General features: G+C 54.8%; 52 protein-coding genes and 4 tRNA genes (2 of these 56 cut by a window edge). 48 read left to right on the top strand and 8 right to left on the bottom strand.

Translation table 11 applies throughout. The features are described from left to right. The 6 genes from rlmD to queE form a co-directional block, all read left to right on the top strand. Window positions 1-780, top strand: the 3' portion of a protein-coding gene (rlmD, locus tag KTJ90_RS04100; protein ID WP_003854615.1) for a 23S rRNA (uracil(1939)-C(5))-methyltransferase RlmD. 537 nt of this gene lie to the left of the window's left edge; the window shows 780 of its 1,317 coding nt (coding positions 538-1,317); its start codon lies beyond the left edge, outside the window; its stop codon occupies window positions 778-780. Window positions 781-809: 29 nt separating this feature from the next. Further along, a complete protein-coding gene (gene relA / locus KTJ90_RS04105; RefSeq protein ID WP_003854613.1) occupies window positions 810-3,041 on the top strand; it encodes a GTP diphosphokinase in 2,232 nt (743 codons plus the stop codon). A gap of 158 nt (window positions 3,042-3,199) precedes the next feature. Next, window positions 3,200-3,988, top strand: a complete 789-nt coding sequence (gene mazG, locus KTJ90_RS04110) for a nucleoside triphosphate pyrophosphohydrolase (protein WP_003854610.1) — start codon at window positions 3,200-3,202, stop codon at window positions 3,986-3,988. Between the two features lie 230 nt (window positions 3,989-4,218). Continuing rightward, complete coding sequence (gene pyrG, locus KTJ90_RS04115) at window positions 4,219-5,856, top strand: glutamine hydrolyzing CTP synthase (protein ID WP_003854607.1); 1,638 nt, start codon at window positions 4,219-4,221, stop codon at window positions 5,854-5,856. A 76-nt stretch (window positions 5,857-5,932) separates the two neighbouring features. Then, window positions 5,933-7,228 carry a phosphopyruvate hydratase gene (gene eno, locus KTJ90_RS04120; protein ID WP_008927112.1) on the top strand — a complete coding sequence of 432 codons (1,296 nt, stop codon included), beginning with the start codon at window positions 5,933-5,935 and terminating at the stop codon, window positions 7,226-7,228. Window positions 7,229-7,514: 286 nt separating this feature from the next. After that, window positions 7,515-8,186 carry a 7-carboxy-7-deazaguanine synthase QueE gene (queE, locus tag KTJ90_RS04125; protein ID WP_033761597.1) on the top strand — a complete coding sequence of 224 codons (672 nt, stop codon included), beginning with the start codon at window positions 7,515-7,517 and terminating at the stop codon, window positions 8,184-8,186. A gap of 94 nt (window positions 8,187-8,280) precedes the next feature. Here the strand turns inward: queE and queD are convergent, their stop codons facing one another. Then, window positions 8,281-8,640 carry a 6-carboxytetrahydropterin synthase QueD gene (queD, locus tag KTJ90_RS04130; RefSeq protein WP_004571212.1) on the bottom strand — a complete coding sequence of 120 codons (360 nt, stop codon included), beginning with the start codon at window positions 8,638-8,640 and terminating at the stop codon, window positions 8,281-8,283. 298 nt (window positions 8,641-8,938) lie between these two features. Between queD and cysJ the strand changes: the two genes are divergently transcribed. The 3 genes from cysJ to KTJ90_RS04145 are packed head-to-tail and all read left to right on the top strand — an operon-like array spanning window position 8,939 to window position 13,196. Next, window positions 8,939-10,744, top strand: coding sequence for an NADPH-dependent assimilatory sulfite reductase flavoprotein subunit (gene cysJ, locus KTJ90_RS04135; RefSeq protein ID WP_033743630.1), 1,806 nt, complete (start codon window positions 8,939-8,941; stop codon window positions 10,742-10,744). Continuing rightward, a complete protein-coding gene (cysI, locus tag KTJ90_RS04140; protein WP_004571210.1) occupies window positions 10,744-12,465 on the top strand; it encodes an assimilatory sulfite reductase (NADPH) hemoprotein subunit in 1,722 nt (573 codons plus the stop codon). The genes cysJ and cysI overlap by 1 nt, the downstream gene beginning before the upstream one ends. Continuing rightward, a complete protein-coding gene (locus tag KTJ90_RS04145; RefSeq protein ID WP_004571209.1) occupies window positions 12,462-13,196 on the top strand; it encodes a phosphoadenylyl-sulfate reductase in 735 nt (244 codons plus the stop codon). Before cysI ends, KTJ90_RS04145 begins: the two co-directional genes overlap by 4 nt. Window positions 13,197-13,256: 60 nt before the next feature. Here the strand turns inward: KTJ90_RS04145 and KTJ90_RS04150 are convergent, their stop codons facing one another. Continuing rightward, on the bottom strand, window positions 13,257-13,541 hold the full coding sequence (locus tag KTJ90_RS04150; RefSeq protein WP_438476697.1) for a YciI family protein: 285 nt from the start codon (window positions 13,539-13,541) through the stop codon (window positions 13,257-13,259). A 9-nt stretch (window positions 13,542-13,550) separates the two neighbouring features. Continuing rightward, a complete protein-coding gene (locus KTJ90_RS04155) occupies window positions 13,551-14,564 on the bottom strand; it encodes an aminopeptidase (RefSeq protein ID WP_033761585.1) in 1,014 nt (337 codons plus the stop codon). Window positions 14,565-14,928: 364 nt separating this feature from the next. Between KTJ90_RS04155 and cysG the strand changes: the two genes are divergently transcribed. The 13 genes from cysG (at window position 14,929) to rpoS (ending at window position 26,293) form a co-directional block, all read left to right on the top strand. Continuing rightward, a complete protein-coding gene (cysG, locus tag KTJ90_RS04160; RefSeq protein WP_039660773.1) occupies window positions 14,929-16,344 on the top strand; it encodes a siroheme synthase CysG in 1,416 nt (471 codons plus the stop codon). Window positions 16,345-16,353: 9 nt separating this feature from the next. Continuing rightward, a complete protein-coding gene (gene cysD / locus KTJ90_RS04165) occupies window positions 16,354-17,262 on the top strand; it encodes a sulfate adenylyltransferase subunit CysD (RefSeq protein WP_140916647.1) in 909 nt (302 codons plus the stop codon). Between the two features lie 11 nt (window positions 17,263-17,273). Further along, window positions 17,274-18,701 carry a sulfate adenylyltransferase subunit CysN gene (cysN, locus tag KTJ90_RS04170; protein ID WP_140916648.1) on the top strand — a complete coding sequence of 476 codons (1,428 nt, stop codon included), beginning with the start codon at window positions 17,274-17,276 and terminating at the stop codon, window positions 18,699-18,701. Next, complete coding sequence (cysC, locus tag KTJ90_RS04175) at window positions 18,701-19,306, top strand: adenylyl-sulfate kinase (RefSeq protein WP_004571202.1); 606 nt, start codon at window positions 18,701-18,703, stop codon at window positions 19,304-19,306. Before cysN ends, cysC begins: the two co-directional genes overlap by 1 nt. A 54-nt stretch (window positions 19,307-19,360) precedes the next feature. Further along, on the top strand, window positions 19,361-19,681 hold the full coding sequence (locus KTJ90_RS04180) for a DUF3561 family protein (RefSeq protein ID WP_140916649.1): 321 nt from the start codon (window positions 19,361-19,363) through the stop codon (window positions 19,679-19,681). 169 nt (window positions 19,682-19,850) lie between these two features. After that, on the top strand, window positions 19,851-20,168 hold the full coding sequence (gene ftsB / locus KTJ90_RS04185) for a cell division protein FtsB (RefSeq protein WP_003849108.1): 318 nt from the start codon (window positions 19,851-19,853) through the stop codon (window positions 20,166-20,168). 3 nt (window positions 20,169-20,171) lie between these two features. Then, the gene (gene ispD, locus KTJ90_RS04190) at window positions 20,172-20,888 is read left to right on the top strand and encodes a 2-C-methyl-D-erythritol 4-phosphate cytidylyltransferase (protein ID WP_003849105.1); all 717 of its coding nucleotides are present in this window, start codon (window positions 20,172-20,174) and stop codon (window positions 20,886-20,888) included. Further along, complete coding sequence (gene ispF, locus KTJ90_RS04195; protein WP_008927107.1) at window positions 20,888-21,370, top strand: 2-C-methyl-D-erythritol 2,4-cyclodiphosphate synthase; 483 nt, start codon at window positions 20,888-20,890, stop codon at window positions 21,368-21,370. The genes ispD and ispF overlap by 1 nt, the downstream gene beginning before the upstream one ends. Further along, a complete protein-coding gene (truD, locus tag KTJ90_RS04200) occupies window positions 21,367-22,407 on the top strand; it encodes a tRNA pseudouridine(13) synthase TruD (protein WP_008927106.1) in 1,041 nt (346 codons plus the stop codon). Before ispF ends, truD begins: the two co-directional genes overlap by 4 nt. Before the next feature lie 191 nt (window positions 22,408-22,598). Beyond that, complete coding sequence (gene surE, locus KTJ90_RS04205) at window positions 22,599-23,360, top strand: 5'/3'-nucleotidase SurE (RefSeq protein WP_003849099.1); 762 nt, start codon at window positions 22,599-22,601, stop codon at window positions 23,358-23,360. Further along, window positions 23,354-23,980, top strand: coding sequence for a protein-L-isoaspartate(D-aspartate) O-methyltransferase (locus tag KTJ90_RS04210; protein ID WP_003849097.1), 627 nt, complete (start codon window positions 23,354-23,356; stop codon window positions 23,978-23,980). The genes surE and KTJ90_RS04210 overlap by 7 nt, the downstream gene beginning before the upstream one ends. A gap of 162 nt (window positions 23,981-24,142) precedes the next feature. Further along, window positions 24,143-25,243, top strand: a complete 1,101-nt coding sequence (nlpD, locus tag KTJ90_RS04215) for a murein hydrolase activator NlpD (RefSeq protein WP_033743626.1) — start codon at window positions 24,143-24,145, stop codon at window positions 25,241-25,243. A 57-nt stretch (window positions 25,244-25,300) separates the two neighbouring features. Further along, window positions 25,301-26,293: an RNA polymerase sigma factor RpoS gene (gene rpoS, locus KTJ90_RS04220; protein WP_003849090.1), complete on the top strand. Its 993-nt coding sequence runs from the start codon at window positions 25,301-25,303 to the stop codon at window positions 26,291-26,293. A gap of 128 nt (window positions 26,294-26,421) precedes the next feature. Here the strand turns inward: rpoS and mutS are convergent, their stop codons facing one another. Next, on the bottom strand, window positions 26,422-28,983 hold the full coding sequence (mutS, locus tag KTJ90_RS04225; RefSeq protein ID WP_033761582.1) for a DNA mismatch repair protein MutS: 2,562 nt from the start codon (window positions 28,981-28,983) through the stop codon (window positions 26,422-26,424). A gap of 304 nt (window positions 28,984-29,287) precedes the next feature. Next, window positions 29,288-29,956, bottom strand: coding sequence for a two-component system response regulator NarL (narL, locus tag KTJ90_RS04230; RefSeq protein ID WP_050540861.1), 669 nt, complete (start codon window positions 29,954-29,956; stop codon window positions 29,288-29,290). Between the two features lie 295 nt (window positions 29,957-30,251). Here narL and KTJ90_RS04235 point away from each other — a divergent pair, with 295 nt between their 5' ends. The 7 genes from KTJ90_RS04235 to KTJ90_RS04265 all read left to right on the top strand — a co-directional run bounded on the left by KTJ90_RS04235 (window position 30,252) and on the right by KTJ90_RS04265 (window position 40,095). Then, the gene (locus KTJ90_RS04235; RefSeq protein WP_192378124.1) at window positions 30,252-31,643 is read left to right on the top strand and encodes a NarK family nitrate/nitrite MFS transporter; all 1,392 of its coding nucleotides are present in this window, start codon (window positions 30,252-30,254) and stop codon (window positions 31,641-31,643) included. A 101-nt stretch (window positions 31,644-31,744) separates the two neighbouring features. Then, window positions 31,745-35,506 carry a nitrate reductase subunit alpha gene (locus KTJ90_RS04240; protein ID WP_499025958.1) on the top strand — a complete coding sequence of 1,254 codons (3,762 nt, stop codon included), beginning with the start codon at window positions 31,745-31,747 and terminating at the stop codon, window positions 35,504-35,506. Next, entirely contained in the window at window positions 35,503-37,047 is a 1,545-nt protein-coding gene (narH, locus tag KTJ90_RS04245) for a nitrate reductase subunit beta (RefSeq protein ID WP_003849078.1), read from the top strand. Before KTJ90_RS04240 ends, narH begins: the two co-directional genes overlap by 4 nt. Then, on the top strand, window positions 37,044-37,772 hold the full coding sequence (gene narJ, locus KTJ90_RS04250; protein WP_003849076.1) for a nitrate reductase molybdenum cofactor assembly chaperone: 729 nt from the start codon (window positions 37,044-37,046) through the stop codon (window positions 37,770-37,772). The genes narH and narJ overlap by 4 nt, the downstream gene beginning before the upstream one ends. Further along, complete coding sequence (narI, locus tag KTJ90_RS04255) at window positions 37,769-38,446, top strand: respiratory nitrate reductase subunit gamma (protein ID WP_003849074.1); 678 nt, start codon at window positions 37,769-37,771, stop codon at window positions 38,444-38,446. The genes narJ and narI overlap by 4 nt, the downstream gene beginning before the upstream one ends. Window positions 38,447-38,596: 150 nt before the next feature. Beyond that, window positions 38,597-39,679 (top strand): lytic murein transglycosylase B, encoded by a 1,083-nt coding sequence (gene mltB, locus KTJ90_RS04260; protein WP_003849072.1) that lies wholly within the window; start codon window positions 38,597-38,599, stop codon window positions 39,677-39,679. Between the two features lie 80 nt (window positions 39,680-39,759). Beyond that, entirely contained in the window at window positions 39,760-40,095 is a 336-nt protein-coding gene (locus tag KTJ90_RS04265; RefSeq protein ID WP_003849071.1) for a zinc ribbon domain-containing protein YjdM, read from the top strand. Between the two features lie 33 nt (window positions 40,096-40,128). Here KTJ90_RS04265 and KTJ90_RS04270 read toward each other — a convergent pair whose 3' ends face one another. Next, window positions 40,129-41,016: a dihydrodipicolinate synthase family protein gene (locus KTJ90_RS04270; protein ID WP_003849069.1), complete on the bottom strand. Its 888-nt coding sequence runs from the start codon at window positions 41,014-41,016 to the stop codon at window positions 40,129-40,131. Window positions 41,017-41,181: 165 nt separating this feature from the next. Here KTJ90_RS04270 and tam point away from each other — a divergent pair, with 165 nt between their 5' ends. The 14 genes from tam to luxS all read left to right on the top strand — a co-directional run bounded on the left by tam (window position 41,182) and on the right by luxS (window position 52,084). Beyond that, window positions 41,182-41,958, top strand: a complete 777-nt coding sequence (gene tam / locus KTJ90_RS04275) for a trans-aconitate 2-methyltransferase (RefSeq protein ID WP_003849067.1) — start codon at window positions 41,182-41,184, stop codon at window positions 41,956-41,958. 105 nt (window positions 41,959-42,063) lie between these two features. Next, window positions 42,064-42,558, top strand: a complete 495-nt coding sequence (gene pncC, locus KTJ90_RS04280; protein ID WP_003849065.1) for a nicotinamide-nucleotide amidase — start codon at window positions 42,064-42,066, stop codon at window positions 42,556-42,558. A 95-nt stretch (window positions 42,559-42,653) separates the two neighbouring features. Next, the gene (gene recA / locus KTJ90_RS04285) at window positions 42,654-43,724 is read left to right on the top strand and encodes a recombinase RecA (protein WP_003849064.1); all 1,071 of its coding nucleotides are present in this window, start codon (window positions 42,654-42,656) and stop codon (window positions 43,722-43,724) included. A gap of 124 nt (window positions 43,725-43,848) precedes the next feature. Further along, window positions 43,849-44,367, top strand: a complete 519-nt coding sequence (locus tag KTJ90_RS04290) for a regulatory protein RecX (RefSeq protein ID WP_003849061.1) — start codon at window positions 43,849-43,851, stop codon at window positions 44,365-44,367. Window positions 44,368-44,500: 133 nt separating this feature from the next. Continuing rightward, window positions 44,501-47,128 carry an alanine--tRNA ligase gene (alaS, locus tag KTJ90_RS04295; RefSeq protein WP_499025959.1) on the top strand — a complete coding sequence of 876 codons (2,628 nt, stop codon included), beginning with the start codon at window positions 44,501-44,503 and terminating at the stop codon, window positions 47,126-47,128. A gap of 249 nt (window positions 47,129-47,377) precedes the next feature. Beyond that, window positions 47,378-47,563: a carbon storage regulator CsrA gene (csrA, locus tag KTJ90_RS04300; protein WP_008927091.1), complete on the top strand. Its 186-nt coding sequence runs from the start codon at window positions 47,378-47,380 to the stop codon at window positions 47,561-47,563. Window positions 47,564-47,845: 282 nt separating this feature from the next. Beyond that, window positions 47,846-47,938: transfer RNA gene (locus KTJ90_RS04305), tRNA-Ser, on the top strand. 8 nt (window positions 47,939-47,946) lie between these two features. Next, window positions 47,947-48,023, top strand: a tRNA-Arg gene (locus KTJ90_RS04310). Between the two features lie 84 nt (window positions 48,024-48,107). After that, window positions 48,108-48,184 (top strand) — tRNA-Arg (locus tag KTJ90_RS04315). A gap of 71 nt (window positions 48,185-48,255) precedes the next feature. After that, a tRNA-Arg gene (locus KTJ90_RS04320) sits at window positions 48,256-48,332 on the top strand. Window positions 48,333-48,784: 452 nt separating this feature from the next. Continuing rightward, window positions 48,785-49,351, top strand: coding sequence for a fructose-1-phosphate/6-phosphogluconate phosphatase (yqaB, locus tag KTJ90_RS04325; RefSeq protein ID WP_003849054.1), 567 nt, complete (start codon window positions 48,785-48,787; stop codon window positions 49,349-49,351). Continuing rightward, on the top strand, window positions 49,348-49,776 hold the full coding sequence (locus tag KTJ90_RS04330) for a YqaA family protein (RefSeq protein WP_008927089.1): 429 nt from the start codon (window positions 49,348-49,350) through the stop codon (window positions 49,774-49,776). Before yqaB ends, KTJ90_RS04330 begins: the two co-directional genes overlap by 4 nt. Window positions 49,777-49,807: 31 nt before the next feature. Next, entirely contained in the window at window positions 49,808-51,415 is a 1,608-nt protein-coding gene (gene gshA / locus KTJ90_RS04335) for a glutamate--cysteine ligase (RefSeq protein WP_003849050.1), read from the top strand. Between the two features lie 153 nt (window positions 51,416-51,568). Next, window positions 51,569-52,084 carry an S-ribosylhomocysteine lyase gene (gene luxS / locus KTJ90_RS04340; RefSeq protein WP_003849049.1) on the top strand — a complete coding sequence of 172 codons (516 nt, stop codon included), beginning with the start codon at window positions 51,569-51,571 and terminating at the stop codon, window positions 52,082-52,084. Window positions 52,085-52,145: 61 nt separating this feature from the next. Here luxS and KTJ90_RS04345 read toward each other — a convergent pair whose 3' ends face one another. Next, window positions 52,146-53,432, bottom strand: a complete 1,287-nt coding sequence (locus tag KTJ90_RS04345; RefSeq protein ID WP_187512983.1) for an HlyC/CorC family transporter — start codon at window positions 53,430-53,432, stop codon at window positions 52,146-52,148. 15 nt (window positions 53,433-53,447) lie between these two features. Beyond that, window positions 53,448-54,248, bottom strand: a complete 801-nt coding sequence (locus KTJ90_RS04350; protein ID WP_003849045.1) for a cytochrome C assembly family protein — start codon at window positions 54,246-54,248, stop codon at window positions 53,448-53,450. Between the two features lie 166 nt (window positions 54,249-54,414). Here KTJ90_RS04350 and ffh point away from each other — a divergent pair, with 166 nt between their 5' ends. The 5 genes from ffh to rplS form a co-directional block, all read left to right on the top strand. Continuing rightward, entirely contained in the window at window positions 54,415-55,776 is a 1,362-nt protein-coding gene (gene ffh / locus KTJ90_RS04355; protein WP_003849043.1) for a signal recognition particle protein, read from the top strand. Window positions 55,777-55,918: 142 nt separating this feature from the next. After that, entirely contained in the window at window positions 55,919-56,167 is a 249-nt protein-coding gene (gene rpsP, locus KTJ90_RS04360; protein WP_003849041.1) for a 30S ribosomal protein S16, read from the top strand. Window positions 56,168-56,185: 18 nt separating this feature from the next. Then, window positions 56,186-56,734: a ribosome maturation factor RimM gene (gene rimM, locus KTJ90_RS04365; RefSeq protein ID WP_003849039.1), complete on the top strand. Its 549-nt coding sequence runs from the start codon at window positions 56,186-56,188 to the stop codon at window positions 56,732-56,734. A 35-nt stretch (window positions 56,735-56,769) separates the two neighbouring features. Next, window positions 56,770-57,534 (top strand): tRNA (guanosine(37)-N1)-methyltransferase TrmD, encoded by a 765-nt coding sequence (trmD, locus tag KTJ90_RS04370; RefSeq protein WP_003849037.1) that lies wholly within the window; start codon window positions 56,770-56,772, stop codon window positions 57,532-57,534. A 44-nt stretch (window positions 57,535-57,578) separates the two neighbouring features. Continuing rightward, on the top strand, window positions 57,579-57,671 hold the start of the coding sequence (gene rplS / locus KTJ90_RS04375) for a 50S ribosomal protein L19 (protein ID WP_003849035.1). The gene runs 255 nt beyond the window's last position; 93 of the gene's 348 nt are visible here — the first part of the coding sequence; its start codon is at window positions 57,579-57,581; the stop codon falls past the right edge of the window.

Here is a 57,671-nt window from a genome sequence, read left to right on the forward strand (position 1 = left end):
GTTCCGCTGCACCAGTGTCTCAGCGACCTGCGAGCTGTCAGGCGTCTCGGGCATGTGGAACTGGTGCTGGCGGACAATGGCCCGCTGATGATTCTGCGCCATCTTGATGCGCTGCATACAGATGACCGTGAAAAACTGGAACAGTTTTCGCATAAACATCAGCTGATGCTGTTCTTGGATGCGGGCGATGAAAATCTGACGGCGTTAAGTGAATCGATGCCCTTTTATCACTCTCATCAACTTAAGCTAACCTTCAATCCACAGGATTTTATCCAGGTTAATGATGGGGTGAATCAGCAGATGGTCGCGAAGGCGATCGCCTGGCTGGATTTGCAGCCGGAAGACCGCGTGCTGGATCTGTTTTGTGGCATGGGAAACTTCACACTTCCTGTAGGAATCTTCGTACAAAATGTGGTTGGTGTGGAGGGGATTGCAGCATTAGTGCGGCAGGCAGCGTATAATGCTGATTTGAATAATCTTAAAAATGTAAGTTTCTTTCAGCATAATCTGGAAGAAGAGGTGTCGCGCCAGCCGTGGGCGACACAGGGGTTTAACAAGGTATTACTCGATCCGGCACGCGCCGGGGCTGCGGGCGTAATGGCGCATGTGGTTAAACTTGCACCAGAACGTGTGGTCTATGTTTCGTGTAATCCCACAACACTCGCCCGCGACAGCCAGATATTGCTGTCAGCAGGCTACCAATTGGAAAGGGTCGCGATGCTGGATATGTTTCCTCATACCCGTCATCTCGAATCCATGGTGCTGTTCAGAAAAACATAAGCGATGAATGTCGTTGTGCAGGAGAGGTTATGGTTGCGGTCAGAAGTGCGCATTTAAATACCGAGGGAGATTTCGCCCTCGACCAGTGGATCGCCAGTCTCGGTATTGCCAACCCGCAATCATGTCAACGCGTTGCCGAGACCTGGCGCTACTGCGAAGCGCAGACGCAGGGCCATCCCGATCAGTCGCTGCTTCTGTGGCGCGGTATCGAGATGGTGGAAATCCTCTCAATGCTCAGCATGGATATTGAAAGCCTGTGTGCAGCGCTGATTTTCCCGCTGGCTAACGATGAAGTGGTCAGTGAAGAAGAGCTGGAAACCGCCGTCGGTAAAGGCATTGTCTCGCTGGTGCACGGCGTGCGTGACATGGACGCCATTCGCCAGCTGAAAGCGATTCACAACGACTCCATGGCCTCTGAACAGGTGGATAATGTCCGCCGCATGCTGCTGGCAATGGTGGAAGATTTCCGCTGCGTAGTGCTGAAGCTGGCCGAACGCATCATGAACCTGCGCGAAATGAAAGATGCGCCGGAAGATGAGCGGGTGCTGGCGGCCAAAGAGAGCACCAACATCTATGCACCTCTGGCCAACCGTCTGGGTATCGGTCAGCTCAAATGGGAGCTGGAAGATTATTGCTTCCGCTATCTCCATCCCGACGAATACAAGCGCATTGCCAAACTACTGCATGAGCGGCGAATTGATCGTGAGCAGTACATCGACAATTTTGTCAGCAACCTGCGCAAAGAGATGGCGAAAGAGGGCGTGCGCGCCGAAGTTTATGGTCGTCCGAAACATATCTACAGCATCTGGCGCAAGATGCAGAAAAAGTCGCTGGCCTTTGATGAGCTGTTTGATGTGCGTGCGGTGCGTATCGTCGCCGACCGCCTGCAGGATTGCTACGGCGCACTGGGTACGGTACATACGCTTTATCGCCATCTGCCCAGCGAGTTCGATGACTACGTGGCCAACCCCAAGCCCAACGGCTACCAGTCGATTCATACCGTCGTGCTTGGGCCGCAGGGCAAAACGGTGGAGATCCAGATCCGTACCCGACAGATGCACGAAGATGCCGAACTGGGCGTTGCGGCACACTGGAAGTACAAAGAGGGCCCCACCTCCAGCAGCGCGCGTGGCGCAGCGGGTCACGAAGAGCGCATTGCCTGGCTGCGTAAGCTGATCAGCTGGCAGGAAGAGATGGCTGACTCCGGCGAGTTGCTGGAAGAAGTCCGTAGCCAGGTCTTTGATGACCGGGTCTACGTCTTTACGCCAAAAGGCGACGTCGTGGATCTACCCGCAGGTTCGACACCGCTCGACTTCGCCTACCACATTCACAGTGACATCGGTCACCGCTGCATCGGCGCAAAAATTGGTGGCCGCATCGTGCCGTTCACCTACCAGCTGCAGATGGGCGACCAGGTTGAAGTGATTACCCAGAAACAGCCGAACCCGAGCCGTGACTGGCTCAACCCGAACCTGGGCTACATTACCACCAGCCGTGGACGCTCGAAGATCCACAACTGGTTCCGCAAGCAGGATCGCGACAAGAATATTATCGCCGGACGGCAGATTCTGGATAACGAACTGAATCAGCTTGATATCAGCCTGCGCGAAGCGGAAAAACTGCTGCTGCCGCGCTATAACGTGACCTCGCTTGAAGAGTTGCTGGCGGCGATTGGCGGCGGCGATATTCGTCTGAATCAGATGGTTAACTTCCTGCAGGCGAAGCTGAACAAGCCGAGTGCTGAAGAGGAAGATCGCGAAGCGCTGCGCCAGCTGACTCAGAAAGCCTACTCTCAGCCTGCGCGCAAAGAGAGTGGTCGCGTGGTCGTGGAGGGCGTAGGCAATCTGATGCACCACATCGCCCGCTGCTGCCAGCCGATTCCGGGGGATGACATTGTCGGCTTCATCACCCAGGGGCGCGGCATCTCGATTCACCGCGCGGACTGTGACCAGCTGGCTGAACTCACGTCGCACGCGCCGGAACGTATCGTCGATGCGGTATGGGGCGAAAGCTACTCCAGCGGTTACTCGCTGGTGGTGCGTGTCACCGCCAACGATCGCAGCGGCTTACTGCGCGACATCACCACCATTCTCGCCAACGAGAAAGTGAATGTATTGGGCGTCTCAAGCCGCAGCGACACCAAAAAGCAGCTGGCGACTATCGATATGGATATTGAGATCTACAACCACCAGGTTCTGGGACGTGTCCTGGCGCGACTGAACCAGGTCTCTGATATCATTGACGCCCGCCGCCTGCACTGATATTCAGTCAGGCTCTGAAGCAACCGGCAACAGGAGGTTGCGCGGGCGTTTTCTGCACCCTGAAACCCGGCCGGATGCTGTTCACCACATCCGGCCGGGTTACACGCCTTGCTTCTCTGATCGTTGCCCATCACCTGATTCATCAAGGAACCGCCTGAATGAACGCTATTGAGCGCCTGCTTGGCATAATGAAAACGCTGCGCGATCCACAGTATGGTTGCCCATGGGATCGTGAACAGACCTTTGCCACTATTGCGCCCTATACCCTGGAAGAGACTTACGAAGTGCTGGACGCTATTCAGCGCGAAGATTTTGACGACCTGCGCGGCGAACTGGGCGATCTGCTGTTTCAGGTGGTGTTCTATGCGCAGATGGCCAGCGAACAGGAACGCTTCAATTTCGAGGATATCTGTCACGCGATTAGCGACAAGCTGGAGCGACGTCATCCGCATATTTTTGGCGATGCCACAGCAGAAACCAGCAGCGACGTGCTGAAAAACTGGGAAGCGATTAAAACTGCCGAGCGTGCGGACAAAGCCCAGCATTCCGCGCTGGATGATATCCCCAAAGCGCTGCCCGCATTGATGCGCGCCCACAAGATTCAGAAGCGCTGTCACAACGTCGGCTTCGACTGGACTACGCTGGGACCGGTGGTGGCGAAAGTGCACGAAGAGATTGATGAAGTGATGCACGAGGCGCAGCAGAGCGTGGTGGATGGCGAGAAGCTGGAAGAGGAGATTGGCGACCTACTGTTTGCCACGGTTAACCTCTCGCGTCATCTTGGCAGCAAAGCGGAAACCGCACTGCAAAAGGCGAATGACAAGTTTGAGCGCCGGTTCCGTGAAGTGGAAGCGATTATCAATGCACAAGGTCTCAGCATGCCGGGCGCCACACTGGAGCAAATGGAGGCTGCCTGGCAGCAGGTGAAACAGGACGAGAAGCGCTGATTATTCCACCGCTGTGCATAAAGTCGCCGTTTACGCTTACTCGATTCAGCGCGGCGGCAACTTTGTGACGCACATCAACATTTCATCGGCAGCTATCCGCTATGTTAAGACGCAGCAATGCGTTGGAGGATGGCTGTGATTCATCAATTGTGGCTGATAGCGGTTTCCAGTATACTGTTTTCCCGTCCTGGTTATTCCACCGTCTTTAAACCTAAACTCTCAGGTTCAGCATGACAACGAATTATATTTTTGTGACCGGCGGGGTCGTTTCCTCTCTGGGTAAAGGCATTGCCGCAGCCTCCCTCGCAGCCATTCTCGAAGCGCGTGGTCTGAACGTGACCATCATGAAGCTGGACCCGTATATTAACGTGGATCCAGGCACCATGAGCCCGACACAGCACGGTGAAGTTTTCGTCACTGATGACGGCGCTGAAACCGATCTGGATTTGGGTCACTACGAACGCTTCATCCGCACTAAAATGTCGCGTCGTAACAACTTCACCACTGGCCGTATCTACTCAGAAGTCCTGCGCAAAGAACGCCGTGGCGACTATCTGGGCGCAACTATTCAGGTTATCCCGCACATTACCAACGCCATCAAAGAACGCATCATTGAAGGCGGTGAAGGTCATGATGTTGTGCTGGTTGAAATCGGCGGCACGGTAGGGGATATCGAATCACTGCCGTTCCTGGAAGCGATTCGCCAGATGGCCGTTGATGTGGGCCGCGAACACACGATGTATATGCACCTGACGCTGGTGCCTTATATGGCGGCGGCAGGTGAAGTGAAAACGAAACCGACTCAGCACTCTGTAAAAGAGCTGCTGTCGATTGGTATCCAGCCAGATGTGCTGATTTGCCGTTCTGACCGTGCCGTACCGGCCAATGAACGTGCCAAAATCGCCCTGTTCTGTAACGTCCCTGAAAAAGCGGTTATTTCGCTGAAAGACGTTGATTCCATCTACAAGATTCCTGGCATGCTGAAGTCGCAGGGCCTGGATGACTATATCTGTAAGCGCTTCAACCTGAATGCACCGGAAGCCAACCTGGCTGAGTGGGAGCAGGTGATTTACGAAGAAGCCAATCCGGGTGGTGAAGTCACCATCGGTATGGTGGGCAAGTATGTTGAGCTGCCGGATGCCTACAAGTCAGTCATCGAAGCGCTGAAACATGGCGGCCTGAAAAATCGCGTCACTGTGAACATCAAACTGATCGATTCGCAGGATGTTGAGTCACGTGGTGTCGAATTACTGAAAGATTTGGATGCGATTCTGATTCCAGGTGGCTTCGGTTACCGTGGCGTGGAAGGCAAGCTGATGACCGCGCAATACGCACGTGAAAACAACGTGCCTTACCTCGGCATCTGCCTGGGTATGCAGGTCGCGCTGATGGAGTTTGCCCGCAATGTCGCTGGCATGCCTGGCGCCAACTCCACTGAATTTGTGCCAGACTGTAAATATCCGGTGGTGGCATTAATCACCGAATGGCGTGACGAAGATGGCAACGTCGAAGTCCGCAGCGAGCAGAGCGATCTGGGCGGCACCATGCGTCTGGGCAGCCAGCAGTGTCAGTTAACGCCGGGCAGTCAGGTTCGCCAGCTCTACGGCTCTGACACCATCGTTGAGCGCCATCGCCACCGCTATGAAGTGAACAATATGCTGTTAAAGCAGATTGAAGCAGCCGGTCTGCGCGTAGCAGGTCGCTCGGGTGATGATCAACTGGTTGAGATTATCGAACTCCCGAACCATCCGTGGTTTGTGGCTTGCCAGTTCCACCCTGAGTTTACCTCGACCCCACGCGACGGCCATCCGTTGTTTGCCGGCTTTGTTAAAGCCGCGCATGAGCATCAGAAGCGTTTAGCGAAGTAAGTTTCACAGGCAGCGCGCGAACTTTTCGCGCGTTGCCTGTCTTAGGATTGACTAACTTGTACTGAGGAAAATCGTAATGTCCAAAATCGTAAAAGTCATCGGTCGCGAAATTATCGACTCACGTGGTAACCCGACTGTTGAAGCTGAAGTGCATCTGGAAGGCGGTTTCGTTGGCCTGGCCGCTGCGCCATCAGGTGCCTCTACCGGTTCACGCGAAGCGCTGGAACTGCGTGACGGTGACAAATCACGTTTCCTGGGCAAAGGCGTAACCAAAGCCGTTGCTGCAGTAAACGGTCCGATTGCTGAAGCGGTAAAAGGCAAAGACGCGAAAGATCAGGCGAACATCGATAAGATCATGATCGACCTGGACGGTACTGAGAACAAATCTAACTTCGGTGCTAACGCCATTCTGGCCGTTTCACTGGCAGCGGCTAAAGCTGCTGCAGCCTCTAAAGGTCAGCCGCTGTATGAGCACATCGCTGAACTGAACGGCACCCCAGGCAAATACTCTATGCCACTGCCAATGATGAACATCATCAACGGCGGCGAGCATGCCGACAACAACGTCGACATCCAGGAATTCATGATTCAGCCGGTTGGTGCAGCAAACCTGAAAGAAGCCATCCGTATGGGTTCTGAAGTTTTCCACAATCTGGCAAAAGTGCTGAAAAGCAAAGGCATGAGCACTGCAGTGGGTGACGAAGGTGGCTACGCGCCTAACCTGGGTTCTAACGCAGAAGCCCTGGCCGTTATCGCTGAAGCGGTAAAAGCAGCAGGCTATGAGCTGGGTAAAGACATCACCCTGGCAATGGACTGTGCAGCATCTGAGTTCTACAAAGATGGCAAATATGTTCTGGCCGGTGAAGGCGGTAAAGCGTTTACCTCTGAAGAGTTCACCCACTTCCTGGAAGATCTGACTAAACAGTATCCGATCGTTTCTATCGAAGATGGCCTGGACGAATCTGACTGGGACGGCTTCGCTTACCAGACTAAAGTGCTGGGCGACAAAATCCAGCTGGTGGGCGATGATCTGTTCGTCACCAACACCAAAATCCTGAAAGAAGGTATCGATAAAGGTATCGCTAACTCCATTCTGATCAAATTCAACCAGATCGGTTCTCTGACCGAAACTCTGGCTGCGATCAAAATGGCGAAAGACGCGGGCTACACTGCCGTGATCTCTCACCGTTCAGGCGAAACCGAAGATGCCACCATCGCTGACCTGGCGGTAGGTACTGCAGCGGGCCAGATCAAAACCGGTTCAATGAGCCGTTCTGACCGTGTTGCTAAGTACAACCAGCTGATCCGCATCGAAGAAGCGCTGGGTTCTAAAGCGCCATTCAACGGTCTGAAAGAAGTTAAAGGTCAGTAATGACCGCGCGTTGATGTCGCGCTAAGTGACATCATCGGCCTCTGAAGCCCCGCCTTGTGCGGGGCTTTTTGTTGGGAGCAGTGTGCAGACGCAGATGACAGGGCCCGATCGCAAAGGTATAAAAGTGGCATCCCTGTCAGCCACGTTTTGAGCCTGTTAACTGTCTGACGTCCCTCCCTTGCGACGTTTTGCTTTAGTCCTGCGCGGATAAAAGGCACAACGCGTGATTGAGCTGCGCGGCAAATCTGCCATAATCAGCGCCCTGTTTTTTTCAAGCGAGTCCGTAATGCAATACCCGATCAATGAAATGTTCCAGACACTGCAGGGCGAAGGTTATTACACCGGCGTGCCTGCCATTTTCATTCGCTTACAGGGATGCCCGGTGGGCTGTAGCTGGTGCGATACCAAACACACCTGGGAAAAGCGGACAGATCGGGAAACGTCGCTGGGCGATATTTTGATCAAGACAGTGGAAAGCGATGCGTGGGGTGATGCCGACGCGGCGACCCTGGTGAATGCCATTGCACAGCAGGGCTGGACGGCCCGGCACGTGGTGATTACCGGCGGCGAACCGGCGATTTACGATCTGCGTCCGTTAACGACTGCGCTGGAACAGCACGGTTTCCAGTGCCAGATTGAGACCAGCGGAACGCACGAGATTCACTGTTCCGAACAGACCTGGGTGACCGTCTCCCCGAAAGTCAACATGCGCGGCGGTTATGATGTGCTGCCTCAGGCGCTGAGCCGGGCCGATGAAATCAAGCATCCGGTGGCGCGCGAGCGTGATGTGGACGCGCTGGATCTGCTGCTGGCAGGAATAGACGACACTAAAGCCCGGATCATCGCGTTACAGCCGATCAGCCGCAAAGATGATGCCACCCGACTCTGCATCGAGACCTGCATTGCACGTAACTGGCGTCTGTCGATGCAAACCCATAAGTACCTGAATATTGCCTGATTAAGCGTATTGCGTGGTTAATCGCGGGGAAACGAGCGTGAAGGGCGGGACGGAGAGGAAATAGCGTCGGATCGAAGGGTTCGATCCGACAGGCTTAGCCGCGGTAAACGCAGCCTGCAGTGCAGGTTTCTTTGATCATCACCGCGCTTAACAGCGGCAGTTCTGGCTTCATCTGATCCCAGATCCATTTTGCCAGCACTTCGCTGGTGGGATTTTCCAGGCCAGGAATATCATTCAGATAGTAGTGATCCAGCCGATTATAGAGGGGCTTAAACGCCGCCTTCAGTTCAGCAAAATCCATAACCCAGCCGGTATGCGCATCCACTTCGCCGGTAATCTCCAGACGAACCAGGAACGAATGACCGTGCAGACGGCCACATTTGTGTCCGGCCGGCACATTCGGTAGATGGTGCGCGGCTTCGAACTGGAACTCTTTAAACAAGGTGGTAGACATAGTGGTTCTCAGACATTAAAAAACCGCTGAATTCTACCTGATTACCGCTTTTTTCGCACCCGCACCGCACAAACCGATACGTTTCCCGCGGCGTTAATTCCCGGTAACCAGCTAATCAACTGATATATCACCGCTTTGCTTACCACTTTTAACGATTATGCCTACCTGGAAAACCCTTTAGTCATTTTGGTTATTTGATATGTCGAAGGTGTATTTAATCGTTAATATACAGACCGGTAACCTACGCACTCTTCCGCCATTTACGGTCCGGACTTCTGATACTGGAATTTTTAACGCGATGACGACTCAGGCACCTGGTTCTATGCTTCCGCTCTCACCGGAACAACTCGCCCGCTTACAGGCGGCGACGACAGATTATTCCCCGACTCAACTGGCGTGGCTGTCCGGCTATTTCTGGGGTCGGGTAGAACAGACGCCAGGTAGCGCCGTCGCGGGCAGTACACCCGCTCCGGTAGACGTGCCCGCCATTACGCTGCTTTCTGCCTCCCAGACTGGCAATGCCCGTCGTCTGGCTGAGCAGTTGCGTGATGACCTGCTGGCCGCGAAGCTCAACGTAAACCTGGTGAACGCCGGTGATTACAAGTTCAAACAGATTGGCCAGGAAAAAATGCTGGTCGTGGTGACCTCCACCCAGGGCGAAGGTGAGCCGCCGGAAGAGGCGGTGGCACTGCATAAATTCCTGATGTCGAAAAAGGCACCGAAAATGGCCGGTGCAGCCTTTGCGGTGTTTGGCCTGGGCGACACCTCGTACGAATTTTTCAGTCAGGCGGGCAAAGATTTTGACAACCGTCTGGCAGAGCTGGGTGGCGAGCGTCTGCTGGATCGCGTCGATGCGGATGTTGAGTATGCTGAGCAGGCTTCTGCCTGGCGCAGTGCGCTGACGGAAATTCTGAAAAAGCGCGTGCCGACCGAATCCCCGGCGCAGGCTGCGGCGACAGCGGCAGGCAGCGTCAACGAAGTCACCACCAGTCCCTACAGCAAAGAGTCTCCGCTCAGCGCCAGTCTGGCGGTAAATCAGAAAATCACCGGACGTGACTCAGACAAAGATGTGCGCCATATCGAAATCGATCTGGGCGACTCGGGTCTCCGCTACCAGCCTGGCGATGCGCTGGGCGTCTGGTATGAAAATGACGCGGCGCTGGTCAGCGAGCTGCTGGAGCTGGTCTGGCTGAAAGGCGATGAGTCAGTAGAGGTTCAGGGCAAAACCCTGCCGCTGGCGGAGGCGCTGCAGAAACATTTCGAGCTGACGGTGAATACTGCGCAGATCGTGGCGCAGTATGCCCAACTGTCCCGCAACGCCGAGCTGCTGTCACTGGTGGATGATAAAGCCAGGCTGCAGCAGTATGCGCAGCACTATCCGATTGTGGATATGGTGCGTCTGGCCCCGGCTGAACTCACCGCAGAACAGCTGACCGGCCTGCTGCGACCGCTGACGCCGCGACTCTACTCTATTGCCTCCTCGCAGGCCGAAACCGAGTCCGAAGTACACATCACCGTAGGTGCGGTGCGCTTTGATATTGAAGGTCGCCAGCGCGGCGGCGGGGCTTCGACCTGGCTGGCCGATCGCATCGAAGAAGAGGGCGAGGTCCGGGTCTTCATCGAACACAACGACAATTTCCGCCTGCCGGCTAATCCGGACGCGCCTGTGATTATGATTGGTCCGGGCACCGGCATCGCGCCGTTCCGCGCCTTTATGCAGCAGCGCGACAACGACGGTGCCAGCGGTAAAAACTGGCTATTCTTTGGTAATCCGCACTTCACCGACGATTTCCTCTACCAGGTGGAGTGGCAGAAATATGTGAAGGATGGCCTGCTGACGAATATCGACCTCGCCTGGTCACGCGATCAGGCAGAGAAGATTTACGTACAGGATAAGATCCGTGCGAAAGGGGCCGAAGTCTGGCGCTGGATTGAAGAGGGCGCGCATCTTTATGTCTGTGGCGATGCGAACCGTATGGCAAAAGACGTCGAGCAGGCACTGCTGGATGTGGTGGTCGAACACGGCGGAATGGATCGTGAAACGGCCGACGAATTTTTAAGTGAGCTGCGCATTGAGCGCCGTTATCAGCGAGACGTTTACTAATGAGCGATAAACACCCTGGACCGCTGGTTGTCGAAGGCAAATTAACAGACGCTGAGCGTCTGAAGAAGCAGAGCAACTATCTGCGCGGCACCATCAAAGAAGATCTGGAAGAAGGTCTGACCGGCGGTTTCACCGGCGACAACTTCCTGCTGATCCGCTTTCACGGCATGTACCAGCAGGATGATCGCGACATTCGCGCCGAACGTGCCGAGCAGAAGCTGGAACCGCGTCACGCAATGATGCTGCGCTGCCGACTGCCAGGCGGCATCATTACGCCGACCCAGTGGCTGGCTATCGACAAATTTGCTACCGATAAAACCATTTACGGCAGCATCCGTCTGACCAACCGTCAGACCTTCCAGTTTCACGGCATTCTGAAGAAGAACGTCAAGCCAACGCATCAGATGCTGCATGAAGTGGGACTGGATGCGCTGGCGACCGCCAACGACGTAAACCGTAACGTGCTCTGTACCTCGAACCCGGTAGAGTCTGAGCTGCATCAGGAAGCCTATGAGTGGGCGAAGAAGCTCTCTGAGCATCTGCTGCCGCGCACCCGTGCCTATGCAGAGATCTGGTGGGATAAAGAAAAAGTCGCAACCACTGATGAAGAGCCGATTCTCGGTGAAACCTATCTGCCGCGTAAATTCAAAACCACAGTCGTGATTCCGCCGCACAACGATGTGGATCTGCACGCCAACGATCTGAACTTTGTTGCGGTCGCTGAGAATGGCAAGCTGGTGGGCTTCAACCTGCTGGTGGGCGGCGGCCTGTCGATCGAGCACGGTAACAAAGCGACTTACGCGCGCACCGCCAGCGAGTTTGGATACTTCCCGGTAGAGAAGATCCTTGATGTGGCCGAGGCGGTTGTGACGACTCAGCGCGACTGGGGCAACCGTACCGATCGTAAAAACGCCAAAACCAAATACACCCTGGAACGCGTTGGCGTCGAGACGTTTAAAGCGGAAGTTGAAAAACGTGCTGGTGTGACGTTTGAGCCGATTCGTCCGTATGAGTTCACCACCCGTGGCGATCGTATTGGCTGGATCAAAGGCATCGACAACAAATGGCACCTGACGCTGTTTATTGAAAATGGTCGTCTGCTCGATTATCCGGGCCGACCGCTGAAAAGCGGCATCGCTGAAATTGCGAAAATTCATCAGGGTGATTTCCGTCTGACCGCCAACCAGAATCTGATTGTGGCAGGCGTGCCGGAAAGTGAGAAAGCGCAGATCGAAGCGATCGCCCGTGAGCATGGTCTGATGGATCAGGTTACGCCTCAGCGCGAAAACTCGATGGCCTGCGTCGCGTTCCCGACCTGTCCGCTGGCGATGGCAGAAGCCGAACGTTTCCTGCCAGCGTTTGTGACCAAAGTAGAAGGCATCATGCACGCGCATGGCGTCGGCGATGAGCACATAGTGTTACGCGTTACCGGTTGTCCGAACGGTTGCGGCCGTGCCATGCTGGCTGAGCTGGGTCTGGTGGGTAAAGCGCCAGGCCGCTACAACCTGCATCTGGGCGGAAACCGCAGCGGAACGCGTATTCCCCGTATGTACCGTGAAAACATTAACGAAAGCGAAATTCTCGCCACGATTGATGAGCTGGTGGGACGCTGGGCCACCGAGCGCCAGGCCGCAGAAGGCTTTGGTGACTTCACCATCCGCGCGGGCATTGTTGCGCCGGTGCTGGACCCGGCACGCGATTTTTGGGAGGAAGCAAAATGAGTCAGCCCGACCTCGCAGCACTGAATGAGATGTCCAAAGTCCAGCGTGCTATGGCGCTGGCCGCGACCAATGCGCAGCTGGAGAAGTCTTCAGCGGAAGAGCGGGTCAGCTGGGCGCTGGAGAATCTGCCGGGTGCTTATGTGCTCTCCTCCAGTTTCGGTATTCAGGCCGCGGTGTCGCTGCACCTGGTGACGCGCCAGCAGCCCGATATTCCGGTGATCCTGACCGACACCGGCTATCTGTTCCCGGAGACCTATCGTTTTATTGATGAGCTGGCGGACCAGCTCAATCTCAACCTCAAAGTGTTTCGCGCCGAGACCTCACCGGCCTGGCAGGAAGCGCGTTACGGCAAACTGTGGGAGCAGGGCGTCGAGGGGATTGAGAAATATAACGAGATTAACAAAGTCGAGCCGATGAACCGCGCCATCGAAACCCTGGGCGCGCAGACCTGGTTTGCTGGCCTCCGCCGCGACCAGTCAGGCAGCCGGGCGAATCTGCCGGTGCTGGGTGTACAGCGTGGCGTCTTTAAGCTGCTGCCGATTATCGACTGGGATAACCGCCAGATTCATCAGTACCTGGAGCAGCACAAGCTTAAGTACCATCCGCTGTGGGATGAAGGCTATCTTTCAGTGGGCGATACCCACACCACCCGCAAGTGGGAGCCAGGTATGGCAGAAGAAGAGACACGCTTCTTCGGTCTCAAGCGCGAGTGTGGTCTGCACGAAGGGTAATACCGAGCTTCTCTCCCTGAAATCAGGGAGAGAAGTGCTTCTTGACGGTCAGGCGGAAAGTTAAACGCCTTTTAATCCGGCAAACGCCTCCGCTGCACGGGTCACATTCACTTTCGTCACCTCATACTCTGCCACCGTCGCAAACGGATCTTCCGCTAAGATCGCATCCAGCGCTTCACGCGCCATCTCCCTGACCAGCAGCATGCCACCTGTGCGTGGATCTTTACGTCCTGCGGCAATAAAACTGCCTGCCTCAAAATAGCGGTCAAGCCATTCAATATGGCCTGCCAGCAGCGCCTCAACCTCTTCTATCGGACGAATGTAATTCAGAAAGACCACATACATGTCAGATCCTCACACTTTGGGATTGGTCAGTTCGCTGATCAGCGGCAGCAGCACGCGGACACTGTCACGGGTGCGCAGGGCTATCTGGCCCGGCAGCCAGCGGTCGAGATAGTTCAGATTATCCAGGTCAGTCTGATGACGGGTCACGCCATCAGGAAAGTGCGGGCTACGATGACGCTGTAGTGCGCCATCTTTGTTACCCAGCGACCAGTTACTGGCAGTAACATTCAGCAGCGGAAAGCCTGCCTTGTCAAAGGCATTCAGGCCATTGAAGTCCTTGCGATTCAGCTGATGACTGGCAGCGGGAATGCCTTGCTGACGTGCCAGTAGCAGGGCGCGATCGCTGGTCTGTTTGCGCACCGCCCGGGGCGTGTTCATGCCGCTGTTGAAATAGAGATGATCGCCGGTTATCAGGCTATTCAGATTGATGACCAGCAGCGTGTTCTTCTTCTCACGGGTGCTCATTCGCTCAACATAATCATCCAGGCCGTGCAGATCCGCTTCTCCGGCGCTCAGCGCCACAAAGCGAATGCCATAGTGAAGCGGTTTGCGACTCAGTTGCTGCGCCAGTTCCAGCATCACGCCAAGACCTGACGCATTGTCATCAACACCCTGCAGGCGTAAGCCGCCCAGATTGTGATGGACCTGGTTGCTGTTTTGCGGCGTCCAGGTATCCAGGTGCGCCACGATCAGAATCTCCTGTGGCACGCTGCCTGCTCGCGCAGCAATGACGGAGGTTGCCGTCAGTTTATGCCAGCGCTGCGTGCCGTCATCTTCCTGCCATTTGTAGCCCGTGTTGAACTGGCGGGTATCGGTTTTATAACCCAGCGCGGTAAATTGTTGCTGCAGATAGTCCGTGGCCATCAATTCAGCCGGACTGCCGCTCATGCGGCCAGGAAAATAAGTGGCGATGTGCCGGACCTGCTGTTCGGCAAACTGACCTGTCGGCGTGGCTAAAACCAGCGGGGAAATGAGTGCGCTAAACAAAACTGTCGCTACCCTCAGGCGGAGGGAACAAAACATAATGCGTCCTTTTTTCATTATTCGATAGGCATTCAACATGCGGACCTGAGTCAGTCATGCCGCGCGTATTATACCCTCTTTGTTCTGCGACCTGGTTAACGGAATAAGTTGCTGCCTTAACATAATGGGGTAACGCGTGTTTATTGCTGGCACTTATCTGCTTTTACAGTTACAGGCACAGAGGCGAATCTGTGAACCTGTTCACGAAAAAGCCATTATATTTCATCCGCTAAGACCAAATTGTTCTGTGCTTTGCGAAGTCTTTATTCCATTCGGTAACTACTCATTCCAATTCGTAATTTCAACTGCATAAACCCGGCGACGTATAGTCGCGTTAATACAAAGTTAAAACATCAGGGTTAACGTGGACTATTTGCCTCTTTTTGCCGATCTCTCTGGCCGCCCGGTTCTGGTTGTCGGCGGTGGAGATATTGCGGCGCGAAAAATTGAACTACTGCGCCGTGCGCGTGCGCGCGTTCTGATCGCCTCGCGTGAACTCTGCCCTGAACTGCAGGCACTGCTGGAAAAGCAGGAGCTGGAGTGGCTGGCGACTGAATTTGACCCGGCCCAGCTGGATGGGGTTTTCCTGGTGATCGCCGCGACCGACGACAACCATCTCAACACCCAGGTCTTTGATGCTGCAAACGCGCGGCAGAAGCTGGTTAACGTGGTTGATGACCAGCCAAAATGCACCTTTATCTTCCCCTCGATTGTTGACCGCTCACCTCTGGTGGTGGCGATCTCCTCCAGCGGCACCGCACCGGTGCTGGCACGTATGCTGCGCGAAAAAATCGAAACGCTGTTGCCTGCCAGTCTCGGCCAGATGGCTGAGGTGGCCGGACTCTGGCGCGATAAAGTTAAAGCACGCTTCAGCCGCATGTCTGACCGTCGACGCTTCTGGGAACGCGCTTTCGATGGCCGGTTCGCCAGTGAGATGTCAGCCGGTAACGTCGAAGAGGCGAAACGTACGCTGGACCGTGAGCTGCAGGAAGAGCCAACCCGTCAGGGCGAGATTTTCCTGGTGGGTGCCGGACCGGGCGACAGCGGCCTGCTGACGCTACGTGGCCTGCAGGTGATGCAGTTAGCGGATGTGGTGCTTTACGACCATCTGGTCAGTGAAGAGGTGCTGGATCTGGTGCGACGCGACGCCGACCGCATCTGCGTCGGCAAACGAGCCAGCGCGCATACGTTACCGCAGGAAGAGATTAATCAGTTGCTGGTTTCACTGGCGCTGAAAGGTAAGCGCGTCGTCCGCCTCAAGGGCGGCGATCCCTTTATCTTTGGCCGTGGCGGCGAAGAGCTGCAGGCGGCTCAGCAGGCGGGCATTCCGTTCCAGGTGGTGCCGGGCGTCACCGCGGCTGCCGGTGCGACGGCCTATGCCGGGATTCCGCTGACCCACCGCGATTATGCGCAGAGCGTAATGTTTATTACGGGTCACTGCCGTCCCGATGGGGATGACATTGACTGGCCATCACTGGCGCGTGCGCGTCAGACGCTGGCGATCTACATGGGAACGGTTAAAGCAGCTGCCATTAGCGCGGCGCTGATTCAGCATGGTCGCGCGCCATCAACGCCGGTGGCGGTGATCAGTCGCGGCACCCGTCAGGATCAACAGGTGCTGACCGGCACCTTAGAACAACTTGAGGCGCTGGCCGCCTCGGCACCTACTCCGGCGCTACTGGTGATCGGAGAGGTGGTTAATCTGCACGGGCAACTCGCCTGGTTTAAACATTCGGCACAGCAGGGGGCTCGCGAGTCCGCCGTTGTCAATCTGGCTTGAGGGAAAATCATGGACCAAAAACGACTCACTCATCTGCGTCAGCTGGAGGCGGAGAGTATCCACATCATTCGCGAAGTCGCGGCCGAGTTCAGCAATCCGGTGATGATGTACTCCATCGGTAAAGACTCCTCGGTAATGCTGCATCTGGCGCGTAAAGCCTTTTATCCTGGCACGCTGCCGTTCCCGTTGCTGCATGTGGATACCGGCTGGAAATTCCGTGAAATGTACGAGTTTCGCGACCGCACCGTGAAAGCGATGGGCGCAGAGTTGCTGGTTCACCGCAACCCGGAAGGCGTGGCGATGGGGATTAACCCGTTTGTCCACGGCAGTGCCAAACACACTGACATCATGAAAACCGAAGGGCTGAAGCAGGCGCTGAATAAATATGGTTTTGATGCGGCCTTTGGCGGCGCACGTCGTGATGAAGAGAAGTCTCGCGCCAAAGAGCGTATCTACTCTTTCCGCGACCGCTTCCATCGCTGGGACCCGAAAAACCAGCGTCCTGAGCTGTGGCACAACTACAACGGCCAGATCAACAAGGGCGAGAGCATCCGCGTCTTCCCGCTGTCGAACTGGACCGAACTGGATATCTGGCAGTACATCTTCCTGGAAAACATCGAGATCGTGCCGCTCTATCTCGCCGCGCCACGTCCGGTGCTGGAGCGTGATGGCATGCTGATGATGATCGATGACGATCGCATCAACCTGCAGCCGGGTGAAGAGATCACCCAGCGGATGGTCCGTTTCCGTACGCTCGGCTGCTGGCCGCTGACCGGCGCGGTAGAGTCCGAAGCGCGGACGCTGCCGGAGATCATCGAAGAGATGCTGGTTTCTACCACCAGCGAGCGTCAGGGCCGCATGATTGATCGCGATCAGTCCGGTTCGATGGAACTGAAAAAACGTCAGGGTTATTTCTAAGGAGACGCCAGATGAATACCGTAATTGCACAACAGATTGCCGACCAGGGCGGCGTTGAAGCCTGGCTGACAGCGCAACAGCATAAGAGCCTGCTGCGTTTTCTGACCTGCGGCAGCGTTGACGACGGAAAAAGTACCCTGATTGGGCGTCTGCTACATGACACCCGTCAGATCTATGAAGATCAGCTTTCATCGCTGCATAACGACAGCAAACGTCATGGCACCCAGGGCGAGAAACTCGATCTGGCGCTGCTGGTGGATGGTCTGCAGGCTGAGCGTGAGCAGGGCATTACCATTGATGTGGCCTACCGCTATTTCTCGACTGAAAAGCGTAAATTTATCATCGCCGATACGCCGGGCCATGAGCAGTACACCCGCAATATGGCGACCGGTGCATCAACCTGTGACCTGGCGATTCTGCTGATCGATGCCCGTAAAGGCGTGCTGGATCAGACCCGCCGTCACAGCTTTATTTCGACGCTGCTGGGGATCAAACATCTGGTAGTGGCGATTAATAAGATGGATCTGGTTGAGTACGATCAGGCGCGCTACGAGCAGATCAAACAGGATTACCTGGACTTTGCAGGCCAGTTACCGGATGACCTCGATATCCGCTTTGTGCCGATGTCGGCGCTGGAAGGGGATAACGTAGCATCCGCCAGTCAGACCATGCCATGGTACAGCGGCCCGACGCTGCTGGATGTCCTGGAAACAGTGGAACTGAACCGCGTGGTGGATCACCAGCCGATGCGTTTCCCGGTGCAGTATGTTAACCGTCCTAACCTGGATTTCCGTGGCTATGCCGGTACCCTGGCGTCAGGCAGCGTGCAGGTGGGCCAGCGCGTTAAAGTGCTGCCGTCTGGCGTAGAGTCGACTATTGCCCGCATAGTGACCTTTGATGGCGATCTGCAGGAAGCGGGCGCAGGTGAAGCGATCACCCTGGTGCTGCAGGATGAGATTGATATCAGTCGTGGCGATCTGCTGGTTGATGCCAGCGAAACGCTGGCTGCGGTTCAGTCTGCCAGCGTTGACGTGGTCTGGATGGCAGAACAGCCTCTGCAGGCCGGTCATAGCTATGATCTGAAAATCGCCGGTAAGAAAACCCGTGGACGGGTAGAGAAAGTCCTGCATCAGGTGGAGATTAACTCGCTGGAGACACGTCAGGTCGATGCGCTGCCGCTAAACGGTATTGGTCGCATTGAATTAACCTTTGACGAACCGATGGTGCTCGACAGCTATCAGCAGAATCCGGTGACCGGCGGCATGATCTTTATCGATCGACTGACCAACGTGACCGTGGGTGCCGGCATGATCCATCAGCCAAACCATGACGCTCCGGTTAATACCGGCGAGTTCAGCGCGTTTGAGCTGGAACTGAATGCACTGGTGCGCCGTCACTTCCCACACTGGAACGCGCGCGACCTGCTGGGCGGTCAATAATGGCTCAGCACGATGATAACGTGGTGTGGCATGACCATCCGGTAACTCGTGCTTCACGCGAACAGCAGCATGGCCATCAGGGCGTGGTGCTGTGGTTCACCGGGCTTTCGGGCTCGGGGAAATCCACGGTCGCAGGCGCGCTGGAGCAGGCGCTGCACCGTATTGGCGTCAGCACCTATCTGCTGGATGGTGACAATGTGCGTCACGGTCTCTGTCGTGACCTCGGCTTCAGCGACGATGACCGCAAGGAGAATATCCGTCGGGTCGGCGAGGTGGCGAAACTGATGGTGGATGCCGGGCTCGTGGTGCTTACTGCCTTTATTTCACCGCATCGCGCCGAGCGCCAGATGGTGCGCGACCTGCTGGAGCCGGGTCAGTTTATCGAAGTGTTTGTCGATACGCCGCTGGCGGTGTGTGAAGCACGCGATCCAAAAGGGTTATACCGCAAAGCACGTGCCGGTGAACTGCGTAATTTCACCGGTATCGACAGCGTCTATGAAGCGCCCGACAGCCCGGAAATCCAGCTGGATGGCGAACAATTGGTTACAAAACTGGCCGCCCAATTGTTAGACGTGCTGCGCGACCGCGATATCATCAGATCCTGAAGAGACAGCGGCAAATCGCTTCGGGTTTGCCGCCCTCGCAACAACAGGATGCCTATGCAGAACGTCACACCCATGCTCGCTCGTAAAGATGACTCCTCCCAGGATGAGCCACGCTCATTGCTGCCGGGCGGTGTTATCGGCTTACTCGCTTACTGGTGTGCGCTGGCGCTTCCTTTCCTGCTGTTCGGCTCTAACACGCTGTTCTTCTTTCTCTATACCTGGCCATTCTTTCTGGCGCTGCTGCCGGTTGCCGTGGTCACGGGCATCGCACTGAATACGCTGCTGAGCGGACACTGGATTTGGGCTGCCCTCGCCACAGTCATTATGGTGGTGACTCTCTTCTGGTTAATGTTCTCCTTTCTCTCCGGCTGGTAAGCCTTAACGGCGTCCGTGCTGATGTGCAAACGCATCGGCAGGTTACAAAACTTTTCCCGTCAGAATCGGTACTGATTGCGCAGAGGCGCAGCAAAGCGCGCCATTTTCGCTGCTGGTGTGGAGTCCTGTGCAAAGTTATGGGATGATTGGGCCGTTTTTAGGGGGCGGGATGGGAAAACTGACGTTACTGTTATTGGTGCTGCTTGGCTGGCTGCAATATTCATTGTGGCTGGGGAAAAATGGCATCCATGACTATACGCGCGTCAATGATGATGTCGCGGTACAACAGGCAAACAATGCCAAACTTAAATCGCGAAACGATCAGCTGTTTGCCGAAATTGACGATCTCAATGGCGGCTCGGAAGCGATCGAGGAGCGTGCACGCAATGAACTGGGCATGATTAAGCCCGGTGAGACCTTCTATCGTCTGGTGCCTGACCAGAACAAACGTAACGCGCAACAATCAGCGCAAAACCTACAACGATAAAACATGAACACTCTGGCCTCCCTTGCGGATGTGATTGCCGTGGTGCCCGCTGCCGGGATCGGCAGCCGCATGCAGGCAACCTGTCCGAAGCAGTATCTGACGATTGGTCAGCACACCCTTCTGGAACACAGCATTGCACGTCTGTTTTCCCACCCCGCCATCAGACAGGTGATTGTCGCCCTCAGTCCCGATGACCAGCATTTTGCTTCACTGCCGCTGGCACGCGATCCGCGTGTGCTCAGGGTCACTGGCGGCGAGACCCGCGCTGAATCGGTGCTGGCCGGATTACAGGCCGCACAGGGTTCCGCCTGGGTGCTGGTCCATGATGCTGCGCGTCCCTGTCTGCATCCCGACGATCTTCAGAAACTGCTTAACGTGCGTGAACAGAGCCACGTGGGCGGAATTCTGGCTGCGCCAGTGCGCGACACTATGAAACGGGGCGAGCCGGGCAAAGCCGCAGTGGCCCATACCGTGGAACGCGACGATCTCTGGCACGCCTTAACACCGCAATTTTTCCCGCATGCGCTGCTCACTGCCTGCCTGACGCGGGCGCTGACAGAAGGCGCAACCATCACCGATGAAGCATCGGCGCTGGAGTATTGCGGCTATCATCCGCTGCTGGTCAGCGGACGCAGTGATAACATCAAAGTCACCCGGCCAGAAGATCTGGCGCTGGCGGCTTTTTATCTGAGTCAGATTCAATTAAAGGAGAGCGCATGATGCGTATCGGTCACGGTTTTGACGTTCACGCCTTTGGCGGAGAGGGTCCGTTAGTGATTGGCGGTGTGCGGATCCCATTTGAACACGGTTTTATCGCCCATTCGGATGGCGATGTGGCGCTGCATGCGCTGACTGATGCGCTGCTGGGCGCTGTGGCGATGGGCGATATCGGCAAGTTATTCCCCGACACCGATCCGGCCTTTAAAGGGGCGGACAGCCGCGGCCTGCTGCGTGAGGCCTGGCGTCGTATTGAAGCCAAAGGCTATCGCATCGGTAATGTCGACGTCACAATTATTGCTCAGGCACCGAAAATGCTGCCGCATGTGCCACAGATGCGCATCAACATCGCAGAAGATCTGGGCTGCCATATGGATGCGGTCAACGTCAAAGCGACCACCACCGAGAAACTCGGCTTTACCGGGCGCGGTGAAGGCATTGCCTGTGAAGCGGTCGCGTTAGTCCTGAAAGCTGACAGCCAATGAGTCTGAATTACCTGCACGGCACTCCTGTGGCCTCTGGCGTGATCAAAGCCAGTCCCGAAGATTTCGTGGTGGTTGAAGATCTCGGCTATGGCGCGGATGGTGAAGGTGAGCATCTGCTGGTGCGGATCCGTAAAACAGGTGCGAATACCCGTTTTGTGGCAGAAGCGCTGGCTAAGTACCTGGGTATTCATCCGCGCGACATGAGTTATGCCGGAATGAAAGATCGCCATGCGGTGACGGAACAGACCCTCTGTTTTCGCCTGCCGGGCAATGCGATGCCCGACCTGCGCGGTTTTACGCTGGAAGGGGTTGAGATTCTGCAGGCGGTGCGCCACAAGCGTAAGCTGCGCATCGGCGCACTGGCCGGAAATGCGTTCCGGCTGGTCATCCGTCAGATCAGCGATCGTGATGCGGTTGAAGCGCGTCTGGCGCAGATCCGCGATGCGGGCGCGCCCAACTATTTTGGTGAGCAGCGTTTTGGTCGCGGCGGCAATAACCTGGTGATGGCAGAAAAGTGGGCGCGCAATGAGATCATTGTCCGTGACCGCAACAAGCGCAGCCTGATGCTCTCTGCCGCGCGCAGTGCGCTGTTTAATCAGGTGACCAGTGCACGTCTGCAGCAGCAGGGCAGTCTGACTCAGGTGCTCAACGGCGATGCATTGCAGCTGACCGGTCGAGGCAGCTGGTTTGTGGCACAGCCTGAAGAACTGGCCGACTCACAACGGCGGGTTGATCACCATGAGCTGCGGATTACCGCGCCGCTGCCGGGACGCGGGGACGCTGGCACGCAGGCTGATGCGCTGGCGTTTGAACAGCAGACGCTGGCTAATGATACGCCGCTGCTGAGCCTCATTGAACGTGAGAAGGTCGATGCAGCCCGCCGCGCCATGCTGGTGGTGCCACGGGATATGCAGTGGCGCTGGTGGGATGACGTCACGCTGGAACTGACATTCTGGCTGCCCGCGGGGAGCTTTGCGACCAGCGTGGTCCGGGAGCTGCTGACCTCCGCAGACTCGCTCGATCAGATTGATGAGTAATCTTCGCTGCAACATTACCCGCAGTGTGGGTAATGTTGCGGCAAACCCCCACCGCTGTGTGATTTACGCCTACCACTTCCTTGCGCGCCTCGTTAGAATGCAAAAATCGCTGTCCATTCCTCACCTGTTGCCATGCCGTTAAAACAGGTTCAGTCACGGCGACCAGTCGAATAAAAAAAGGTCAGAACGAAATGCGGATATTGCTCAGCAACGATGACGGCATTCATGCACCGGGTATTCAGACTCTGGCGAAAGCCCTGCGGCAGATTGCTGACGTGCAGGTTGTTGCCCCCGATCGTAACCGAAGCGGTGCCTCTAACTCATTAACGCTGGAAACACCTCTGCGTACCTTTACCCATGAAAACGGCGATATCGCGGTTCAGATGGGAACGCCGACCGATTGCGTCTATCTGGGGGTGAATGCGCTGATGCAGCCACGCCCTGACATTGTGGTGTCAGGCATTAATGCCGGTCCCAATCTGGGCGATGATGTGATCTATTCCGGTACGGTGGCAGCAGCGATGGAAGGGCGGCATCTTGGCCTGCCTGCAATCGCTGTGTCGCTCAATGGCCATCAGCACTATGCGACCGCAGCTGCAGTGACCTGTGCGCTTCTCCGGGCGCTAACGCATGAACCCCTGCGCACTGGCCGCATTCTCAATATCAATGTCCCCGATCTGCCACTCTCCGAGCTGAAAGGTATCCGCGTGACGCGCTGTGGCAGCCGCCATCCGGCTGATCAGGTGATCGCGCAACAGGATCCACGCGGCAATACCCTCTACTGGATAGGTCCACCGGGCGAAAAACTCGATGCAGGCCCGGATACAGATTTCGCTGCCGTTGATCAGGGCTACGTTTCTGTCACCGCGCTGCATGTTGATTTAACGGCGCACAGCGCGCAGAACGTGCTCAGCGACTGGCTGGCAAAAGCTGAGGTGAACCTGGCATGGTGAATCGGCGTATTGAGACATTGCTGTCACAACTGCGTCAGCAGGGCATTGATGATGAAAACCTGCTGAAAGCCATTAGCGAGGTGCCGCGCGAACGCTTTATCGACGAGGCGTTTGAGCATAAAGCCTGGGACAATGTTGCCTTACCTATCGGCTCCGGTCAGACGATATCACAGCCTTACATGGTCGCGCGGATGACCGCGCTGCTCGGGCTTAATCCGCATTCGCGTGTGCTGGAGATTGGCACAGGTTCTGGTTACCAGACGGCGATTCTTGCCCATCTGGTGGACCATGTTTATTCAGTGGAACGCATCAAAGGCCTGCAATGGCAGGCTAAACGCCGCCTGAAGCAGCTGGATCTGCACAATGTCTCTACCCGCCATGGCGATGGCTGGGAGGGCTGGCCTTCACGGGGGCCGTTCGACGCCATTATTGTCACTGCCGCACCTCCGGAAATTCCGATTGCGCTGATAGCACAACTGGCAGAAGGCGGCATTATGGTGCTGCCGGTTGGCGAAGAGCAGCAGGTACTCAAGCGGCTGCGTCGTCAGGGCGAAGAGGTCATCGAGGAGATCATTGAGCCGGTGCGTTTTGTTCCGCTGGTGCAGGGCGATCTGGCCTGATGCTCTTCGTATTTCTTCACAACTGTTTCATGGCACCACGTACCTGATGTTGTTACTATCCAGTTTATTCAACAAAAATGCAGAAATTATCGCGCCACGCAGAGCATTCTGCTGACAGGTACAGTGAAGCAGATAGATCAGAGTTGCCATCACGGGGGATTAATGAGCACGGGAAGCACACTTTTTCAGTTACGCCGTCTGGCGGCGCTTTCACTGGTAGGTTTTTGGCTGGCAGGCTGCAGCTCCAGCGACAATTCTCAGGCACCTATCAGTCGCGTTGGCGATGAGGGCGGCATGATGAACAGTCAGGCGGGAGGAGGCCAGGTTTCTGGTGGCATTCCAGCCGCGCCGTCTCAGGGACAAATGTTAAGCAGAAATTCATCATCTACCCCCAGCAATGGTGGAATGATTAGTACCAGCAGTAATGTTGAGACGCAGAATGGCCGGATAGTGTACAACCGCAGTTACCAGAATATTCCTAAGGGTAGCTATTCCGGTGAAACATATACCGTTAAGCGTGGCGACACGTTGTTTTATATTGCCTGGATTACCGGCAATGATTTCCGTGACTTAGCCCAGCGCAACAACGTTCCCGCGCCTTATAGCCTGAATGTCGGCCAGACTTTACAGATTGGAAATGGGTCGGGTCAGCCGATTACCGGTGGCAATCCCATTACCGTTGCTGATGCAACACAGGGCGGGGTCCCTGTGGCACCACAAATCAAATCGCCTGTTGTTGCACAGCAACCTGTTATTACGTATTCTGATGATTCGGGTAATTCGGGTGGCAGCAAATTGTTGCCTTCGAAAGGAGCAAATGTTGCAACGACAACAGCTCCAGTAGTTACCGCACCCCCAACGGTTAGCAGTACAACTAACAGTTCAACGCCGGTCGGAAGCTGGCGCTGGCCGACTGACGGGAAGATTATCGATAACTTCTCTGCCGCCGAAGGTGGCAATAAAGGTATCGATATCGCCGGGACGCGCGGACAATCTGTTGTCGCCACTGCTTCAGGACGAGTGGTTTACGCAGGTAACGCACTCCGGGGTTACGGTAATTTAATCATCATCAAACACAATGATGATTACCTGAGCGCCTACGCCCACAACGATACAATGCTGGTTCGGGAACAACAGGAAGTTAAGGCGGGGCAAAAAATCGCTACCATGGGTAGCACCGGAACCAGTTCAGTCAGATTACACTTTGAAATTCGTTACAAGGGGAAATCCGTAAACCCGTTGCGTTATTTGCCGCAGCGATAATCCGGCAGAACAAAACAGATGTATGTTCTGCCCTGGAATCACGGGTAGGAGCCGCTTATGAGCCAGAATACGCTGAAAGTAAACGAGTTACATGAGAACGCGGAATTCGATGAGAACGGAGCTGAAATTTTTGACGAGAAGGCACTCGTTGAAAACGAAGCCAGTGATAGCGACGTAGCGGAAGAAGAGTTGCTTTCACAGGGTGCGACGCAGCGTGTATTAGATGCGACGCAGCTCTATCTCGGGGAGATTGGCTATTCTCCGTTGTTAACGGCAGAGGAAGAAGTTTTCTTCGCTCGCCGTGCATTGCGGGGTGATATCCCTTCCCGTCGCCGTATGATCGAAAGTAACTTACGTTTGGTGGTGAAAATCGCCCGTCGTTACAGCAATCGTGGTTTAGCTCTGCTGGACCTGATTGAAGAAGGTAACCTCGGCCTGATTCGCGCCGTAGAGAAATTTGACCCGGAGCGCGGGTTCCGTTTCTCAACGTACGCCACCTGGTGGATTCGTCAGACAATTGAACGGGCGATCATGAATCAAACCCGTACCATCCGTCTGCCGATTCACATTGTAAAAGAACTGAATGTTTATCTGCGTACAGCGCGTGAACTTTCCCACAAGCTCGACCATGAGCCAAGTGCGGAAGAGATCGCCGAACAGCTGGATAAGCCGGTTGATGACGTAAGCCGCATGTTACGTCTTAACGAACGCATTACCTCGGTTGATACGCCATTAGGCGGTGATTCTGAAAAAGCGCTGCTGGACATTCTGGCCGATGAAAAAGACAACGGCCCGGAAGACACCACGCAGGACGATGATATGAAACAAAGCATCGTCAAATGGCTGTTCGAACTGAACGCCAAGCAGCGTGAAGTGCTGGCGCGTCGTTTCGGCCTGTTGGGCTATGAAGCGGCAACACTTGAGGATGTAGGTCGTGAAATCGGCTTAACCCGCGAGCGTGTACGCCAGATTCAGGTTGAAGGTTTGCGCCGTCTGCGCGAAATCCTGCAGGCGCAGGGCCTCAGCATTGAAGCACTGTTTCGTGAATAATCGTATTTAAGATGGTCTGAGTAAGAATGCAAAAAGCGATGGTGAAAACCATCGCTTTTTTTATGTCTGCAGAAAATTTTTGCTGTTGATTAACGGCGCACCGCGCAATAACGCGGTGCGCCACACTGTCAGACCAGCGATTTAAGACGATAAATCCAGTCGAGCGCCTGGCGCGGTGTCAGCGTATCCGGATCCAGCGCCTCAAGCGCCTCCACGGCAGGCGAGGTCTCTTCAACCAGCAGCGGCAACTGAGAACCATCGACCGTCGATGAAGCCGAATGGTTTGAAACGTTCTCAAGTTCTTTGAGCTTATTGCGCGCCCGCTTAATCACCTCTTTAGGCACGCCCGCCAGCGCTGCTACCGCCAGACCGTAACTCTTACTCGCGGCTCCTTCCTGCACGCTGTGCATAAAGGCGATAGTGTCACCGTGCTCAACCGCATCCAGATGGACGTTGACCACGCCTTCCATTTTTTCCGGCAGGGTGGTCAGCTCAAAGTAATGGGTAGCAAACAGCGTCATTGCCTTGATGCGATTCGCCAGGTTTTCGGCGCAGGCCCAGGCCAGCGATAAACCGTCGTAGGTGGAGGTTCCGCGTCCAATCTCATCCATCAGCACCAGGCTGTTTTCGGTGGCGTTGTGCAGGATGTTGGCGGTTTCGGTCATTTCAACCATAAAGGTCGAGCGCCCGGAGGCGAGATCGTCTGCGGCACCAACACGGGTAAAGATGCGATCCAGCGGACCAATCAGCGTCTCATCAGCGGGAACAAAACTGCCGATCCATGCCATCAGCGCAATCAGTGCTGCCTGCCGCATATAGGTACTCTTACCGCCCATGTTTGGGCCGGTAATGATTAACATCCTGCGCTGGGGTGCCAGCGACAGCGGGTTGGCAATAAACGGCTCTTTCAGAACCTGTTCCACCACCGGATGGCGACCCCCGCTGATTTTAATCCCGGCTTTTTCCTGCAAGACCGGACGGCAATAGTTCAGTGACCAGGCCCGTTCCGCCAGGTTGCTCAACACATCCAGCTCTGCCAGCGCGGCAGCACTCAGCTGCAGTGCTTCAAGGTGCGGCAGCAACTGGTCGAACAGTGCCTCATACAGGCTTTTCTCCAGCGACAGCGCTTTGCCCTTCGAGGTGAGGACCTTGTCTTCGTACTCTTTCAGTTCCGGAATGATGTAGCGTTCAGCGTTTTTCAGCGTCTGACGACGGACATAGTGCATCGGAACCTGATGACTCTGTCCTCGGCTGACCTGGATGTAGTAGCCATGCACACCGTTAAAGCCGACTTTAAGGGTATCCAGTCCCAGCTTTTCGCGTTCGCGAATTTCAAGCCGGTCGAGATAGTCGGTTGCGCCATCGGCCAGCGCGCGCCACTCATCCAGCTCTGCGTTATAACCGGGCGCAATTACTCCGCCGTCACGGATCAGCACAGGCGGTGACTCAATCACCGCCTGCTCCAGCAGCTCACGTAACGCGGTGAACTCGCCCATCTGCACGCGCAGTTTCTGCAGCTGCGGTGCTTCAACATCGGCCAGCAGCTGGTTCAGTTCTGGCAGTTGCTGAAACGCATGACGCATGCGGGCCAGATCGCGCGGACGGGCTGTACGCAGCGCCAGGCGGGCCAGGATTCGCTCAAGATCGCCGACCTGACGCAGCACTGGCTGCAATACGTCGCTGAGATTTTGCAGCTCAGCAATCGACTCCTGACGCTGGTTGATGATGCGCGCATCGCGCAGCGGCATATGCAGCCAGCGCTTCAGCATCCGGCTGCCCATCGGTGTGACGGTTTTATCCAGCACGGCCGCTAAGGTGTTGTCGGTGCCGCCGGCCAGGTTCTGGGTGATCTCCAGATTACGGCGGGTGGCGGCATCCATGATGATGCTGTCCTGCTGCCGCTCCATGCTCAGCGAGCGGATATGGGGCAGCGTAGTGCGCTGGGTATCTTTGACATATTGCAGCAGGCAGCCCGCCGCACTCAGTCCGAGGTGCGCATTCTCCACGCCGAAGCCATTGAGATCGCGGGTGCCAAATTGCAGGTTCAGCTGCTGACGCGCGGTGTCGATTTCAAACTCCCACAGCGGACGGCGGCGCAGGCCACGTCGCTGATCAATCAGCGACATCGCCTGAAAATCTTCGGGGTAGAGCAGTTCAGCGGGATTGGTGCGTTGCAGCTCTGCCGCCATGGTTTCTGCATCAGCTGGTTCACTTAAGCGGAAACGGCCTGAACTGATATCCAGCGTGGCGTAGCCAAAACCGCGCGGACTTTGCACGATTGCAGCCAGCAGGTTGTCGTGCCGCTCCTGCAGCAGCGCCTCATCACTGATGGTGCCTGGCGTGACGATTCGCACCACTTTGCGCTCAACCGGGCCTTTGCTTAGTGCCGGATCGCCTATCTGCTCACAGATGGCCACGGACTCGCCCAACTGCACCAGTTTTGCCAGATAACCTTCAACCGCATGATAGGGCACGCCAGCCATCGGGATCGGTTCACCCGCTGACGCACCGCGTTTGGTGAGTGAAATCTCCAGCAGCTGAGAGGCGCGCTTTGCGTCGTCATAAAACAGCTCGTAGAAGTCACCCATACGGTAAAACAGCAGAATGTCAGGATGCTCTGCCTTGAGGCGCAGGTACTGCTGCATCATGGGTGTGTGAGAAGGAAAGTCCTTTTCGGTTGGCTCTTGCATAAGGTTTTAGCTCATCTTTAATGCGGTAAATTTCTGGCGATCAACGCCCATGAAACCGAAAGGATTCCAGGCGCGCTGGATGATCAGATGATAACGAATAGGGCAGTGCATATGCCAGCCTGATAATCACCCCGCTCCTGACCGGGTATAACCTGGCTGGCATCCTGACAAATGTGGCGGCCGCTGGCGACAGAAAAGTACCTGGTTTCCTGATTCTGATGTGGGGCTGCGAGACAGCTCGCGGTTTCTGCGACAGCTTTCGGCGGGCAGGGCGGCAACACGCCGCATCAGGGCGTGTTGCAGATCAGTGCAGCCCGTTTTGCAGCGCCCAGACGGCGGCTTCAAGTCGCGACTTAAGGTTCATTTTCTTCAGCAGATATTTGACGTGGACCTTGACCGTACTTTCACTGATGTCCAGTTTGCGGGCGATGGCTTTGTTGGTCATGCCGTCGCTGATCAGTTGCAGGATCTCGCGTTCACGGCGGGTCAGCTGATTAATGTCGCGCGTCTGACCAGGCTGCGCTTCGCGTAATCGGGCAACCAGAATCGGTGTCAACGCTTCGCTCAGCACGATCTGTCCGGCAGCCGCCTGATGCAGCGCTTTCAGCAGGTCTTCCGGTTCCATATCTTTCAGCAGATAACCATCAGCACCGCGTTTCAGCGCGCTGATCACATCCTCTTCATTATCTGAAACGCTGAATACCACCACCCGGCCAGAGAGGGCGATTTCACGCAGCTGGGTTAGCGTATCCAGTCCGTTCAGGCCTGGCATATTGAGATCAAGCAGGATCAGATCGGGATCGTGCAGCTGTGCCAGCGTCAGGCCATCAATGCCATTACCTGCTTCGGCAACGACCTGCAGTCGCTCATCCAGCGCAATCAGCTGCTTAAGTCCACTACGCAGCATGGGATGGTCATCGATCAGTAAAAGCGTAAATTTCCCGTCCGTCACTATGGCTCCTGTTCCCGTCATCTGCGTCAGCCCCGGCGGGCGACAATGCCTATCTTAACGGGGAAGTCCGGTCGCTATATACCCCTTATGGACTACTCCTTTATTTCCATTCAGACATCCCTTTGCTGACGGCGCTTGCGGCTGCCATTAAACCGTATGATTTATAAGGGTTATAAGCAGCCAGCTAACTACTTAACCGGGATGGTCAGGGATTGCCGCGCCTTTGTAACCTGCCTTGCCGTTGATTTGTATCAAGCAAGCCGCCAGGCCGGATACGCAGGATATGCACAATTATTATTCTGCTGATGAGAAATTTATGACCCAATCCGCTAATTTGCAAACTCCGATGCGCGGCGCATTAATTCAGGACTGGCAGCCGGAAAACGAGGCGTTCTGGCAGGCGCGCGGTAAGCGTATCGCCAGCCGTAACCTGTGGATTTCTGTTTTCTGCCTGTTGCAGGGTTTCTGTGTCTGGATGTTGTTCAGCACCGTCGCGGTTAACCTCAATAAAGTGGGCTTTAACTTCAGCACCGAACAGCTCTTTTTACTGACCGCACTGCCGTCGGTTTCTGGCGCCTTGCTGCGTGTTCCTTACTCTTTTGTTATTCCCATCTTTGGCGGACGCCGCTGGACAGCCTTCAGCACTGGCATCCTGATCATTCCCTGTCTGTGGCTTGGTTTTGCTGTACAGGACAGCCAGACTTCATTCACCACTTTTATGGTGATTGCTCTGCTGTGCGGTTTTGGCGGTGCTAACTTCGCTTCAAGCATGGGCAACATCAGCTTCTTCTTCCCCAAAGCCCGTCAGGGCGGCGCGCTGGGCATCAACGGCGGTCTGGGTAATCTTGGCGTCAGCGTGATGCAGTTTGTTGCACCGCTGGCCATCTCCTGCGCCATTTTTGGTTTTGCGGATACAGGCCATACCACCGTCACCGGCGACAGCATCTGGCTGGAAAATGCGGCCTGGATATGGGTGCCGTTTCTGGCACTCGGCACGCTGGCGGCCTGGTTCGGCATGAACGACCTGGCAGCGGCGAAATCCTCGCTGCGTGAACAGTTGCCGGTGCTGAAACGCCCACACCTGTGGGTTATGGCATTGCTCTATCTGGCGACCTTCGGTTCATTTATTGGGTTCTCGGCCGGTTTTGCCATGCTGGCGAAGACGCAATTCCCTGATGTTGTGATCATGCATTACGCCTTTTTCGGCCCGCTGATTGGCGCGCTGGCCCGTTCAGCAGGTGGCATCATCTCTGACCGTCTCGGCGGCACCCGCGTCACGCTGGTCAACTACATCCTGATGGCGCTGTTTACCGCGCTGCTGTTCCTCACCCTGCCGGGTGACGGACATGACGGCTCATTTATCGCCTTCTTCGCCGTATTTATGGGCCTGTTCCTGACCTCCGGTCTGGGCAGCGGCTCTACCTACCAGATGATTGCGGTGCTCTTCCGCAAGCTGACGCTGGAACGTATCAAAGCTGAAGGCGACGACGATGCGCATGCGCAGCGTGAAGCTGGAACGGAAACCTCGGCTGCGCTCGGCTTTATCTCCGCCATTGGCGCGCTGGGCGGCTTCTTTATTCCGCAGACCTTTGGCCTGTCGCTCGCGATGACCGGTTCACCCGCTGGCGCGATGAAAATCTTCCTGGTCTTTTACCTCTGCTGTATCGCAGTGACCTGGCTGGTTTACGGACGAAAAGCCCGCGCCTGATAACGATAAAGCCGGTGTGGCACACCGGCAAAATTTTCCTTTCTGTGTCACGACAGATGCAGAGTCAGCAATGTCATACAACGCCTTCAGGAGTATTCCGGATGAGCAAGTTTCTTGATCGATTTCGTTATTTTAAACAGCTGGCCGAGCCGTTTTCCGGCCAGCATGGCCAGACCTTAAACAGCAACCGCGACTGGGAAGATGGCTATCGCAGCCGCTGGCAGCACGATAAAATCGTGCGCTCCACCCACGGTGTTAACTGTACCGGCTCATGCAGCTGGAAAATCTACGTGAAAAACGGTCTGGTCACCTGGGAGACCCAGCAGACCGACTATCCACGTACCCGTCCCGATCTGCCCAACCATGAGCCGCGCGGTTGTCCACGCGGTGCAAGCTACTCCTGGTATCTCTACAGCGCTAATCGCCTGAAATATCCGCTGATGCGCAAGAAGCTGATTCAGTTGTGGCGCGACGCGAAAGCGCAGCACAGCGATCCGGTGGAGGCCTGGGCATCCATCATCAGCAATCCGGAAAAAGCAAAAAGTTATAAGCAGGCGCGTGGCCGCGGGGGCTTTGTTCGTTCCAGCTGGCAGGAAGTCAATGAGATGATCGCCGCTGCGAACATCTGCACCGCGAAAACTTACGGCCCTGACCGCATTGTCGGATTCTCGCCGATTCCGGCAATGTCGATGGTCTCTTATGCGGCAGGCGCACGTTACCTGTCGCTGATTGGTGGCACCTGCCTGAGCTTTTACGACTGGTATTGTGACCTGCCGCCAGCGTCACCGATGACCTGGGGCGAGCAGACCGACGTGCCGGAATCGGCTGACTGGTACAATTCCTCTTACATCATCGCCTGGGGCTCTAACGTGCCGCAGACCCGCACCCCGGACGCCCACTTCTTTACCGAAGTCCGTTATAAGGGAACGAAAACCGTGGCGATCACCCCGGACTACGCTGAAGTCGCGAAGCTGTGCGATCAGTGGCTGAGTCCGAAGCAGGGCACCGACAGCGCGATGGCGCTGGCAATGGGCCATGTGATGCTGAAAGAGTTTCATCTTGATCGCGAGGTTGGCTATTTCCGCGACTACGTGCGACGTTATACCGATATGCCGATGCTGGTCATGCTGGAACCGCGCGAGGGCGGCTACTTCGCAGCAGGCCGTCAGCTGCGCGCCAGCGATCTGGTGGATGGTCTGGGTCAGGAAAATAACCCGGAATGGAAAACCGTCGCAATCAACGAGGCGACCGGCGAGCTTACCGCGCCGCAGGGATCTATCGGCTTCCGCTGGGGCGAAAAAGGCAAATGGAACCTGGAGCAGCGCGACGGTCTGTCACAAAAAGAAGTGGAACTGCAGCTTAGCCTGCTCGGCAGCCACGATGAGGTGGTTGAGGTCGGTTTCCCTTACTTTGGCGGCATCACCAGTGAGCATTTCAACAGCGTCGCGCTGGATGAGATCCTGCTGCACAAACTGCCGGTGAAACGCCTGCAGCTGGCCAATGGCAGCGAAGCGCTGGTCACCAGCGTTTACGACCTGACCCTGGCAAACTATGGTCTGGATCGCGGTCTGGATGATGCCAACTGCGCGCAAAACTACGATGAGATCAAAGCCTATAGCCCGGCCTGGGCAGAGCAGATTACGGGCGTTTCCCGTCAGAACATCATCCGCATTGCCCGCGAGTTTGCCGAAAACGCCGAGAAAACCCATGGCCGCTCAATGATCATCGTCGGTGCCGGTATGAACCACTGGTATCACATGGATATGAACTACCGTGGCCTGATGAACATGCTGATTTTCTGCGGCTGCGTGGGTCAGAGCGGAGGTGGCTGGGCGCACTATGTCGGCCAGGAAAAACTCCGTCCGCAGACCGGCTGGGCCCCGCTGGCCTTTGGACTCGACTGGCAGCGTCCGCCACGTCAGATGAACAGCACCTCCTTCTTCTATAACCACTCCAGTCAGTGGCGTTATGAAACCCTGGCCACCAGCGAACTGCTGTCACCGCTGGCGGACAAAAGCCGCTACAGCGGCAGCCTGATCGACCTTAACGTACGGTCCGAACGTATGGGCTGGCTGCCGTCTGCGCCTCAGCTTAACGTCAACCCGCTGCACATCGCGGCACAGGCGAAAGCCGCCGGTCAGTCACCGCTGGATTATACCGTGGAGAGCCTGAAGCAGGGCACCATGCGGTTCGCCGCTGAACAGCCGGACGACCCGCAGAACTTCCCGCGCAACCTGTTTGTCTGGCGGTCCAATCTGCTTGGCTCTTCCGGTAAAGGGCATGAGTACATGCTGAAATACCTGCTGGGTACCGAAAACGGTATTCAGGGCAAAGATTTGGGCCAGCAGGGCCGCGTGAAGCCTGAAGAAGTTGAATGGCTGGACCAGGGCGCCGAAGGCAAACTGGATCTGGTGGTCACACTCGACTTCCGCATGTCGAGCACCTGTCTCTATTCCGACGTGGTGTTGCCTACCGCCACCTGGTATGAAAAAGACGATATGAATACCTCGGATATGCATCCGTTTATTCATCCGCTTTCGGCCGCTGTCGATCCTGCCTGGGATTCAAAAAGCGACTGGGAGATCTACAAAGGCATTGCCAAAGCTTTCTCCGATCTCTGTCCTGGCCATTTAGGCGTTGAAACTGACGTGGTTACGCTGCCGGTGTTGCATGATTCGCCAGCCGAACTGGCGCAGCCATTTGAGACTAAAGACTGGAAAAAAGGGGAGTGCGACCTGATTCCAGGCAAAACCGCGCCACACATTATGGTGGTGGAACGCGACTATCCGGCGACCTGGGCGCGTTTTACCTCGCTGGGACCGTTGCTGGATAGCCTGGGTAACGGTGGCAAAGGCATCAGCTGGAACACCAGCAAAGAAGTCGATTTCCTCAAACAGCTGAACTACGTCAAAGCGGATGGCCCGGCGGCAGGACGGCCGAATATTGATACGGCGATCGATGCAGCAGAAGTGATCCTGGCGCTGGCACCGGAAACCAATGGTCAGGTGGCGGTGAAAGCCTGGCAGGCGCTGGGCGCTATTACGGGTCGTGACCACACGCATCTGGCACTTAACAAAGAAGACGAGAAAATCCGCTTCCGCGATATCCAGGCGCAGCCGCGCAAAATTATCTCCAGCCCGACCTGGTCAGGTCTTGAAGATGAACACGTTTCTTACAACGCCTGCTACACCAACGTTCATGAGCTGATCCCGTGGCGCACCCTGAGCGGCCGTCAGCAGCTTTATCAGGATCATGAGTGGATGCGCGCCTTCGGGGAAAGCCTGATGGTCTATCGTCCGCCCATTGATACCCGCGCGGCGAAGCCGTTGCTGAACAGCAAGCCCAACGGTAATCCGGAGAAGGCGCTGAACTTCCTTACGCCACACCAGAAGTGGGGCATTCACTCAACCTACAGCGACAACCTGCTGATGCTGACGCTGTCACGTGGCGGACCCATCGTCTGGATGAGTGAAGATGACGCCCGCGAGCTGGGCATTGTGGATAACGACTGGATCGAGGCGTTCAACGCCAACGGCGCGCTGACTGCGCGTGCGGTCGTGAGCCAGCGCATCCCGGCCGGTATGACCATGATGTACCACGCCCAGGAGCGCATCGTGAATATCCCCGGCTCGGAAATCACCAGCCAGCGTGGCGGTATTCATAACTCGGTGACGCGAACCTGCCCGAAACCGACCCATATGATCGGCGGCTATGCGCAGCTCTCCTGGGGCTTTAACTACTACGGCACTGTCGGCTCCAACCGCGATGAATTCGTGGTGGTGAGAAAAATGAACAACGTTAACTGGTTAGATGGGGAAGGCAACGATGCCTGCCAGGGCAGCCAGCAGGAGGTAAAACCATGAAAATTCGCTCACAGGTTGGCATGGTGCTGAACCTCGACAAATGTATCGGCTGCCACACCTGCTCGGTGACCTGTAAAAATGTCTGGACCAGCCGCGAGGGCATGGAATACGCCTGGTTCAACAACGTCGAAAGCAAACCTGGCGTCGGCTATCCGCACGCCTGGGAAGATCAGCAGAAGTGGAAGGGCGGCTGGATCCGTAAGATCAACGGCAAGCTGGAACCGCGCATGGGCAGTCGCGTCGGCCTGCTGTCGAAGATCTTCGCCAACCCGGATGTGCCGGCGCTGGATGATTATTACGAGCCGTTCGATTTCGATTATCAGCATCTGCACACTGCGCCGGCCGGTAAACATCAGCCGATCGCACGCCCGCGTTCGCTGATCACCGGTCAGCGGATGAAAAAGATCGAAAACGGCCCGAACTGGGAAGAGATCCTCGGCGGCGAGTTTGCCAAACGCGCGCAGGATAAAAACTTCGATAACATCCAGAAGGAGATTTACGGCCAGTTTGAACACACCTTCATGATGTACCTGCCACGCCTGTGTGAGCACTGCCTTAATCCGGCATGTGTGGCGACCTGTCCTGGCGGCGCGATCTACAAGCGCGGCGAAGATGGCATCGTGCTGATCGACCAGGATAAATGTCGCGGCTGGCGCATGTGCCTGACCGGCTGTCCGTACAAGAAGATCTACTTCAACTGGAAAAGCGGCAAGTCAGAAAAATGTATTTTCTGTTATCCGCGTATCGAAGCGGGTCAGCCCACCGTCTGCTCAGAAACCTGTGTTGGCCGTATTCGCTACCTCGGCGTGCTGCTCTATGACGCTGACCGCATTGAAGAGGCTGCCGCCGCAGAAAACGAGAAAGATCTCTATCAGAGCCAGCTGGATATTTTCCTTGATCCTAATGATCCCGTGGTGATTGCGCAGGCGCTGAAAGATGGCGTCGCGCAGAGCGTGATCGACGCAGCACAGCGATCCCCGGTTTATAAAATGGCGATGGAGTGGAAGCTGGCGCTGCCGCTTCACCCTGAATACCGCACGTTGCCGATGGTCTGGTATGTGCCGCCGTTGTCACCGATTCAGTCGGTGGTGGATGGTGGGGCGCTGGCGCACACCGGCGTGCTGCCGGATGTGGAAAGCCTGCGCATTCCGGTTGAGTACCTGGCGAACCTGCTGACCGCAGGTGACACCGCACCGGTGTTGCTGGCGCTGAAACGCATGCTGGCGATGCGCCATTACAAGCGCGCAGAAAGTGTGGACGGTGAGCATGATATCCGGGCGCTGGAGCAGGTCGGTCTGACCGAAGCGCAGGCGCAGGAGATGTACCGCTATCTGGCGATCGCAAACTATGAAGATCGCTTTGTGGTGCCCTCCAGCCACCGCGAACTGGCACGTGAAGCCTTCCCGGAAAGCAAAGGCTGCGGTTTTAGCTTTGGCGATGGCTGCCACGGCAGTGACACCAAATTCAATTTGTTCAACAGCCGGCGTATTGATGCCATCGATGTCAGCAAAAAAACCAGCCGTCCCGAGGAGGCCTCATGATGACGCTGTGTGTTCTGTCACGCCTGCTGGACTACCCGGACGAGGCGTTGTTTACGCACTATCCCGACCTGATTGCGGCACTGGAAGAGGCCAGTGAACTTAACCTGCAGCAGAGCGCACGGCTGGTGCGCTTTATCCATGAGCTCTGCGCCCGGCCAATACTGGATGTGCAGGCTGATTACTGCGAGCTGTTTGATCGCGGCCGCGCCACCTCGCTGCTGCTGTTTGAACATGTACACGGGGAATCCCGCGATCGCGGTCAGGCGATGGTCGATCTGCTTGAACAGTACCGGGCCGACGGTCTGGAGCTGGACAGCAAAGAGTTGCCCGATTATCTGCCGCTTTACCTGGAATATCTCGCCTGTAAAAGCGATGAAGCCGCGCGTCAGGGGCTGGATGACATCGTGCCGATCCTGGCTTTGCTGGCTGCGCGGCTGGAAGCGCGTCAGAGTCCTTATGCTGACCTTTTCAGGGTGTTACTGACGCTATCCGGTAGCGCGGTCGATCCTGCGGCCCTCAAGCCCCAGGTGGCGCAGGAAGCGCGGGACGATACCCCGACAGCACTGGATGCGGTCTGGGAAGAGGAGCAGATTAAATTTCTCGGCGAACAGGGTTGCGCCTCGGCGCAGCAGGCGATGCATCAGCGTCGCTTCGCCGATGCGGTTGCGCCGCAGTATCTGGATATTGCCGCGGCGACGGCGCGCAGCACGGGAGAATCAGCATGAATTTTATTAACACTTTTTTCTTCGATATTTACCCCTATCTTGCCGGAACGGTCTTCCTGGTGGGGAGCTGGCTGCGCTATGACTATGGGCAGTACAGCTGGCGGGCCGGCTCCAGTCAGATGCTGGACAAAAAAGGAATGCGTCTTGCCTCTAACCTGTTCCATATCGGCATCATCGGTATCTTCTTCGGCCATATCGTCGGGATGCTGACGCCGCACTGGATGTATGAATCGTTCCTGCCAATCGACGTGAAGCAGAAGCTGGCGATGATAGCCGGAGGCCTGTTTGGTGCATTGACGCTGGCGGGTGGCGCGCTATTGCTGAAGCGCCGTCTGACCAATCCTCGGGTGCGGGCCACCAGTAGCGTCGGCGACATTCTGATCCTGACACTGCTGGTGGCTCAGGCCACGCTGGGCCTGCTGACCATTCCGTTCTCCGCTCAGCATATGGACGGCAGTGAGATGATGAAGCTGGTGGGCTGGGCTCAGGCAGTGGTGACCTTCCACGGTGGCGCGTCGCAGTATCTGGAAGGCGTGGCGTTTATCTACCGCGTGCACATGGTGCTGGGTATGACGCTGTTCCTGCTGTTCCCGTTCTGCCGACTGGTGCATATCTGGAGCGCGCCGGTTGAGTATCTGACCCGTCGTTATCAGCTGGTGAGAAACCGCCGCTAAACGCCCGATGGCTGCGGGGGAGACACCGCCCCGCAGCCCTGTTTGATCCACTGCGGCGTTGACGTTTTTTTAACATTCCGGACTGTATGTCACTGCGCTGAACGACTACTATTACCGCATCTGAATTTACCCCTCGTTTATGGATAACCGATGCGTCTCAAGTTAGCCCTCCTTGCGTTCATCCCGCTTCTGGCCTCCTGCAGCAGCAAACCTGAAGTTCCGTCCCAGCAGAAGATGCTGGCTGCACCACAGGGCGGTTTTTTACTGCAGCCGTCTCACAGCGGACAGGCGATGTTCGGCGACTTCGCCGGTAATCCGGCAGCAGAGCAATTTATCGATAAGATGGTGGAGAAGCATGACTTTGATCGTGAGCAGCTGCACAACATCATCGGTCAGGCTAAGCGACTGGATTATGTGCTGCGGCTGATGGATCGTCAGGCGCCGAGCTACACACCTGCGCCGGGGCCTAACGGTGCCTGGATCCGCTATCGCAACAAGTTTATTACGCCCGATAACGTACAAAACGGTGTGGCGTTCTGGAACCAGTATCAGGATGCGCTGCAACGTGCGCAGCAGGTCTATGGTGTGCCGCCAGAAATTATTGTCGGCATCATTGGCGTGGAAACCCGCTGGGGTCGCGTGATGGGGAAAACGCGAATCCTGGATGCGCTTGCAACCTTATCGTTTAACTATCCGCGCCGCGCCGAGTACTTCAGCAGCGAGCTGGAAACCTTCCTTCTGATGTCGCGTAAAGAGCAGGATGACCCGCTGGCACTGAAAGGGTCTTTCGCCGGGGCGATGGGCTATGGCCAGTTTATGCCGTCGTCTTACAATGATTATGCGGTTGACTTCAACGGCGACGGTCACGCAAACCTGTGGGATCCGGAGGATGCTATCGGCAGCGTGGCGCACTACTTCCAGAAGCACGGCTGGCGCAGCGGCGAAAATGTGGCGGTTCCGGCCAGCGGTCAGGCACCGATGCTGGAAGATGGCTTCAAAACCCGTTACAGCGTGAGCATGCTGGCGGCGTCAGGCCTGTCACCACAGGGCTCGCTGGACGGAAACGATCAGGTCAGTCTGCTGCGCCTCGACTTAGGCACCAGCTACCAGTACTGGTACGGCTTACCGAATTTCTATGTCATTACCCGCTACAACCACAGCACCCATTATGCGATGGCGGTGTGGCAGCTGGGTGAGGCGGTGAGCAAGGCACGGCAGGGTGGCCTGTTATAAAGGCTATCCTTGTTAACTGTAAGGTTATATGATGACGCCCTTTTTCAGGCCATACAGCCACTGATATCTCTGGAGTCGTTATGTCTTTACCTGCCTGCCCAGCTTGTCACGCCGATTACACCTGGCAAGATGGCGATAACCTCAACTGCCCCTCCTGCGGTCATATCTGGACCGAAGGAGAGGGTGACAGCAGCAACGGATCGCTGGAAGTGCGTGATGCCAATGGCAATCTGCTGGCAGATGGCGACAGCGTCACGGTGATTAAAGATCTCAAGGTGAAGGGCAGCTCCTCATCGCTGAAGATTGGTACCAAAGTGAAAAGCATCCGTCTGGTGGAAGGGGATCACAACATCGATTGTAAAATTGACGGTTTTGGTCAGATGAAATTGAAATCTGAGTTCGTGAAAAAGAACTGAGATCCGGGGCGCAGGGATGCGCCCGTTATTCAGTTAGCTGAAAAGCCGATCGATCGCGGCGCACTGTTCCGCATTCAGCGCACCACCGTAGTTACGTGAGGCGGTGTTCATTGAGTCATAACGACGTGCCACGGCCGTCTTAATCGTCGTCACAAAATCATCGCCAATACTGTAAATTGCCATCAGCCTGCCGATCTGCTGCTGCAGACGCGTCAGCTCAGACAGATTGCCATTTCGCCACGCGGCCATCATCTGCGCAAAGTACTCTGGTACAAGATTATTCAGACCTGAAATCACCCCGGCGCCGCCCGCCAGCAGATTGGGAAGCAGATATTCGTCATAGCCTGACAGCACGGCAAAATCACTGCGCACTTTGCTGGTCTCCTCAATCATCGCCCGGTTATGCGACAGGCAATCCACCGTATCTTTGATACCCACAAAGTTAGGTAACTTTGCTGCCAGCGCAGCAATCAGCGCCGGCGTCAAATCACAGCCGGTGCGTGCCGGAAAATTATAGGCAAACCATTTTCCCCCAAGCTGCGCGTCAAGTGCCTCGAAGTAGTGCATCAGTTGCTGTTGCGTCTGGCCGTAATAGTAGGGCGGCAGCACCATCACTGCGTCAAAGTTATTTTTCCAGGCGGCTTCAGTCAGTTCCAGCATGTCAGGGATACAGGTCGCCGAGACATTTGCCACCATTTTTAGAGGTGACAACGGCCTGGCTTCCCTGATCAGCTGTAAACGCTCCTGCTGTGTCAGTGAGGCGAATTCACCAATGCTGCCCATCACCAACAAGGTATCCAGACCGGAATCATTGAGGCGGGCAAAATGTCGTCCGAGCGCGTCGATATCGAGTTCACCCTGCGCATTGAACGGGGTGACGCTAGGGCACCAGACGCCGGCAAAAGCCGATTTTTCACTCATAGCGAACTCCTGGATGGGGCGTAAAAAATGAAACAGTGTTTTAACTTAATTATTCCAGTCCGTCTCTGCCACCACATGATTCAAAAGTGAGCAACGTGTCGCACTTTTTCGTCTTTCATCCGTCTCAGTAAGCGGATGCATCTGATAACTGAGCGAGAGGTCATGATGAAAGAGTGGGATCCTGTGCTGTATCGTAAATTTGAAGCGGAACGAACCCGTCCAGCCCGCGAATTGCTGGCGCGCATTAGCCTTGAACAGGTTGAGCAGGTAACCGATCTGGGATGCGGGCCCGGCAACAGTACCGAGCTGCTCGCCGATACCTGGCCGCTGGCGCAGGTCACCGGACTCGACAGTTCAGCGGCGATGTTATCTCAGGCCAGCGAACGCCTGCCGCACTGCCGTTTTGTTCAGGCAGATATTCGCAGCTGGCAGGCAGAGGTGCCGCAGCAGGTTATTTATGCCAACGCTTCTCTGCAATGGCTCGACAACCACACCATGCTGTTTCCTCATCTTGTCAGCCAGCTGGCAATCGGAGGCGTGCTGGCTATCCAGATGCCTGATAACCTTAATGAGCCCTCGCATCAACTGATGCGCGAGGTGGCGGCAACAGAGCGCTGGCATTCACGCATCAATGCCAGTGCAGTTGAACGTACAGAGCTGCTTTCAACAGGCGAGTACTACAATCTGCTGGTGCAGGCCGGTTGTGAGGTGGATATCTGGCGTACCACCTACTATCACGTAATGGCCGATGCGCAGGCGATTATCAGCTGGCTGCAGGCGACAGGCTTACGGCCTTTCCTGGCGACGCTGGATGCGTCTGAACAGACAGCTTTTCTGTCTGATTATTATCAGCGTCTGCTTACCGCCTATCCGGCTCAGGCCGATGGTCAGGTTCTGCTCGCTTTCCCGCGTCTTTTCATGGTTGCGATGAAAAAAGAGTAAGTACGATGGAAAGCCGGTCGCAAAAACAGTGCAATCGGGATAAGCGTCCTTGAAAAAGCAGACTTTCTGCACCACCTTCAACCCATAACCCAGGGAGAAATGGCAATGGATGATCAGCAGTTGCAGGCGCTTAGTGCGCAGATAGGTGAGAAGCTGAAGCAACGCAATGCCACCGTAACCTGTGCGGAATCCTGCACGGGTGGATGGATTGCTAAAGTCTTTACCGATATCAGCGGCAGTTCCGCCTGGTTCGAACGCGGTTTTGTGACCTACAGCAATGAAGCAAAACAACAGATGGTGGATGTGCAGGCTGACTCGCTGGCGCAGTATGGCGCGGTCAGTGAAGCGGTGGTGCGCGAGATGGCGCAGGGTGCCCGCAAGGCGGCCCATGCTGACTACGCGATCTCTGTTAGCGGTATTGCGGGCCCGGATGGCGGCAATGAAGAAAAACCGGTGGGTACGGTGTGGTTCGGCTTTGCCGGTCCACAGGACAACGTGTTGGCGTTGAAGCAACATTTTAACGGCGATCGTGAGGCCGTTCGCCGCCAGTCGGTAGCATGGGCCTTACAGACGCTGTATGGCGAATTTCTGACAAATTAAACTTGATACTGTATGACTATACAGTATAATTACTGGCAACAGAAAGAGTACAGGCACCCTGAGTGCGTGTTTACCCGGCTTGATTAGGAGTTGAAATGGCGATTGATGAAAACAAACAGAAGGCTTTAGCTGCCGCGCTTGGCCAGATTGAGAAACAATTTGGTAAAGGCTCCATCATGCGCTTGGGTGAAGACCGCTCAATGGATGTGGAAACCATCTCTACTGGTTCGCTGTCGCTGGATATCGCGTTAGGCGCAGGCGGTCTGCCAATGGGTCGTATCGTTGAGATCTACGGACCGGAGTCTTCTGGTAAAACCACGCTGACCCTGCAGGTTATCGCGTCTGCGCAGCGTAAAGGCAAAACCTGTGCCTTTATCGATGCTGAGCATGCGCTCGATCCGGTTTACGCCAAGAAACTGGGCGTAGACATTGAGAACCTGCTCTGTTCTCAGCCCGATACGGGTGAGCAGGCGCTGGAAATCTGTGATGCGCTGGCGCGCTCTGGTGCGGTTGATGTCATCATCGTCGACTCCGTTGCCGCTCTGACGCCTAAAGCAGAAATTGAAGGTGAAATCGGTGACTCTCACATGGGCCTCGCGGCACGTATGATGAGCCAGGCCATGCGTAAGCTGGCCGGTAACCTGAAGCAGTCTAATACCCTGCTGATCTTCATCAACCAGATCCGTATGAAAATTGGTGTGATGTTTGGTAACCCGGAAACCACCACCGGTGGTAACGCGCTGAAGTTCTACGCTTCTGTCCGCCTTGATATCCGTCGTATCGGCGCAATCAAAGAGGGCGATAACGTGGTCGGCAGTGAGACCCGCGTTAAAGTGGTGAAAAACAAAATCGCCGCGCCATTCAAACAGGCTGAGTTCCAGATCATGTATGGCGAAGGTATCAATACCTTTGGTGAGCTGGTCGACCTGGGCGTGAAGCACAAGCTGATTGAAAAAGCGGGTGCGTGGTACAGCTATAACGGCGACAAGATTGGTCAGGGCAAATCGAATGCCGGCAACTTCCTGAAAGAGAATGCTGCTGTGGCAAACGAAATTGATCTGAAGTTGCGTGAGATGTTGCTCAACGGCGCGGATGAAAAACTCGCAGCAGCTGACAAGGCTGCCGAGAAAGAAAACGCAGCAAGTGAAGCGAACGAAGACTTCTAATCACTGATGCGGGAGGGGCGAAAGCCTCTCCCATCGTTGTTTCCCCCCGCCATTACTCTTCTTGCCTTCCCTCTGTCCTGTTCTGTCGCCATAATCTCACTCCTGTTTGTACAAGGTGCGCAGTATGACTGAACCCTCTCAGCCCCAACCTGATGTCGTCTCCTATTCCCGTCTGCTGGACCGTGCGATGCGTATTCTTGGCCAGCGCGATCACAGCCGTGCAGAATTAGCCCGTAAGCTGCAACAATCAGCGCAGCGTGCCGCATGGGCACAGAAAAAAAAGCCTGAAATTGTCACTGAAACGCTGCTTGAACAGGTACTGAATTGGTGCCAGGAGAGCGGCTGGCTCAATGACGAACGTTTTACCGAGCGTTTTATTCAGAGTCGAAGCCGCAAAGGTTTTGGGTCGCAACGTGTGCGCCTCGAACTGGCCCAGAAAGGCATTGACCGTGAATCCATTGATCTTGCGATGGAAGAGACGGAAGTCGACTGGGCGGTGTGCGCGGCTCAGCTGGCGGAACGAAAATTCGGACACCCATTGCCCACAGAGTGGAAAGAGAAAGCGAAAGTACTACGCTATCTGCAGTCAAAGGGCTTTATGACCGAAGATATCCAATCCGTTTTCAGAAATTTTGATGACTAAAAGCCGATGTAATTTTACTTCCCACTGAAGAAAATTTATCTTATTCCCACTTTTTGTTCCACTAATCAGGCACCACGAAAGTGTGGTCGCGCCGATCAGAGGGAACGTTCGTTAGCGTGATTCCAGGACATATATGAGCAAGAGCACTGCTGAGATCCGTCAAGCGTTTCTCGACTTTTTTCATAGCAAGGGACATGAGGTTGTAACCAGCAGCTCCCTCGTACCGAATAACGATCCAACCTTGTTGTTTACCAACGCTGGGATGAACCAGTTTAAAGATGTGTTCCTCGGGCAGGACAAACGTGATTACACACGTGCGACCACGTCACAGCGCTGCGTACGCGCAGGCGGTAAACACAACGATCTTGAAAATGTCGGTTACACCGCACGTCATCACACCTTCTTTGAAATGCTGGGTAACTTCAGCTTTGGTGACTACTTCAAGAGAGAGGCGATTGGTTTTGCCTGGGAACTGCTGACGAGCGAGCAGTGGTTCAGCCTGCCAAAAGAGCGTCTGTGGGTGACGGTCTATGAAACCGACGATGAAGCCTTTGATATCTGGGCGAATGAAATCGGTGTGCCGCGCGAGCGCATTATTCGCATCGGTGACAACAAGGGCAGCGCATACGCGTCTGATAACTTCTGGCAGATGGGCGATACCGGTCCTTGTGGTCCATGTAGCGAGATTTTCTACGATCACGGCGATCACATCTGGGGTGGCCCACCAGGCAGCCCGGAAGAAGATGGCGATCGTTACATTGAAATCTGGAACATTGTCTTTATGCAGTTCAACCGTCAGGCAGATGGCACCATGCTGCCGCTGCCAAAACCGTCGGTTGATACCGGAATGGGCCTTGAGCGTATTTCCGCCGTTCTGCAACATGTTAACTCCAACTATGAAATCGACCTGTTCCAGAAACTGATTCAGGCCGTTGCGCAGGTTACCGGTGCAACTGACCTCAGCAACAAATCGCTGCGCGTTATTGCCGACCACATCCGTTCCTGTGCTTTCCTGATTGCCGATGGTGTGATCCCGTCGAATGAGAACCGTGGCTATGTGCTGCGTCGTATCATTCGTCGTGCCGTGCGTCATGGCAACATGCTGGGCGCCAAAGAAGCCTTCTTCTATAAGCTGGTTGCACCACTGATTGAGGTCATGGGCGCGGCAGGCGAAGAGTTGCAGCGTCAGCAGGCTCAGGTTGAGCAGGTGCTGAAAAGCGAAGAAGACCAGTTTGCCAGAACGCTGGAGCGCGGACTGGCGCTGCTGGATGAAGAGCTGGAAAAACTGCAGGGCGACACGCTGGATGGCGAAATCGTCTTCCGTCTTTACGATACCTTTGGCTTCCCGGCTGACTTAACGGCTGACGTCTGCCGCGAACGCAATCTGAAAATCGACGAAGCGGGCTTTGAGCAGGCGATGGAGCAGCAGCGTCAGCGCGCACGTGAAGCGAGTGGCTTCGGTGCTGACTACAGCAATGTTATTCGCATTGATGCCGCCTCATCATTCAAAGGTTATGACCAGCTCGATTTAGCCGCCACGGTAAAAGCGCTCTATGTTGCGGGCGAAGCGGTAGATGAAGTGACCGCAGGTCAGGATGCCGTGGTCGTGCTGGATGAAACGCCATTCTATGGCGAATCAGGTGGTCAGGTAGGCGATACCGGTCTGCTGAAAGGGAAGAATGCTGAATTTAGCGTCCAGGATACACAAAAATATGGTCAGGCAATCGGTCATGTCGGTAAGCTGACCGCAGGGCAGTTGCGTATCGGTGATCGTCTTGAGGCGCAGGTTGATGCGGCACGTCGTGCGCGCATCCGTCTGAACCACTCTGCTACCCACTTATTGCATGCCGCATTGCGTCAGGTTTTAGGTGAGCATGTGGCGCAAAAAGGCTCGCTGGTTAACGACAAATACCTGCGTTTTGACTTCTCGCATTTCGAAGCGATGAAACCTCAGGAGATTCGTCAGGTCGAAGATATCGTCAATGCGCAGATTCGTCGCAACCTGCCGGTTGAAACGGAAGTGATGGATCTGGATGCGGCGAAGTCTAAAGGTGCAATGGCACTGTTTGGCGAGAAATATGATCAGCGCGTGCGCGTTCTGACCATGGGTGATTTCTCAGTCGAATTGTGTGGTGGTACTCACGCTGCACGCACCGGTGATATCGGCCTGTTCCGTATTCAGGCTGAGTCAGGTACGGCAGCAGGTATCCGTCGTATCGAAGCTATTACGGGTGAAGGCGCGCTGGCACAGGTTAATGCGCAAAGCAGTCAGCTGCAGGATCTTGCGCAACTGGTTAAAGCGAACAGCAGCAACCTGAACGAGAAAGTGCGTGGTCTCGTTGACCATGTGCGGGCTCTGGAGAAAGAGTTGCAGCAACTGCGCGACCAGCAAGCTGCCCAGGAGAGCGCTTCACTGAGTAGCAATGCCATCGATGTTAAGGGCGTGAAACTGCTGGTCAGCGAGCTCAACAATGTCGAGCCTAAGATGTTGCGTACCTTGGTTGATGACCTCAAGAATCAACTCGGGTCTGCGATTATCGTGCTGGCGACGGTTGCCGAAGGTAAGGTGTCGCTGATTGCCGGTGTGACCAAAGATCTGACTGACCGTGTTAAAGCGGGCGAGTTGATCGCCGGTCTGGCACAGCAGGTAGGCGGGAAGGGCGGTGGCCGTCCTGATATGGCACAAGCGGGTGGTACGGATGCTAAAGGGCTGAAAGGCGCTCTGGCAGGCGTTGAGAGCTGGGTTAACAGCCGCCTTTAATGACTTAGAACAAGGCATTGTAAAAAGCGTCAGAACTCTGGTTCCGGCGCTTTTTAATACGAGGCTAAAGCAGCAAATGACAAAGTCAGGCTGATGTAGTGTATTTCGGCTAAACTAACTATCAGCAGAATGTATTGGCGCATCGATGTGCATTGGTGTATCTCTCATAGTCAATGTGCAGCGTTAAATGATGGATAATGCCGGGAGCCTGTACAAGCCCGACTCTTTTAATCTTTCAAGGAGCAAAGAATGCTTATTCTAACTCGTCGAGTTGGTGAAACCCTCATGATCGGTGATGAGGTAACTGTAACGGTGCTGGGTGTTAAAGGTAACCAGGTACGTATTGGGGTTAACGCACCGAAAGAAGTGTCTGTGCATCGCGAAGAGATCTATCAACGCATCCAGGCTGAAAAAACGCAACAAACCAGCGTTTAACGGATTCAGCGTCTCGCACCTGTGCGAGGCGCTACCGCTTTGTCTAAAAATCCTCTCTTTTCTTCTCTCCCGCTTTCTCCCTGTTTAGTTAACGTCATCCTCTCTCATTGTTGATAATTCACTCTTTTTGTCTTCATTTTGCCCCAATTGTGTGTGATTTGCTCAATCAAACAAAGTTTCGGAAAAATTGTTTGACTTAAAAGTCCGGGAAAGTAATATGTGCGCCACGCAGTGCCGATGAGCAGAAACAAGTTCAGACGCACGGTTCGAAAGAAAGCGTAAGGTGAGGTGGCCGAGAGGCTGAAGGCGCTCCCCTGCTAAGGGAGTATACGGTCAAAAGCTGTATCGAGGGTTCGAATCCCTCCCTCACCGCCATTTTCGATGCATCCATAGCTCAGCTGGATAGAGTACTCGGCTACGAACCGAGCGGTCGGAGGTTCGAATCCTCCTGGATGCACCATCGAAAATAAAGAAATAAAGCGAATTAGCAATTCCTTTCATGGTGAGTAGTTAGCACCCTGCGTTGTACAAGAATTAGATTTATGCATCCATAGCTCAGCTGGATAGAGTACTCGGCTACGAACCGAGCGGTCGGAGGTTCGAATCCTCCTGGATGCACCATTCTTTGTAACATCCTCAGGTTGGTTTCTGTTAGTCCATAAAAAGTTGTACCCCAAAAGATAGACCCCAATGCATCCATAGCTCAGCTGGATAGAGTACTCGGCTACGAACCGAGCGGTCGGAGGTTCGAATCCTCCTGGATGCACCATCTTCTTCAGTTTTAAGTTCCCTCAATGAATTTGGCGTAATCATCGCTAAGACCTCAAAAGAGACATACTTTTTTATACCCTGTACAGCAAGCGCTGAACGAGCATCCTGAACTGCTCCCCTGCAGTTACCCTCTGGCTTTACCCACACTGTTTTCCTGCCTGATCTGCCCCATTGATTCATCATCCTGACTTAAGCGACACGTAACACATTTTCTCCGCCTCAGAGATCGCCATTTTACTGCCCACGCCCGTCCGCCACCGCTTGCCTGCCAGAGTAATGTTAAAAAATCGCTGAAAATTCGTACGGTTATCGCTGGCCGCGCACGATCACCTTTATCTGAAAACAAAAATTGCTAATGCTTTCAAAGCATTTGCTGTTCATCCCCCCTGGCGACAACCTGTCCACATTAGGCTAAAGTAATGTCTCATTTGGTGAATGTCCGGAGTGACAATGTACGATCAATATGACGGCCTGATTTTTGATATGGACGGCACGATTCTTGATACTGAGCCGACACATCGAAAAGCGTGGCGTCAGGTGCTCCAGCGTTACGGATTAACGCTGGATGAAGCACGTATTATCGACTTTAATGGCGCACCCGCCTGGCGGCTTGCGCAATTCATCATTGAATCCAATCAGTCGTCACACGACCCTCATCTTCTTGCTGCAGAAAAAACCGCTGCTGTGAAAGCGATGCTGCTGGAAAACGTTAAGCCGCTGCCTTTACTGGAGGTGGCGAAGGCGTATCACGGGCGTCGTCCTATGGCTGTGGGGACCGGAAGTGAACATAGCATGGCAGAGGCGTTACTGACGCAGCTTGGCGTGCGTGAGCTCTTTACGGCAGTCGTCGGCGCTGACGACGTACAGCATCATAAACCTGAGCCTGAGACCTTCTTGCGCTGCGCTGAGTTGATGGGTGTGGCGCCGGCACGTTGTGTGGTGTTCGAAGATGCAGACTTTGGTATTCAGGCCGCTAAAGCGGCAGGCATGGCAGTGGTGGATGTTCGTTTACTGTGAGTGACGTACTTACCTATGCCTCGATGTTTGGCAGCAGTTTTCTGAGTGCGACGCTCCTGCCGGGAAGTTCTGAAGCATTACTGATAGCACTATTGATAGCAAAAAAGACATCAGTTTACGGGTTGCTTGTAGCCGCATCACTGGGAAACACCTTGGGCGGTTTAACCAACATTCTTATTGGTCGCCTGCTGCCGTTAAAACGTCAGGGGCGATGGCATGACACAGCAATGACGTGGTTGCACCGACTGGGACCAGCAGCACTTTTATTCAGCTGGCTACCGGTGATAGGTGATCTGCTCTGCGTTCTCGCGGGCTGGTTACGTTTCGCCTGGCTGCCAGCGATACTGTTTCTCGCTGTCGGCAAAACACTGCGTTATATCGTTATCGCGACTGCCACATTACAGGGTATGCAATGGTGGCATTGATTCGCACAGATTCGGGGCTACGGTTAACATTATGCTGAACAAAAATAAATTATTATCACAGCGGGGGGGTAATGTGATCCCGGACGTATCTAAAGCGCTATCCTGGCTGGAAGCGCATCCCAATGCCCTTAAAGGGATTGGTCGTGGCATCGAGCGTGAAACGCTGCGTGTACAGGAAAATGGCGATCTGGCAAAAAGCGGCCACCCGGAATCTCTGGGCTCGGCGCTGAAACATGACTGGATCACTACTGATTTTGCCGAAACGTTACTGGAATTCATCACGCCAGTGGATCACAGCATTGATCATATGCTGGCGTTCCTGCGCGATATCCACCGTCACGTTGCCCGTGAACTCGGTGATGAACGCATGTGGCCATTCAGTATGCCGTGCGTCATTGACGATGCTGACAATATTGAGCTGGCGCAATATGGCACATCCAATATCGGTAAGATGAAGACCCTTTACCGCGAAGGTCTGAAAAACCGCTACGGCGCGTTAATGCAGACGATCTCTGGCATTCACTATAACTTCTCGCTGCCACTTTCTTTCTGGCAGGAGTGGGCTGACGTGAAAGATCAGGAAAGCGGAAAAGAGACTATCTCCGCAGGTTATCTGCGGTTGATTCGTAACTACTATCGCTTCGGCTGGGTGATACCTTATCTGTTTGGCGCATCACCGGCTATCAGCTCCAGTTTCCTGCAGGGTCGTGAGAGTGCGCTGCCATTTGAAACCAATGACAAAGATACGATGTGGCTGCCGTATGCCACCTCGCTGCGTCTGAGCGATTTAGGCTACACCAATAAATCGCAGAGCGCTCTGGGCATCACGTTTAACTCGCTGGAAGGCTATGTCACTGCGCTGAAAAAAGCGATCAAGACGCCGTCAGATGAGTATGCAGCGATGGGCACCAAAGATGCTGACGGTAACTGGCTGCAGCTCAACACTAACGTGCTGCAGATTGAGAACGAGCTCTATGCGCCCATCCGGCCTAAGCGTGTTACACGCTCGGGTGAAGCGCCTTCTGATGCGCTGCTGCGCGGTGGCATCGAATACATTGAAGTACGTTCACTGGATATCAATCCGTTCTCTGCCATCGGCGTCGATGAGAATCAGGTTCGCTTCCTCGATCTGTTCCTGATCTGGTGTACCCTGGCGGATGCACCGGAAATGAGTGCAGATGAGTTGCAATGCACCCGCAAAAACTGGAATCGGGTGGTGCTCGAAGGGCGTAAACCGGATCAGAAAATTGCGGTGGGTTGTGGAGAAGCGGAACATTCGCTGGTTGAAGTGGGCAAAACCCTGTTTGCCGACCTGCGCCGGGTTGCTGAAGTCTTAGACAGTCACAATCAGGACAGCACGGAATATCAGCAGGTTTGTGATCAACTGGTAGCATCCTTTGATGATCCTGAGCTAACCTACTCGGCGCGCATCCTTCAGGCAATGAAGGATAATGGTGTAACCGGCACCGGCGTGGCACTGGCTGAACAGTATCGCCATATGCTCTGTGAAGAACCGCTGGAAGTGCTGACAGAAGAAGATTTCACGCGTCAGGCGCAGGAATCTGTTGCTGCACAGCAGCAGCTGGAAGCAAATGATAAGCTGGATTTTGAAGCGTATCTGGCGAGCCGGGAAGGGTAGAAAAGAAAAAGGCCACATCAATGTGGCCAAATTAACATCTCTGTTGTCAGGGATGATGATGATAACAAATGCGCGTCTTTCATATATTCAGACGTTGGGCGAACAGAAAAGTTTCATCGTTTTAAAAAAAATTCTCAGAACAGGAGGTGACGTATGCCACTACTGGACAGTTTTACCGTTGATCACACCATCATGGGCGCACCGGCAGTCCGCGTTGCGAAAACCATGAAGACTCCGCATGGCGATACGATTACCGTTTTTGACCTGCGTTTTTGCCGTCCGAACATTGATATCCTCACTGAGCGTGGCATTCATACGCTGGAGCATCTCTTTGCCGGCTTCATGCGTGATCACCTGAATGGTGACGGTGTGGAAATCGTCGATATCTCGCCAATGGGCTGCCGTACCGGCTTCTACATGAGCCTGATTGGTACGCCAGACGAGCAGCGCGTTGCGAAAGCGTGGAAAGGGGCGATGGAAGATGTTCTGAAAGTGAAAGATCAGAACCAGATCCCTGAGCTGAATGAATATCAGTGTGGCAGCTACAAGCTGCACTCACTGGATGAAGCGCAGCAGATTGCCCGCAATGTGCTGGCGCATGAGATCGGCGTTAACCGTAATGACGATCTGAAACTGCCTGCTGAAAAGCTGAAAGAACTGCACATCTAGTCAGGGCTTCTCTGCTAAAAAAAACGCCGCATCATCTCGATTGCGGCGTTTTTTTATGGCTTCAGGAACCGACCGATTTTTTCAGCGGCGTCTTCGGCGTGATGCGCACCTGTTTAATCATATTATCCTGCACGTCCAGAATATCGACGTTGTAATGGCCAATCTGAACACGTGTGGCATTAGAAGGGATCTCCTCCAGCGCTTCCAGCAACATGCCGTTGATGGTACGCGCTTCCTGCTCTGGCAGATCCCAGTTAAATGCCTTATTGATTTCACGCACGCTGGCACTGCCTTCAATCAGCACGGAGCCATCATTCTGCGGCATCACTTCTTCCGCCAGCGACGGTGACATGGAGGTAGTGAAGTCACCGACAATCTCTTCCAGAATGTCCTCTATCGTCACCAGCCCTTTGATGTCGCCATATTCATCCACCACCACGCCCGCTTTCTCTTTGTTGCGCTGGAACTTCACCAGTTGGGTGTTCAGCGGCGTTCCTTCGGGGATGTAGTAGATTTCATCGGCGGCGCGCAGCAGCGTCTCTTTAGTGAACTCTTTTTTCTCCGTCATCATGCGCCAGGCTTCACGCACACGAAGCATGCCGACGCAGTCATCCAGTGAATCTCTGAACAGCACAATGCGCCCATGAGGTGAATGGCTTAGCTGGCGCACGACTGACTTCCAGTCATCGTTGATGTTGATACCAACAATCTCATTACGCGGCACCATAATGTCGTCAACGCTGACTTTCTCCAGGTCGAGCACGGAGAGCAGCATGTCCTGGTTACGGCGTGACATCAGGCTACGCGACTCATAGACAATGGTGCGTAACTCCTCTTTGCTCAGCGCTGAGTTAACAGAGCCGTCAGAGCGAATACCTGCCAGGCGCATCAGCAGCCGGGTAATGGTGTTCAGCAGCCAGACCAGCGGTAGCATGATGTATTGCAGCGGAGTAAGTAAAAAGCTGCTCGGATAGGCCACTTTTTCCGGATAAAGGGCCGCCACGGTTTTGGGTAACACTTCAGCGAAGACCAGCACCACGAAGGTCAGCACGCCGGTTGCAATGGCGACACCCGCATCACCATACAGACGCATTCCGACAATAGTGCCTAACGCGGAAGCAAGGATATTGACCAGGTTATTACCAATCAGCACCAGACTGATCAGACGATCCGGGCGGCGCAGCAGTTTTTCGACACGTCGAGCTGCGCGATCACCATTTTTAGCCTGATGGCGCAGTTTATAGCGATTCAGTGTCATCATGCCGGTTTCAGAACCTGAAAAATATGCTGAAACCAGTACCATGATGCAGAGAATAATAATCAGCGTGGTAGTTGAAACATTCTCCAACGCAAAACTTCCTTTTTAACGAGAACCAGGGACAAGCAGATGCTGCAGGATGCGGCTGCCGAAGTAAGCCATGGTCAACAGCACCGCACCGCTGCAGTTAAACCAGACGACGCGGCGACCACGCCAGCCTTCATGATAGTGCCCCCAGAGCAAAACGATATAAACAAACCACGCGATGATCGAGAGCACGGCTTTATCGACGTTTTCTGCGCTGAAGAGATCCTGCATATAAAACAGACCGGTGCAGAGCACCAGCGTTAACAGCACGACGCCAACCTGGGTGATGTGAAACATCTTACGTTCGATGGTCAGCAGCGGCGGCATATCCTGGGTGAACGCCAGTCGCTTGTTTTTTAACTGATAATCGATCCACGCCAGCTGCAGCGCATAAAGCGCGGCGATGATCAGCGTTGCATAGGCGAACAGCGACAGGCCGATGTGGATCATCATGCCTGGCGTAGTTTCCAGATGCGTGATGAACGCATTGGGGACAAAGGTGGCAAAGGCCAGATTGATCAGCGCGAAGCTATAAACAATCGGCAGCAGTAGCCAGCCACGGTTGCGTGACGCCACAATGGTCATGATGGCGCAAATCAACAGGCTGACCAGTGAACCAATGTTAAGCAGGCTTAAGTTCTGTCCGCTATCAATAGCAAATATGCGTTGCTGCAAGGCCACCGCGTGTGTCACCAGCGCCACACAGGCAGAGAGCATCGCCATTCGCCGCCAGCCGCCGTTACGTTTCAACAGGCTGGGAATGATCAGGGCAAGACTTAAGGAGTAGGCGAATAGCGCCACTATCGCGAAAACGAACATAGATCCTTTCAGGTTCAGTCAGATAAGGAAAAAGGCAGTATAGCGCCAGCCGAAGCAGGCTCCAAACGATCTGAGGGGCAATTGCAGAGATCGCCGAGGCTTCGTGTTATAATCCGCCGCATTCTGCCGATCAGGCGCCTCGCGATCTTTTTTTTAGTGAGAGACCATGTTTGATAATTTAACCGATCGTTTGTCGCAAACCCTGCGAAATATCAGCGGCCGCGGAAGGCTGACTGAAGAGAACATCAAAGAGACCCTGCGTGAAGTGCGCATGGCACTGCTTGAGGCTGACGTTGCGTTGCCGGTGGTGCGTGACTTCATCAACCGTGTGAAAGAGAGCGCGGTCGGTCATGATGTGAATAAAAGTCTGACGCCAGGTCAGGAGTTTATCAAAATCGTACGTAACGAACTCGTTGCGGCGATGGGTGCAGAGAACAACGCACTCGACCTGGCAGCACAGCCACCAGCCGTGGTGCTGATGGCGGGCCTGCAGGGTGCCGGTAAAACCACCAGTGTTGCTAAGCTGGGTAAATTCCTGCGCGAGAAGCACAAGAAGAAAGTTTTAGTGGTTTCTGCCGACGTCTATCGTCCGGCGGCAATTAAACAGCTGGAAACGCTGGCACAGCAGGTTGGCGTGGATTTCTGTCCGTCCGATCTCAGCCAGAAGCCGGTCGATATCGTCAACAATGCGCTGCGTGAAGCTCGTCTGAAGTTCTACGATGTGCTGCTGGTGGATACCGCCGGCCGTCTGCACGTTGACGAAGCAATGATGGACGAAATCAAACAGGTTCATGCGGCGATCAAGCCGGTAGAAACCCTGTTTGTGGTCGATGCCATGACCGGTCAGGATGCCGCAAACACGGCAAAAGCCTTTAATGAAGCGCTGCCGCTGACCGGTGTTATTCTGACCAAGGTTGACGGTGATGCACGCGGTGGTGCGGCGCTGTCAATTCGCCATATCACCGGCAAACCGATCAAATTCATGGGCGTCGGTGAAAAGACCGAAGCGCTTGAGCCATTCTACCCGGAGCGTATTGCTTCGCGTATCCTGGGCATGGGTGACGTACTCTCCCTTATTGAAGATATCGAAAGCAAAGTTGACCGCGATCAGGCGGAGAAACTGGCTAAAAAGCTGAAAACCGGCGACGGTTTTGATCTCAATGACTTCCTTGAGCAGCTAAAGCAGATGCGCAACATGGGCGGTATGGCCAGCCTGATGGGTAAACTGCCGGGTATGGGACAGCTGCCAGATAACGTAAAGTCGCAGATGGATGACAAAGTGCTGGTGCGCATGGAAGCCATCATCAACTCGATGACGCGCAAAGAGCGTGAGAAACCAGAAATCATCAAAGGCTCGCGCAAGCGCCGTATTGCTACCGGTTCCGGTATGCAGGTGCAGGACGTTAACCGCTTATTAAAGCAGTTCGACGACATGCAGCGTATGATGAAGAAAATGAAGAAGGGCGGTATGGCGAAAATGATGCGCGGCATGAAGGGTATGATGCCGCCAGGTTTCCCTGGCCGCTAAAGCGTTCCACAAAAAAGCCCGAAAAGGCACGGTTTGGGTTGCTTTTTTCGCCAAAATGAGTAAAATTTTCGGGCTTTTTATACAGCACCCGGACCCCGTTCCTCGATGGGGGCCGGGTGTTTTATTAACTGAAGAGGATGTTATGGTAACAATTCGTTTGGCACGTCACGGCGCTAAAAAGCGTCCGTTCTATCAGGTCGTCGTCACTGACAGCCGCAATGCACGCAACGGTCGTTTCATTGAGCGCGTTGGTTTCTTCAACCCGATCGCATCTGGTCAGGCTGAAGGTCTGCGTCTTGATCTGGATCGTATCGAGCACTGGGTTGGCCAGGGCGCAACGCTTTCTGACCGCGTTAACGCGCTGGTCAAAGAAGCTAAGAAAGCAGCTTAATCTGTCACGGTGGTGAGCATGAGCAGACAACTTGCCGCACAGCCTCCTGTTAACCCAATTGTGTTGGGTAAGATGGGAGCCGCCTACGGTATTCGCGGCTGGCTCAAAGTGTTTTCCTCCACTGAAGACGCTGAAAGCATCTTCAACTACCAACCCTGGTTCATCCAGCGCGCCGGTAAATGGCAGCAGGTCGAACTGGAAGGTTGGAAGCACCACAATCAGGACCTGATCATCAAAGTCAAAGGCATTGAAGATCGGGATGCGGCGGCTCAGTTAACCAATTGCGAAATTCAGGTTGACTCGACGCAGTTGCCATCGCTGGAAGAGGGTGACTACTACTGGAAAGACCTTATGGGCTGCCAGGTCGTTAACCTTGAAGGCTACGAGATGGGTAAAGTCATCGATATGATGGAAACCGGCTCGAACGACGTTCTCGTCGTTAAGGCAAACCTGAAGGATGCGTTCGGTGCTCAGGAGCGGTTAATTCCGTTTCTTGATGAACAGGTTATCAGGAAAGTCGATCTCTCTACTGGCGTCATTGAGGTAGATTGGGATCCTGGTTTTTGATCTCCGAATCGAACGGTAACGTAACGGCGAATACAATGTGGATTGGTGTTATTAGCCTGTTTCCAGAAATGTTTCGCGCTATTACCGATTACGGGGTAACTGGCCGGGCTGTAAAAAACGGTCTGCTCAGCATTCAGAGCTGGAGTCCTCGTGATTTCACTCACGACCGGCACCGTACCGTGGATGATCGTCCTTACGGCGGCGGACCGGGAATGCTGATGATGGTACAACCCTTACGGGATGCCATCTCCGCAGCGAAAGCAGCGGCAGGTGAAGGGGCCAGGGTGATATATCTTTCACCTCAGGGTCGCAAACTGGACCAACAGGGCGTTTGCGAACTGGCGGCACGGGACAAGTTAATTCTGGTCTGTGGCCGTTATGAAGGGATTGATGAGCGCGTAATCCAGACCGAAATTGATGAAGAATGGTCAATCGGTGATTACGTTCTCAGTGGCGGGGAACTGCCAGCGATGACGATGATTGACGCAGTCGCCCGGTTTATTCCCGGCGTACTCGGCAAGCAGGCGTCAGCCGATGAGGATTCGTTCTCTGAAGGTTTGCTGGATTGTCCGCACTATACCCGACCTGAAGTGTTAGACGGCGTGGAAGTCCCGGCAGTATTACTGTCAGGTAACCATGCTGATATTCGCCGCTGGCGTCTGAAGCAGTCGCTAGGCCGTACCTGGCTGAGAAGACCTGAACTTCTGGAAAACCTGGCTCTGACTGAAGAGCAAGCAAGGTTGTTGAATGAGTTCCAGCGGGAATCTCAGCAGCAACAAAACGATGATGTGGAAGAGTAAGCTCTTCCCCGACTATCAGTTTACCCAGGATATGAGATTTAATTATGAGCAACATTATCAAGCAAATTGAACAAGAGCAGATGAAACAGGACGTACCTTCCTTCCGCCCGGGTGATTCCGTGGAAGTGAAAGTATGG

The sequence above is a fragment of the Pantoea jilinensis genome, assembly GCF_019104105.1.
GTDB classification, from domain to species: Bacteria; Pseudomonadota; Gammaproteobacteria; order Enterobacterales; family Enterobacteriaceae; genus Pantoea; species Pantoea eucalypti.

What these genes read in the sequence shown, in the direction of transcription:
- ispF (WP_008927107.1), top strand. Translation starts at nt 20,888, where the DNA reads ATGCGTATCGGTCACGGTTTTGACGTTCACGCCTTTGGCGGAGAGGGT.
- recA (WP_003849064.1), top strand. Translation starts at nt 42,654, where the DNA reads ATGGCGATTGATGAAAACAAACAGAAGGCTTTAGCTGCCGCGCTTGGC.
- eno (WP_008927112.1), top strand. Translation starts at nt 5,933, where the DNA reads ATGTCCAAAATCGTAAAAGTCATCGGTCGCGAAATTATCGACTCACGT.
- KTJ90_RS04210 (WP_003849097.1), top strand. Translation starts at nt 23,354, where the DNA reads ATGGTGAATCGGCGTATTGAGACATTGCTGTCACAACTGCGTCAGCAG.
- trmD (WP_003849037.1), top strand. Translation starts at nt 56,770, where the DNA reads ATGTGGATTGGTGTTATTAGCCTGTTTCCAGAAATGTTTCGCGCTATT.
- KTJ90_RS04270 (WP_003849069.1), bottom strand. Translation starts at nt 41,016, where the DNA reads ATGAGTGAAAAATCGGCTTTTGCCGGCGTCTGGTGCCCTAGCGTCACC.
- pyrG (WP_003854607.1), top strand. Translation starts at nt 4,219, where the DNA reads ATGACAACGAATTATATTTTTGTGACCGGCGGGGTCGTTTCCTCTCTG.
- cysD (WP_140916647.1), top strand. Translation starts at nt 16,354, where the DNA reads ATGGACCAAAAACGACTCACTCATCTGCGTCAGCTGGAGGCGGAGAGT.
- csrA (WP_008927091.1), top strand. Translation starts at nt 47,378, where the DNA reads ATGCTTATTCTAACTCGTCGAGTTGGTGAAACCCTCATGATCGGTGAT.
- rpoS (WP_003849090.1), top strand. Translation starts at nt 25,301, where the DNA reads ATGAGCCAGAATACGCTGAAAGTAAACGAGTTACATGAGAACGCGGAA.
- yqaB (WP_003849054.1), top strand. Translation starts at nt 48,785, where the DNA reads ATGTACGATCAATATGACGGCCTGATTTTTGATATGGACGGCACGATT.
- mltB (WP_003849072.1), top strand. Translation starts at nt 38,597, where the DNA reads ATGCGTCTCAAGTTAGCCCTCCTTGCGTTCATCCCGCTTCTGGCCTCC.
- queD (WP_004571212.1), bottom strand. Translation starts at nt 8,640, where the DNA reads ATGTCTACCACCTTGTTTAAAGAGTTCCAGTTCGAAGCCGCGCACCAT.
- gshA (WP_003849050.1), top strand. Translation starts at nt 49,808, where the DNA reads ATGCTGAACAAAAATAAATTATTATCACAGCGGGGGGGTAATGTGATC.
- narI (WP_003849074.1), top strand. Translation starts at nt 37,769, where the DNA reads ATGAATTTTATTAACACTTTTTTCTTCGATATTTACCCCTATCTTGCC.
- KTJ90_RS04265 (WP_003849071.1), top strand. Translation starts at nt 39,760, where the DNA reads ATGTCTTTACCTGCCTGCCCAGCTTGTCACGCCGATTACACCTGGCAA.
- cysJ (WP_033743630.1), top strand. Translation starts at nt 8,939, where the DNA reads ATGACGACTCAGGCACCTGGTTCTATGCTTCCGCTCTCACCGGAACAA.
- queE (WP_033761597.1), top strand. Translation starts at nt 7,515, where the DNA reads ATGCAATACCCGATCAATGAAATGTTCCAGACACTGCAGGGCGAAGGT.
- ffh (WP_003849043.1), top strand. Translation starts at nt 54,415, where the DNA reads ATGTTTGATAATTTAACCGATCGTTTGTCGCAAACCCTGCGAAATATC.
- rpsP (WP_003849041.1), top strand. Translation starts at nt 55,919, where the DNA reads ATGGTAACAATTCGTTTGGCACGTCACGGCGCTAAAAAGCGTCCGTTC.
- tam (WP_003849067.1), top strand. Translation starts at nt 41,182, where the DNA reads ATGAAAGAGTGGGATCCTGTGCTGTATCGTAAATTTGAAGCGGAACGA.
- rimM (WP_003849039.1), top strand. Translation starts at nt 56,186, where the DNA reads ATGAGCAGACAACTTGCCGCACAGCCTCCTGTTAACCCAATTGTGTTG.
- pncC (WP_003849065.1), top strand. Translation starts at nt 42,064, where the DNA reads ATGGATGATCAGCAGTTGCAGGCGCTTAGTGCGCAGATAGGTGAGAAG.
- KTJ90_RS04235 (WP_192378124.1), top strand. Translation starts at nt 30,252, where the DNA reads ATGACCCAATCCGCTAATTTGCAAACTCCGATGCGCGGCGCATTAATT.
- ftsB (WP_003849108.1), top strand. Translation starts at nt 19,851, where the DNA reads ATGGGAAAACTGACGTTACTGTTATTGGTGCTGCTTGGCTGGCTGCAA.
- ispD (WP_003849105.1), top strand. Translation starts at nt 20,172, where the DNA reads ATGAACACTCTGGCCTCCCTTGCGGATGTGATTGCCGTGGTGCCCGCT.
- narH (WP_003849078.1), top strand. Translation starts at nt 35,503, where the DNA reads ATGAAAATTCGCTCACAGGTTGGCATGGTGCTGAACCTCGACAAATGT.
- surE (WP_003849099.1), top strand. Translation starts at nt 22,599, where the DNA reads ATGCGGATATTGCTCAGCAACGATGACGGCATTCATGCACCGGGTATT.
- KTJ90_RS04155 (WP_033761585.1), bottom strand. Translation starts at nt 14,564, where the DNA reads ATGTTTTGTTCCCTCCGCCTGAGGGTAGCGACAGTTTTGTTTAGCGCA.
- cysI (WP_004571210.1), top strand. Translation starts at nt 10,744, where the DNA reads ATGAGCGATAAACACCCTGGACCGCTGGTTGTCGAAGGCAAATTAACA.
- alaS (WP_499025959.1), top strand. Translation starts at nt 44,501, where the DNA reads ATGAGCAAGAGCACTGCTGAGATCCGTCAAGCGTTTCTCGACTTTTTT.
- mutS (WP_033761582.1), bottom strand. Translation starts at nt 28,983, where the DNA reads ATGCAAGAGCCAACCGAAAAGGACTTTCCTTCTCACACACCCATGATG.
- nlpD (WP_033743626.1), top strand. Translation starts at nt 24,143, where the DNA reads ATGAGCACGGGAAGCACACTTTTTCAGTTACGCCGTCTGGCGGCGCTT.
- truD (WP_008927106.1), top strand. Translation starts at nt 21,367, where the DNA reads ATGAGTCTGAATTACCTGCACGGCACTCCTGTGGCCTCTGGCGTGATC.
- KTJ90_RS04150 (WP_438476697.1), bottom strand. Translation starts at nt 13,541, where the DNA reads ATGTATGTGGTCTTTCTGAATTACATTCGTCCGATAGAAGAGGTTGAG.
- KTJ90_RS04350 (WP_003849045.1), bottom strand. Translation starts at nt 54,248, where the DNA reads ATGTTCGTTTTCGCGATAGTGGCGCTATTCGCCTACTCCTTAAGTCTT.
- KTJ90_RS04180 (WP_140916649.1), top strand. Translation starts at nt 19,361, where the DNA reads ATGCAGAACGTCACACCCATGCTCGCTCGTAAAGATGACTCCTCCCAG.
- KTJ90_RS04290 (WP_003849061.1), top strand. Translation starts at nt 43,849, where the DNA reads ATGACTGAACCCTCTCAGCCCCAACCTGATGTCGTCTCCTATTCCCGT.
- KTJ90_RS04145 (WP_004571209.1), top strand. Translation starts at nt 12,462, where the DNA reads ATGAGTCAGCCCGACCTCGCAGCACTGAATGAGATGTCCAAAGTCCAG.
- cysN (WP_140916648.1), top strand. Translation starts at nt 17,274, where the DNA reads ATGAATACCGTAATTGCACAACAGATTGCCGACCAGGGCGGCGTTGAA.
- relA (WP_003854613.1), top strand. Translation starts at nt 810, where the DNA reads ATGGTTGCGGTCAGAAGTGCGCATTTAAATACCGAGGGAGATTTCGCC.
- narL (WP_050540861.1), bottom strand. Translation starts at nt 29,956, where the DNA reads ATGACGGGAACAGGAGCCATAGTGACGGACGGGAAATTTACGCTTTTA.
- mazG (WP_003854610.1), top strand. Translation starts at nt 3,200, where the DNA reads ATGAACGCTATTGAGCGCCTGCTTGGCATAATGAAAACGCTGCGCGAT.
- narJ (WP_003849076.1), top strand. Translation starts at nt 37,044, where the DNA reads ATGATGACGCTGTGTGTTCTGTCACGCCTGCTGGACTACCCGGACGAG.
- luxS (WP_003849049.1), top strand. Translation starts at nt 51,569, where the DNA reads ATGCCACTACTGGACAGTTTTACCGTTGATCACACCATCATGGGCGCA.
- cysC (WP_004571202.1), top strand. Translation starts at nt 18,701, where the DNA reads ATGGCTCAGCACGATGATAACGTGGTGTGGCATGACCATCCGGTAACT.
- KTJ90_RS04240 (WP_499025958.1), top strand. Translation starts at nt 31,745, where the DNA reads ATGAGCAAGTTTCTTGATCGATTTCGTTATTTTAAACAGCTGGCCGAG.